The organism is Serratia sp. HNCC26DJ206 (genome assembly GCF_057180605.1).
Genome location: NZ_JBXUGP010000017.1, coordinates 56,116 through 112,460, shown reverse-complemented (window position 1 = coordinate 112,460; position 56,345 = coordinate 56,116). Strand labels below are relative to the sequence as shown.

57 protein-coding genes and 2 pseudogenes (2 of these 59 only partly in view) are annotated in these 56,345 nt (G+C 52.7%); 28 read left to right on the top strand and 31 right to left on the bottom strand.

Annotated elements, in window-relative coordinates; genetic code table 11:
* A protein-coding gene (locus tag AC2A1E_RS13255; RefSeq protein ID WP_484384141.1) for a glutathione S-transferase N-terminal domain-containing protein crosses the window boundary here: on the top strand, positions 1–64 show its final stretch. It extends 644 nt beyond the left edge of the window; the window shows 64 of its 708 coding nt (coding positions 645–708); its start codon lies off the left edge, out of view; it ends in the stop codon at positions 62–64.
* Between the two features lie 253 nt (positions 65–317).
* Entirely contained in the window at positions 318–776 is a 459-nt protein-coding gene (locus AC2A1E_RS13250; RefSeq protein WP_484384140.1) for a helix-turn-helix domain-containing protein, read from the top strand.
* A 70-nt stretch (positions 777–846) separates the two neighbouring features.
* Here AC2A1E_RS13250 and AC2A1E_RS13245 read toward each other — a convergent pair whose 3' ends face one another.
* The 4 genes from AC2A1E_RS13245 to AC2A1E_RS13230 all read right to left on the bottom strand — a co-directional run bounded on the left by AC2A1E_RS13245 (position 847) and on the right by AC2A1E_RS13230 (position 2,919).
* Positions 847–1,095 carry a YdgH/BhsA/McbA-like domain containing protein gene (locus tag AC2A1E_RS13245; RefSeq protein ID WP_484384139.1) on the bottom strand — a complete coding sequence of 83 codons (249 nt, stop codon included), beginning with the start codon at positions 1,093–1,095 and terminating at the stop codon, positions 847–849.
* 61 nt (positions 1,096–1,156) lie between these two features.
* Positions 1,157–1,447, bottom strand: a complete 291-nt coding sequence (locus AC2A1E_RS13240) for a pentapeptide MXKDX repeat protein (protein ID WP_484384138.1) — start codon at positions 1,445–1,447, stop codon at positions 1,157–1,159.
* Between the two features lie 61 nt (positions 1,448–1,508).
* Positions 1,509–2,297 carry a molybdopterin-dependent oxidoreductase gene (locus AC2A1E_RS13235; RefSeq protein ID WP_484384137.1) on the bottom strand — a complete coding sequence of 263 codons (789 nt, stop codon included), beginning with the start codon at positions 2,295–2,297 and terminating at the stop codon, positions 1,509–1,511.
* Positions 2,298–2,307: 10 nt separating this feature from the next.
* Positions 2,308–2,919, bottom strand: a complete 612-nt coding sequence (locus tag AC2A1E_RS13230) for a cytochrome b/b6 domain-containing protein (protein WP_484384136.1) — start codon at positions 2,917–2,919, stop codon at positions 2,308–2,310.
* Positions 2,920–3,069: 150 nt separating this feature from the next.
* Between AC2A1E_RS13230 and AC2A1E_RS13225 the strand changes: the two genes are divergently transcribed.
* Entirely contained in the window at positions 3,070–3,783 is a 714-nt protein-coding gene (locus tag AC2A1E_RS13225; RefSeq protein WP_484384135.1) for a response regulator transcription factor, read from the top strand.
* 3 nt (positions 3,784–3,786) lie between these two features.
* Positions 3,787–5,253 carry a HAMP domain-containing sensor histidine kinase gene (locus AC2A1E_RS13220; RefSeq protein WP_484384134.1) on the top strand — a complete coding sequence of 489 codons (1,467 nt, stop codon included), beginning with the start codon at positions 3,787–3,789 and terminating at the stop codon, positions 5,251–5,253.
* Positions 5,254–5,433: 180 nt separating this feature from the next.
* Here the strand turns inward: AC2A1E_RS13220 and AC2A1E_RS13215 are convergent, their stop codons facing one another.
* From AC2A1E_RS13215 to ygbI, 3 genes are all read right to left on the bottom strand, one after another.
* Entirely contained in the window at positions 5,434–6,054 is a 621-nt protein-coding gene (locus AC2A1E_RS13215) for a helix-turn-helix transcriptional regulator (RefSeq protein WP_484384133.1), read from the bottom strand.
* A gap of 190 nt (positions 6,055–6,244) precedes the next feature.
* Positions 6,245–7,042 carry a winged helix-turn-helix domain-containing protein gene (locus AC2A1E_RS13210; protein ID WP_484384149.1) on the bottom strand — a complete coding sequence of 266 codons (798 nt, stop codon included), beginning with the start codon at positions 7,040–7,042 and terminating at the stop codon, positions 6,245–6,247.
* A 534-nt stretch (positions 7,043–7,576) separates the two neighbouring features.
* Positions 7,577–8,341, bottom strand: a complete 765-nt coding sequence (ygbI, locus tag AC2A1E_RS13205; RefSeq protein ID WP_484384132.1) for a DNA-binding transcriptional repressor YgbI — start codon at positions 8,339–8,341, stop codon at positions 7,577–7,579.
* A gap of 261 nt (positions 8,342–8,602) precedes the next feature.
* Here ygbI and ltnD point away from each other — a divergent pair, with 261 nt between their 5' ends.
* The 6 genes from ltnD (at position 8,603) to AC2A1E_RS13175 (ending at position 14,318) form a co-directional block, all read left to right on the top strand.
* Positions 8,603–9,517, top strand: coding sequence for an L-threonate dehydrogenase (gene ltnD / locus AC2A1E_RS13200; protein ID WP_484384131.1), 915 nt, complete (start codon positions 8,603–8,605; stop codon positions 9,515–9,517).
* A complete protein-coding gene (otnK, locus tag AC2A1E_RS13195; RefSeq protein WP_484384130.1) occupies positions 9,517–10,779 on the top strand; it encodes a 3-oxo-tetronate kinase in 1,263 nt (420 codons plus the stop codon). Before ltnD ends, otnK begins: the two co-directional genes overlap by 1 nt.
* Positions 10,776–11,426: a 3-oxo-tetronate 4-phosphate decarboxylase gene (gene otnC / locus AC2A1E_RS13190; RefSeq protein WP_484384129.1), complete on the top strand. Its 651-nt coding sequence runs from the start codon at positions 10,776–10,778 to the stop codon at positions 11,424–11,426. The genes otnK and otnC overlap by 4 nt, the downstream gene beginning before the upstream one ends.
* A 3-nt stretch (positions 11,427–11,429) precedes the next feature.
* Complete coding sequence (locus tag AC2A1E_RS13185) at positions 11,430–12,206, top strand: HPr family phosphocarrier protein (protein ID WP_484384128.1); 777 nt, start codon at positions 11,430–11,432, stop codon at positions 12,204–12,206.
* Positions 12,207–12,314: 108 nt separating this feature from the next.
* A complete protein-coding gene (locus AC2A1E_RS13180; RefSeq protein WP_484384127.1) occupies positions 12,315–13,685 on the top strand; it encodes a GntP family transporter in 1,371 nt (456 codons plus the stop codon).
* A gap of 102 nt (positions 13,686–13,787) precedes the next feature.
* Complete coding sequence (locus AC2A1E_RS13175) at positions 13,788–14,318, top strand: GNAT family N-acetyltransferase (protein ID WP_484384126.1); 531 nt, start codon at positions 13,788–13,790, stop codon at positions 14,316–14,318.
* Here AC2A1E_RS13175 and AC2A1E_RS13170 read toward each other — a convergent pair.
* Positions 14,313–15,188 (bottom strand): LysR family transcriptional regulator, encoded by an 876-nt coding sequence (locus AC2A1E_RS13170; RefSeq protein ID WP_484384125.1) that lies wholly within the window; start codon positions 15,186–15,188, stop codon positions 14,313–14,315. The genes AC2A1E_RS13175 and AC2A1E_RS13170 overlap by 6 nt on opposite strands.
* A 93-nt stretch (positions 15,189–15,281) precedes the next feature.
* Between AC2A1E_RS13170 and AC2A1E_RS13165 the strand changes: the two genes are divergently transcribed.
* The gene (locus AC2A1E_RS13165; protein ID WP_484384124.1) at positions 15,282–16,274 is read left to right on the top strand and encodes a nitrilase family protein; all 993 of its coding nucleotides are present in this window, start codon (positions 15,282–15,284) and stop codon (positions 16,272–16,274) included.
* A gap of 107 nt (positions 16,275–16,381) precedes the next feature.
* Here the strand turns inward: AC2A1E_RS13165 and ompX are convergent, their stop codons facing one another.
* Positions 16,382–16,900, bottom strand: coding sequence for an outer membrane protein OmpX (gene ompX / locus AC2A1E_RS13160; protein ID WP_484384123.1), 519 nt, complete (start codon positions 16,898–16,900; stop codon positions 16,382–16,384).
* Between the two features lie 398 nt (positions 16,901–17,298).
* Between ompX and rhtA the strand changes: the two genes are divergently transcribed.
* The gene (gene rhtA, locus AC2A1E_RS13155) at positions 17,299–18,186 is read left to right on the top strand and encodes a threonine/homoserine exporter RhtA (RefSeq protein ID WP_484384122.1); all 888 of its coding nucleotides are present in this window, start codon (positions 17,299–17,301) and stop codon (positions 18,184–18,186) included.
* A gap of 211 nt (positions 18,187–18,397) precedes the next feature.
* Complete coding sequence (gene nanQ, locus AC2A1E_RS13150; protein WP_473190646.1) at positions 18,398–18,865, top strand: N-acetylneuraminate anomerase; 468 nt, start codon at positions 18,398–18,400, stop codon at positions 18,863–18,865.
* 31 nt (positions 18,866–18,896) lie between these two features.
* Here the strand turns inward: nanQ and AC2A1E_RS13145 are convergent, their stop codons facing one another.
* The gene (locus AC2A1E_RS13145; RefSeq protein ID WP_484384121.1) at positions 18,897–19,433 is read right to left on the bottom strand and encodes a shikimate kinase; all 537 of its coding nucleotides are present in this window, start codon (positions 19,431–19,433) and stop codon (positions 18,897–18,899) included.
* Between the two features lie 534 nt (positions 19,434–19,967).
* On the opposite strand from AC2A1E_RS13145, the gene glnH reads away from it, so the two are divergent.
* The 3 genes from glnH (at position 19,968) to glnQ (ending at position 22,195) form a co-directional block, all read left to right on the top strand.
* The gene (gene glnH, locus AC2A1E_RS13140; RefSeq protein ID WP_484384120.1) at positions 19,968–20,711 is read left to right on the top strand and encodes a glutamine ABC transporter substrate-binding protein GlnH; all 744 of its coding nucleotides are present in this window, start codon (positions 19,968–19,970) and stop codon (positions 20,709–20,711) included.
* Positions 20,712–20,816: 105 nt separating this feature from the next.
* Entirely contained in the window at positions 20,817–21,476 is a 660-nt protein-coding gene (gene glnP / locus AC2A1E_RS13135; protein ID WP_459399242.1) for a glutamine ABC transporter permease GlnP, read from the top strand.
* Complete coding sequence (gene glnQ, locus AC2A1E_RS13130) at positions 21,473–22,195, top strand: glutamine ABC transporter ATP-binding protein GlnQ (protein WP_459399243.1); 723 nt, start codon at positions 21,473–21,475, stop codon at positions 22,193–22,195. Before glnP ends, glnQ begins: the two co-directional genes overlap by 4 nt.
* Before the next feature lie 42 nt (positions 22,196–22,237).
* Here the strand turns inward: glnQ and rlmF are convergent, their stop codons facing one another.
* Positions 22,238–23,203, bottom strand: a complete 966-nt coding sequence (gene rlmF, locus AC2A1E_RS13125; RefSeq protein ID WP_484384119.1) for a 23S rRNA (adenine(1618)-N(6))-methyltransferase RlmF — start codon at positions 23,201–23,203, stop codon at positions 22,238–22,240.
* Between the two features lie 133 nt (positions 23,204–23,336).
* Between rlmF and AC2A1E_RS13120 the strand changes: the two genes are divergently transcribed.
* Complete coding sequence (locus tag AC2A1E_RS13120; RefSeq protein WP_484384118.1) at positions 23,337–23,975, top strand: flavin reductase family protein; 639 nt, start codon at positions 23,337–23,339, stop codon at positions 23,973–23,975.
* A gap of 48 nt (positions 23,976–24,023) precedes the next feature.
* On the opposite strand, the gene AC2A1E_RS13115 is transcribed toward AC2A1E_RS13120, so the two are convergent.
* The 9 genes from AC2A1E_RS13115 to AC2A1E_RS13075 all read right to left on the bottom strand — a co-directional run bounded on the left by AC2A1E_RS13115 (position 24,024) and on the right by AC2A1E_RS13075 (position 37,500).
* A complete protein-coding gene (locus AC2A1E_RS13115; protein ID WP_484384117.1) occupies positions 24,024–25,040 on the bottom strand; it encodes a family 8 glycosyl hydrolase in 1,017 nt (338 codons plus the stop codon).
* 11 nt (positions 25,041–25,051) lie between these two features.
* Positions 25,052–25,531, bottom strand: a complete 480-nt coding sequence (gene bcsD / locus AC2A1E_RS13110; protein ID WP_484384116.1) for a cellulose biosynthesis protein BcsD — start codon at positions 25,529–25,531, stop codon at positions 25,052–25,054.
* A gap of 2 nt (positions 25,532–25,533) precedes the next feature.
* Positions 25,534–29,574 carry a cellulose biosynthesis protein BcsC gene (locus AC2A1E_RS13105; protein ID WP_484384115.1) on the bottom strand — a complete coding sequence of 1,347 codons (4,041 nt, stop codon included), beginning with the start codon at positions 29,572–29,574 and terminating at the stop codon, positions 25,534–25,536.
* A 36-nt stretch (positions 29,575–29,610) separates the two neighbouring features.
* Complete coding sequence (gene bcsB / locus AC2A1E_RS13100; protein WP_484384114.1) at positions 29,611–32,043, bottom strand: cellulose biosynthesis cyclic di-GMP-binding regulatory protein BcsB; 2,433 nt, start codon at positions 32,041–32,043, stop codon at positions 29,611–29,613.
* Positions 32,040–34,163: a UDP-forming cellulose synthase catalytic subunit gene (gene bcsA / locus AC2A1E_RS13095; protein WP_484384113.1), complete on the bottom strand. Its 2,124-nt coding sequence runs from the start codon at positions 34,161–34,163 to the stop codon at positions 32,040–32,042. The genes bcsB and bcsA overlap by 4 nt, the downstream gene beginning before the upstream one ends.
* 20 nt (positions 34,164–34,183) lie before the next feature.
* On the bottom strand, positions 34,184–34,987 hold the full coding sequence (gene bcsQ, locus AC2A1E_RS13090; protein ID WP_484384112.1) for a cellulose biosynthesis protein BcsQ: 804 nt from the start codon (positions 34,985–34,987) through the stop codon (positions 34,184–34,186).
* Positions 34,978–35,493 carry a hypothetical protein gene (locus AC2A1E_RS13085; protein ID WP_484384111.1) on the bottom strand — a complete coding sequence of 172 codons (516 nt, stop codon included), beginning with the start codon at positions 35,491–35,493 and terminating at the stop codon, positions 34,978–34,980. Before AC2A1E_RS13085 ends, bcsQ begins: the two co-directional genes overlap by 10 nt.
* 383 nt (positions 35,494–35,876) lie before the next feature.
* Positions 35,877–36,830: a DNA-binding protein YbiB gene (gene ybiB, locus AC2A1E_RS13080; RefSeq protein WP_484384148.1), complete on the bottom strand. Its 954-nt coding sequence runs from the start codon at positions 36,828–36,830 to the stop codon at positions 35,877–35,879.
* Positions 36,831–36,867: 37 nt separating this feature from the next.
* Positions 36,868–37,500, bottom strand: a complete 633-nt coding sequence (locus tag AC2A1E_RS13075; protein WP_484384110.1) for an FMN-binding negative transcriptional regulator — start codon at positions 37,498–37,500, stop codon at positions 36,868–36,870.
* 132 nt (positions 37,501–37,632) lie between these two features.
* Here AC2A1E_RS13075 and AC2A1E_RS13070 point away from each other — a divergent pair, with 132 nt between their 5' ends.
* Both AC2A1E_RS13070 and AC2A1E_RS13065 read left to right on the top strand, forming a co-directional pair.
* Positions 37,633–38,175, top strand: coding sequence for a LemA family protein (locus tag AC2A1E_RS13070; RefSeq protein ID WP_484384109.1), 543 nt, complete (start codon positions 37,633–37,635; stop codon positions 38,173–38,175).
* 4 nt (positions 38,176–38,179) lie between these two features.
* Positions 38,180–40,240, top strand: a complete 2,061-nt coding sequence (locus AC2A1E_RS13065) for a DUF2207 domain-containing protein (protein ID WP_484384108.1) — start codon at positions 38,180–38,182, stop codon at positions 40,238–40,240.
* A gap of 64 nt (positions 40,241–40,304) precedes the next feature.
* Here AC2A1E_RS13065 and AC2A1E_RS13060 read toward each other — a convergent pair whose 3' ends face one another.
* Complete coding sequence (locus tag AC2A1E_RS13060) at positions 40,305–40,934, bottom strand: LysE family translocator (RefSeq protein ID WP_484384107.1); 630 nt, start codon at positions 40,932–40,934, stop codon at positions 40,305–40,307.
* 189 nt (positions 40,935–41,123) lie between these two features.
* On the opposite strand from AC2A1E_RS13060, the pseudogene AC2A1E_RS13055 reads away from it, so the two are divergent.
* Positions 41,124–41,462, top strand: a pseudogene (locus tag AC2A1E_RS13055) (Lrp/AsnC family transcriptional regulator); the annotation flags it as partial.
* Here the strand turns inward: AC2A1E_RS13055 and dinG are convergent.
* The 5 genes from dinG to AC2A1E_RS13030 form a co-directional block, all read right to left on the bottom strand.
* Positions 41,463–43,664: an ATP-dependent DNA helicase DinG gene (gene dinG, locus AC2A1E_RS13050; RefSeq protein ID WP_484384106.1), complete on the bottom strand. Its 2,202-nt coding sequence runs from the start codon at positions 43,662–43,664 to the stop codon at positions 41,463–41,465.
* 958 nt (positions 43,665–44,622) lie between these two features.
* Positions 44,623–45,108, bottom strand: a complete 486-nt coding sequence (locus AC2A1E_RS13045) for a TspO/MBR family protein (RefSeq protein ID WP_484384105.1) — start codon at positions 45,106–45,108, stop codon at positions 44,623–44,625.
* Between the two features lie 347 nt (positions 45,109–45,455).
* Complete coding sequence (locus tag AC2A1E_RS13040) at positions 45,456–45,947, bottom strand: YjjA family protein (RefSeq protein ID WP_484384104.1); 492 nt, start codon at positions 45,945–45,947, stop codon at positions 45,456–45,458.
* A 158-nt stretch (positions 45,948–46,105) separates the two neighbouring features.
* Entirely contained in the window at positions 46,106–46,498 is a 393-nt protein-coding gene (locus tag AC2A1E_RS13035; protein ID WP_484384103.1) for a tautomerase family protein, read from the bottom strand.
* A gap of 4 nt (positions 46,499–46,502) precedes the next feature.
* Positions 46,503–46,820 carry a carboxymuconolactone decarboxylase family protein gene (locus AC2A1E_RS13030; protein ID WP_484384102.1) on the bottom strand — a complete coding sequence of 106 codons (318 nt, stop codon included), beginning with the start codon at positions 46,818–46,820 and terminating at the stop codon, positions 46,503–46,505.
* Positions 46,821–47,124: 304 nt separating this feature from the next.
* Here AC2A1E_RS13030 and ompC point away from each other — a divergent pair, with 304 nt between their 5' ends.
* Positions 47,125–48,225 carry a porin OmpC gene (gene ompC, locus AC2A1E_RS13025; RefSeq protein WP_484384101.1) on the top strand — a complete coding sequence of 367 codons (1,101 nt, stop codon included), beginning with the start codon at positions 47,125–47,127 and terminating at the stop codon, positions 48,223–48,225.
* A gap of 64 nt (positions 48,226–48,289) precedes the next feature.
* Here the strand turns inward: ompC and AC2A1E_RS13020 are convergent, their stop codons facing one another.
* The 5 genes and pseudogenes from AC2A1E_RS13020 to AC2A1E_RS13000 form a co-directional block, all read right to left on the bottom strand.
* Positions 48,290–48,775 (bottom strand): GNAT family N-acetyltransferase, encoded by a 486-nt coding sequence (locus AC2A1E_RS13020; protein ID WP_484384100.1) that lies wholly within the window; start codon positions 48,773–48,775, stop codon positions 48,290–48,292.
* 16 nt (positions 48,776–48,791) lie between these two features.
* On the bottom strand, positions 48,792–49,310 hold the full coding sequence (locus tag AC2A1E_RS13015) for an N-acetyltransferase family protein (protein WP_484384099.1): 519 nt from the start codon (positions 49,308–49,310) through the stop codon (positions 48,792–48,794).
* A gap of 60 nt (positions 49,311–49,370) precedes the next feature.
* Positions 49,371–49,682, bottom strand: coding sequence for an AzlD domain-containing protein (locus AC2A1E_RS13010; RefSeq protein ID WP_484384098.1), 312 nt, complete (start codon positions 49,680–49,682; stop codon positions 49,371–49,373).
* Positions 49,679–50,389, bottom strand: a complete 711-nt coding sequence (locus AC2A1E_RS13005) for an AzlC family ABC transporter permease (RefSeq protein ID WP_484384097.1) — start codon at positions 50,387–50,389, stop codon at positions 49,679–49,681. Before AC2A1E_RS13005 ends, AC2A1E_RS13010 begins: the two co-directional genes overlap by 4 nt.
* A 186-nt stretch (positions 50,390–50,575) precedes the next feature.
* Positions 50,576–50,989: pseudogene (locus AC2A1E_RS13000) on the bottom strand (MFS transporter); the annotation flags it as partial.
* Between the two features lie 103 nt (positions 50,990–51,092).
* Between AC2A1E_RS13000 and AC2A1E_RS12995 the strand changes: the two are divergent.
* The 7 genes from AC2A1E_RS12995 to AC2A1E_RS12965 all read left to right on the top strand — a co-directional run.
* Complete coding sequence (locus tag AC2A1E_RS12995) at positions 51,093–51,746, top strand: helix-turn-helix transcriptional regulator (RefSeq protein WP_484384096.1); 654 nt, start codon at positions 51,093–51,095, stop codon at positions 51,744–51,746.
* 116 nt (positions 51,747–51,862) lie between these two features.
* The gene (locus AC2A1E_RS12990) at positions 51,863–52,642 is read left to right on the top strand and encodes a MerR family transcriptional regulator (RefSeq protein ID WP_484384095.1); all 780 of its coding nucleotides are present in this window, start codon (positions 51,863–51,865) and stop codon (positions 52,640–52,642) included.
* Positions 52,629–53,063 (top strand): nuclear transport factor 2 family protein, encoded by a 435-nt coding sequence (locus tag AC2A1E_RS12985; RefSeq protein ID WP_484384094.1) that lies wholly within the window; start codon positions 52,629–52,631, stop codon positions 53,061–53,063. Before AC2A1E_RS12990 ends, AC2A1E_RS12985 begins: the two co-directional genes overlap by 14 nt.
* Complete coding sequence (locus tag AC2A1E_RS12980; RefSeq protein WP_484384093.1) at positions 53,060–53,776, top strand: SDR family NAD(P)-dependent oxidoreductase; 717 nt, start codon at positions 53,060–53,062, stop codon at positions 53,774–53,776. Before AC2A1E_RS12985 ends, AC2A1E_RS12980 begins: the two co-directional genes overlap by 4 nt.
* Positions 53,777–53,780: 4 nt before the next feature.
* A complete protein-coding gene (locus AC2A1E_RS12975; protein ID WP_484384092.1) occupies positions 53,781–55,049 on the top strand; it encodes an NAD(P)/FAD-dependent oxidoreductase in 1,269 nt (422 codons plus the stop codon).
* The gene (locus AC2A1E_RS12970; RefSeq protein ID WP_484384091.1) at positions 55,046–55,771 is read left to right on the top strand and encodes a DUF1365 domain-containing protein; all 726 of its coding nucleotides are present in this window, start codon (positions 55,046–55,048) and stop codon (positions 55,769–55,771) included. The genes AC2A1E_RS12975 and AC2A1E_RS12970 overlap by 4 nt, the downstream gene beginning before the upstream one ends.
* Positions 55,768–56,345: the start of a class I SAM-dependent methyltransferase gene (locus AC2A1E_RS12965; RefSeq protein WP_484384090.1), read on the top strand. It continues 652 nt past the right edge of the window; only the first 578 of its 1,230 coding nucleotides appear in the window; its start codon is at positions 55,768–55,770; the stop codon falls past the right edge of the window. The genes AC2A1E_RS12970 and AC2A1E_RS12965 overlap by 4 nt, the downstream gene beginning before the upstream one ends.

Below are 56,345 nucleotides of genomic sequence, written 5' to 3'. Positions count from 1 at the left end.
GGAGCGTGGCTTAGCCCGGCCAGCGGTGCAACGTGGGGTGAATATTCCCGCTCGCGAAGCATAACTACATTCTGGGATAGCCAGACAAGCTATCCCTTCTCACTGATATTCTTGGACTACCTTCTGCAAGATCTGCTGTCACTGGTACCCTGCTGAATTTATCCCCTTGCTCCCAGTAGAGCATTTTTCGCCACGTGGAATTCCCCAGTTAGTACTTGCGTCACCTTTCACGCAGGCCTATTATCAAAGAATAAACTTGGATTATTAACTGTATTTTACTGTGACCTGAATGTCGTACCTGCGGGAGGATTTATACAATGGATCGCGCCAATATCATTCACGACTTGATGGACTGGATAGAAACTCATCTGGATCAACCGCTGCTGCTGGACAACGTGGCAGCAAAATCGGGCTACTCCAAATGGCACTTGCAACGCATGTTCCGCAGTACCACTGGCCATGCGCTGGGTAGTTACATCCGCGAGCGCCGTCTTTCGCAGGCAGCGCAAGTTCTACGCGCTACCCCTCGCTCGATTCTGGACATCGCCCTGCAATTCCATTTTGATTCTCAGCCTTCATTTTCGCGGGCATTTAAAAAGCAGTTTGGCGCAACCCCGGCGGTCTATCGCCGCACACCAGCGCAAGGTATGGCAGAGTCATCGCCACAGAACAGCGCACAACAACCCAATTATCACAACGAATCACCCAGCCTGCATCTGTTGTACAACGGTAAGTGTACCGACGGTAAATGCACCCAGTGGATAGGGCAGCGCTGATAGCAAAAGGGACGCGGTCAGACTCCGTCCCTTTACCTTAATATGCCAGCATTTGAAGGCATAACTCTCCCTATTTATACAGGTCCGCCGTGCCGTAGACGTGATTATTCACCGTAGCCGACGTAATGCGGTAAGCACTGGCCCCTTTTTGTTGGGCCTCAGCGGCAATCATCTGCTCAAAACCACTCAACGTGCTTGCCTGGCTGGAAACCACGCCGATTTTTTGTAACTTCTGTGCTTCAGCGGTGGTCACCGGGGTAGCGGCCAGAGCGCTACTGCCAATACAGGCCAGAACCACGGCCAGAATGATGTTTTTCATAATAAACCTCTCGATAACTGGAAATGACCGGCGACATCGGCCGCCGGATATTGGCCAATATTTACTGGCTCATCGCATCTTTCTTCATCGCATCTTTCTTCATTTCATCTTTCTTCATGGCATCCTTAGCCATATGATCTTTCTTCATGTGCTCTTTTTTAACGCAATCTTTGCCCATACAGTCTTTTTTCATACTGTCCTTAGCCATACTGCCTTTAGCCATGCCGTCGTGGGACATTTGGCTCATCTCATCCTTTTTCATGCCATCGTGGCTCATGCTGTCTGCCGCATAGGCACCAGAGACACCCAACATCAACGCGCTGCACATCATCACGGCGAATAACTTTTTCATAATATTTCCTTCGGTTATTTAGAAAGCACTTTGCAGTGCATGGAGTTATTTGGAGCAGCGCTTAACTGCCGCCAAACCAGTTGTAACCTTGATCTTCCCAGTAGCCTCCCGTGAAGCGATTGGTAACCTCGATCGCTTGAATATGTTTCGGATTTTTGTAACCCAACTTGGTAGGCATACGCAGCTTCATCGGATAACCATATTTACGCGGCAGGATCTGCCCGTCATAGGTCAACGCCAGAATGGTCTGCGGATGCAACGCAGTGGCCATATCGATGCTGGTGTAATAATCATCCGCACATTTAAAGCTGACATATTTAGCATTGAGATCGGCACCAATCGCTTGCAGGAAGGCGGTAAAAGGCACCCCGCCCCATTTACCGATGGCACTCCAGCCTTCAACACAGATATGGCGCGTTACCTGGCTGATTTGCGTCATCTTGTGCAACTGCGGCAGCGTCCAGGGCTGTTTGTTCAGCACCAACCCAGCCACTTCCAACTGGTAGTCGTCCCCATCAATCTCTGGAGCTTCATCCTCGGCATAAAACGCGTTGAATGGGAAAGGCCGGGTGATCATCGATTCCGGGTAGACCGGTGCCAGATGATCGGCATTAAACAGCCAGCCCTGAACCCGATCGTTAAAGCGTGAAATCCGGCTCAGCGCCTGTTCTACGTGGGTGTTATCACTCAGATCGCACCCGGTAAGCATCGCGATGCCCCCCAGCGTCAGCCCATTGCGCAGAAAGCGACGGCGGGATGAGGATTCAAGCTGGCGAGCCAGCAGACGCTGCGCTTCTTTTACCAACTCATGGCCTTCTTGCAGGCTCATCGACTGTTGTTCTGTTTTCATTACGAATTCCTTAGCGCCCACGCAGCATGGCAAGCAGAGTACGGGGCACCAAGGCCACCATCACCAGATGGATCACCACAAACCCCACCAGCGCCGACATGGCAAAGAAGTGGATATAGCGAGCCATCTCATAACCCCCCAGCAGCACGCGCAGCAGCGGAAATTGCACCGACTTCCATATCACCAACCCGGAAAGCACCATCAGGATGCTGGCAGCCATCGCAAACAGATAGGCGGCCCGTTGCACCATGTTGTAATGCCGCAAATCGGCATGCTGTAATTTGCCACGCAGCGCCGCCCACAGATCGTTAAAAAACTGACGAGGACTGAGCGGCCAGTATTGACGTTTAAAACGGCCACTCAACAGATTAATCAGCAAATAGCACAGGCCGTTGAGGCCAAACAGCCACATCCCGGCAAAGTGCCACTGGAGTGCGCCCCCCAACCAGCCGCCCAAGGTTAATTCATTAATAAACCTGAAGTTAAACAGCGGGGAAGCGTTGTAGATCCGCCAACCGCTGGTGACCATAATTAGCATCGCCAACGCATTCAGCCAATGAGTCAACCGCAGCCACAGTGGGTGGATGAGGCCGGTTTTCTCTGGCGTGATCGACATACTCATGGTGTCTCTCCTGACGGCGCCTGTTTCGATGGACTAAGTATTAGCCAGATTTGTTCCCCAAGACCTCACGCAAAGTTAAATAAAATGTGACAACTCTGAAGGCGAGGGTTGTGTAGACTTCGGTAATAGCCAAAAAACGCGGTGGAAAGAATGGATAAGGCAAAACGCATTTTGATCGTCGAAGACGACGCCAATATTGCTGAACTGTTGCAGTTGCATCTGCGCGATGAAGGTTATGACATCAGCCACGCCGCCGATGGCAATCTGGGGATGGCGATGCTGGAACAAGGCGGGTGGGACGCCCTGATTCTCGATCTGATGCTGCCGGGGATTGATGGGCTGGAAATCTGCCGCCGCGCGCGCAACATGACGCGCTATACCCCGATCATCATTACCAGCGCGCGCTCCAGCGAAGTTCACCGGGTGTTGGGGCTTGAACTGGGCGCTGACGATTATCTCGCCAAGCCTTTCTCGATGCTGGAACTGGTGGCGCGGGTAAAAGCGCTGTTCCGCCGCCAGGAGGCGATGACCCGTAACCTGCGTATGGAAGCAGGCACCTTGAGTTTCCACGGGCTGATCATCGATCCTATCGCCCGTGAGGTGCATCTGAACCAGCAAGCGGTGGAACTGACGCCGCGAGAATTCGACCTGCTGTACTTTTTCGCCCGCCATCCGGGCAAAGTGTTCTCGCGCCTCAGTTTGCTGAATCAGGTATGGGGATACCAGCACGAAGGCTACGAGCATACCGTCAATACGCATATCAACCGGCTGCGGATCAAAATCGAAAGCAACCCGGCTGAACCCGAGCGCATCCTCACCGTCTGGGGCATGGGCTATAAATTCGCGGCCGCGCCGCAAGAGTGAATCATGAAAAATCTCACGCTCACACAACGCCTGACGCTGGTTTTCGCTCTGCTGCTGCTGATCTGCTGTTCGATCTCCGGCGTATTGCAGGTGCGCAGCAGTACCCAATACAGCCAAGCGGTGATTCAACGGCTTTCGGCCAATCTGGCGCTGCATATCGCCACCAGCAATCCACTGCTGAGCCCCAAAGGATGGGACGACAGCTCAGTACATACCCTGTTCGATCGCCTGATGGCAGTCAACCCGAGCGTGGAGGTTTACCTGCTGGATAAAGCAGGCAATATCGTTGGTAATGCCGCGCCCGCCGGGCGACTGAAGCGGCAGAGAGTCGATCTGTCTCCTATCCAGGCGCTGCTGAGCGGGGCAAAAATGCCGATTTATGGCGACGACCCGCGTAACTTGAATGCCAACAAAGTGTTCAGCGTTGCCCCGCTGAAGGTCAACGGTGAGATCGAAGGCTACCTGTATGTCGTGCTGCTCGGCGAAGATTACGATGCCTTGGCCAACAGCGCGCAGGTGAACTCCGCACTTTATTCGGCGCTGTGGTCAATGGGGCTGGTGGTGCTGTTCGGGCTGCTGGCGGGGGCTTTTGCCTTCCGCTGGGTTACCCGCCCAATCCGCCACCTGACTCAGCAGGTCAGCAAACTGGACAGCGACGGTATCGCAGCCTTGCAGGCTTACGCCAATAATACGCCTGAGAGTAGCGGCCGCGACGAAGTCAGCCAGTTGCAGCAAGCGTTTCGCCGCATGGCACAGCGGATTGCCGAGCAGTGGCAAACGCTGTCACAGCAGGATCAGCAACGGCGCGAATTTATCGCCAATATCTCGCACGACCTGCGCACGCCGCTCACTTCGCTGCATGGTTATCTGGAAACGTTATCGGTGAAATCGGCCAGCCTGGCGGAAACCGATCGCCAACGTTATTTGGAGATCGCATTGGCACAAAGCCGCAAGGTAGGCCGGTTGGCGCAAGAGCTGTTCGAACTGGCGCGGTTGGAATACGGGGTGGTAAAACCACAGAAGGAGCCCTTCTCACTCAGTGAGTTGGTACAGGATGTGTTCCAGAAGTTTGAGTTGGCCGCCGAAGCGCGCCAGCAGCAGTTGCGTGCCGATATTCAGCCAGGGATCCCGCTGGTGAATGCCGATCTGAGCATGATGGAGCGAGTACTGACCAATCTGCTGGACAACGCAATCCGGCATACGCCTCAAACCGGTGAAATCACCATCCGTTTATGGACGCAAGGCAATAAGGTGATGGTGCAGGTGAATGACAGCGGACCGGGGATCCCACAAGAATTACGTGCGGATCTGTTTATCCGTCCGTCAATCCTGAATAACGCCCGCCGCCATGCCGGAGGTTTGGGTTTGATGATTGTAAAACGCATCCTGCAATTGCATGACAGCGATATCACTTTAGTGGAACAACCGCACGCAGGGGCCTGTTTCCGTTTTTCGGTTCCGGTGTACTGAGCACAATGGCGGCAATCGCGATGATTGTCGTCGTGATATGTCATTCAAGGTAATGGCGATCGCGCTGTGCCAATCAGCCCTCATTAAGTAATATTATTAATCAGTCACTGACGTTAATACCATCATCTTGGTGACAAACAGGGAAATAATATAGCAACTAAAGGAGTCGTTACCCGACATTTATAAAGGGTAATAGCGGGTACGGAATACCAGAATAAGGCGCATAAAATCCGCCTGATTTAACTGTAGCTTGCGCATAATATTAAGCTTATGGGTACTGACCGTTTTGTAACTGCGTTGGGTAACATCGGCAATACGCTGAGGATCGGCACCGCCCGTCATCAGAGCCAGAATACGCCATTCGCTGTGCGAAAGTGGCTGTATCGGTTGCCCTAGCAGGCTCTGGATAGACGGGCTGCGATACCCTTTGACATCAATAGCGGTAGACAGGCAATCCAGATCATCACGTTTGGACACCAAGGACAAGTGGGGCTCCATTGCCAGAATAGCAAGAATGCCAGTATGCGTAATATCGGTGAATATCACAAAAGTAGCATCAGGCCAGAATACTCTGGAAGTTAAAACAAATTGAGTAACGTCATACAATTTTTCAGAATGGCTATAGAGCTCCATGATAACGGTTTGTTTCTCGTTATCACCCAGCGCAATTTCTATTTCTTTCAGGTGTTGAAAACTGCAAGTGCGAGTATGCTCAGGATCAATCAGCGTCTGTAATCCTTTTCTCACCCAAGGAGAAGGATCAAAAAAAATGAAATCACCTTCATAAGTAGCTTTCTTCATAACAAATTACCATCGAATAATTGTAAGAATATTGGAAAAAACGCAAAGCATAGCCTCTTGAATACCAAAATATAAAAGGGCATTTTTTAAGCGCTGCATTGAGATTAATTATTTGATTTTAATAATGTGTTCTTGGTGGCCTATTCCATTTCCCCTGCAGGTGTTTCATCCTGACACCCGATGATAATGATTACATTAGCGGTGAGTTTTCACTTTCCAACCCGGAGCAAATTTCTACTTTATGCTCACGAAGAACCTTACAACGCAGAAAAAACAGCCTGGAGATACCGGATATATAGGACTTAACCTGATTACTACGTACCAGCAGAAGATACTCATCTGCATTGCACTGCACTTTTTGCAGTTCGGCGTAAGCCAGAACATCATCACCAGCGCCAGTATCTGCCGAGGTTGACATGAACACCTTACACCCGCCTGCCTTGCCCAAGTACGTTTCCTCACGGGAAACCGAGCTAAAGCTATAAATGGCAATACCGCTAATCACAACAAAAACAAACGCCAGAACTCCCCAACCGTAATGAATATGTCTCGCTGGTGAAGAACGGGCCGTTGCTGAAAGTGGTTTCACCTCCGTATGTACCGTGGATTTGGCTAACGGTACCTCGTCGTTAACAAACGCCTCATCCTCTTTTTTACAGATTTCCACCTGTATTTCGTGCCGCAGCATAAAGCCCACTTTAGGCACGGTAACAATGACCTCATCATCAATGCCTAATGCCTTGATCACTCTGCGTAATTTACTGACACACTGATTAAGATTATTGTTGCTGGAGACCATCCCATAGTCATCCCATACTTTCTTGAATATCACTTCTCGGCTGACAGCATCACCATGGTGGGCAATCAACAACTGCAACAGACGCTTTGAAGGATTCGAGATAGGTAAAGGCTCTTCGGAGAAATCACACAGGCTCAACGCTCCGTTATCAACGTCGAAAAGAATGCGGTCATTAAATCTATATTTCATTTTATTCACGGGTTTTCACTATAAGAACAGCCTAATCCTGGCATCTATTGTTAATGAAGCATTAACTAAAGTGTAAAAAAACTAACTTTCGTAAATCCTACTTTATACATTGGTATCAATGTCTTAACACCAAGGAGGACTATCCTGGTTTTCCCCCTTCCTTGGAGTAAGAATTTTCTCATAACCCAAGCCAAAGGTTATACAAACACGCCGCACATTGATATATTTATATATGAAACGATTAAAAGTTAGATTTTTATATTGTAAATAACAATTTTTAAGCTTAAAACAGATATAAATAATCTGTTTCAGTAAATTTTAATGTAAAAATAGTGATGCTTTAAGAAATGAGATCTTTTGCCTCACGAAAAAATGAGCGCAAATAGCGGTTTCAAACGGGGTTTATGCTTTTAAATCAATGTCGTCTGGTGTTGAGAATTCTCAAGCGAAAATAAAAATCTTCGAATTTCCTCTCCAAAAACGTCACTTAATCTCGCAGATTGGTGATAAATATTTCTGCTCTGTAAAGGCTAGTCAAACATTTGCCGTCAGCAACGAAATATTCGCCTGCGTAATCGCTTCCTGTACCGCTTCCGGTAGATTGCCATCGGTGATAATCGCATCAAATGCCGCGATCGGCAGCGCCAGATAGGTGGCCACCTTGCCATATTTGGACGTATCGCTCAGCAGAATACAGCGGCGGCTGGCTTCAACAATCGCCTTCTTCACCATCACCTTATCCTCACTGGGCGTTGATAGCCCACGCATACTCCACGAAGAAGCCGAGATAAACGCCAGATCGATAAACAGATGACCCAATGCCTGGGCCGCAGCGGCCCCCACACAGGAACGGTTTTCACGGCAGACGGTTCCGCCGGTGTGGATCAGCTTGCATTGGCTGTGCTCAAGCAGGTAAGCCGCGATCACAAAGTCGTTGGTCACCACGGTGATATCGTCACGATCGCCAATCTGCCGCGCCAGGGCCAGCGTGGTGGTGCCTGCATCCAGATAGATGCAACTGTTAACCGGGATCTGGCGTGCGGCCAGTTGCCCAATCGCCGCTTTCTGCTGGCTGAACATGCCCTCTTTATCTTGATGCGAAGGTTCTGTTGCCACCCGTTCAGCCGACTGTACGCCACCAGAAACGGTGGTCACAGCGCCTTGTTCTTCCAGTTTTTGCAGATCGCGCCGGATAGTCATATGCGACACCCCCAGCCTTTCGGTCAGTTCGGCGATGCTAACCACGCCGCGCTCAGATACCAGCGCTAAAATTTGTTGGTGGCGTTCAACAGGTATCACGATGTCCTCTCAATAACCGCAGTGATAATAATTGTGATTTTACGTCAATTTTCGTGCAGAGAAAGCAAAGCTTTCCAGGCTGTGAAGCCCATCATTATCACAAAAAACATTTAAAAGCATTATGTTAAGGAAAGTTTCCGCTATAAATGACCTTTTTCTTCATTGTTAATAATTGTGAAGGCGATCACCGATAACCGCCGCCATAACGCTTACATTTAACACAACAAAACAAATAATCACTAAAATTAACAGGAGTGTTTTATGACACAGCCAGGAAATTATTCAGTTTGCATCGTCGGCTTAGGCTCCATGGGCATGGGCGTGGCAAAGTCGTGCATCAACGCTGGGCTCACCACTTATGGTGTCGATCTCAACCCACAGGCGCTGGCAACTCTACAACAGGCCGGGGCCAAGCAGGCAACCACCAGCGCGGCAGGGTTTGCGGCTGAACTGGATGCCGTCTTGCTGCTGGTGGTCAATGCGGCACAGGTGAAGCACATCCTGTTTGGCGACAACGGCTTGGCAGCACAGCTAAAACCCAATACGCCCGTGATGGTGTCTTCCACCATTGCCGCCGCCGATGCCAAAGAGATCGAACAGGGGCTGAAAACCTTCGGCCTCAACATGTTGGACGCCCCGGTTTCCGGCGGCGCGGCCAAGGCCGCAGAAGGCCAGATGACGGTCATGGCATCCGGCAGTGAAGCCACTTTCGCCCAGTTGCAGCCGGTATTAGACGCAGTGGCCGGTAAGGTTTACCGCATCGGCGCAGAGATCGGCCTGGGTGCTACGGTGAAAATCATCCACCAACTGCTGGCCGGGGTGCATATTGCCGCCGGTGCCGAAGCGATGGCGCTGGCGTCACGCGCCGGTATCCCGCTGGACGTGATGTACGATGTGGTTACCCACGCCGCCGGTAACTCCTGGATGTTTGAAAACCGTATGCGCCACGTAGTGGACGGCGACTATACGCCAAAATCCGCCGTGGACATCTTCGTTAAAGACCTCGGGCTGGTGGCCGACACCGCCAAAGCACTGCACTTCCCGCTGCCGCTGGCCTCCACGGCCTTCAATATGTTCACCTCCGCCAGTAATGCCGGTTATGGCAAAGAAGATGACAGCGCGGTGATCAAGATTTTCTCCGGTATCAACCTGCCAGACAACAAGAGGAACGCCTAATGCTGCTCGGAGTCATTGCCGATGATTTTACCGGCGCGACCGATATCGCCAGCTTCTTGGTAGAAAACGGTTTACCCACCGTCCAACTGAACGGCGTGCCGCAGGACGATGCGCCGGTAGGTGCCCAAGCGGTGGTGATCAGCCTGAAGTCGCGCTCTTGCCCGGTCGATCAGGCGATCGAACAATCGTTGCAGGCGCTGGCCTGGCTGCAACGCCAAGGCTGCCGCCAGTTCTACTTCAAATACTGTTCCACCTTCGACAGTACCGCGCAGGGCAATATCGGCCCGGTGACCGATGCTTTACTTGATGCGCTGGGCGAACAACAAACGGTGATCTCCCCTGCGCTGCCGGTCAACGGCCGCACGGTGTATCAAGGATATCTGTTCGTGATGGATCAACTGCTGTCTGAATCCGGCATGCGCAACCACCCGGTCACGCCAATGACCGACAGCAATCTGTTGCGGCTGATGGAAGCGCAGGCAACCGGGCGCTGTGGGCTGGTCAATGCGGCGGAGATGGATCGCGGTGCCGATGCGGTAAAAGAAAAACTACAGCAGTTAGCGCAGCAAGGCGTGCGCTACGCGGTGCTGGACACCCTGAATGAGCAGCATTTGCTCACCCAAGGAGAAGCGCTGAAAACCATGAAGCTGGTGACCGGCGGTTCCGGGCTGGCGATCGGCATTGCCCGCCAATGGGCACAGCCTAGGCAGAAAAAAGCCCAGTCAGCCGGGGCGCCGCAGGGCCAAAAAGCCGTGGTGCTTTCCGGTTCCTGCTCCACCATGACCAACAAACAGGTCGCCCGCTATCGCCAACAGGCTACGGCGCAGGCTATCGACGTGGCGCGCTGCATCAATACTACCGATCGCAGCGCCTATGCCGCTGAACTCAGCAGTTGGGTAGAACAACATGCAGCAGCCGAACTGGCCCCGTTGCTGTACGCCACCGCCGAGCCGGAGCAGTTGCAGCAAACTCAGCGGCAATACGGTGTTGAAGCAGCCAGCCTGGCGGTGGAAGCACTGTTTGCCGACGTAGTGACACGCCTGCGCCAACAGGGATTCAGCCGCTTTATCGTCGCGGGCGGCGAAACCTCCGGCGTCGTCACCCAGGCGCTGGGGATCCGCGGGTTCCATATCGGCCCCTGCATTTCGCCCGGCGTACCTTGGGTACGTGCCATCGAACAACCTGTTTCATTGGCCCTGAAATCGGGCAATTTCGGCGATGAAAACTTTTTCGCCAGAGCACAGATGGAGTTTCCAGTATGACGACCACCGTTGGCCAACCTTCGGCCACAGAGCAGCAGGCTAGAGAAGAAATGGTGCGCTTGGGTGCCTCTTTCTTCCAACGCGGCTACGCCACCGGTTCAGCGGGCAACCTGTCGCTGCTGCTGCCGGATGGCACCCTGCTGGCTACCCCCACCGGCTCTTGTTTAGGGGAGTTGCAGGCTGACAGGCTGTCAAAAGTCAGCCTGAGCGGTGAGTGGATCTCTGGTGATAAACCGTCGAAAGAGATCAGCTTTCACCGTGCGCTGTATCAGCACAACCCGGCTTGCAAGGCGGTGGTGCATCTGCACTGCACTTACCTTACCGCCCTCTCTTGCCTGCAAGGATTGGATACGGAAAATGCCATCAAGCCCTTTACCCCGTATGTGGTGATGCGCGTCGGTCAAGTGCCGGTAGTGCCTTACTACCGCCCCGGCGATCAGCGTTTGGCGGAGGATCTCGCCAAGCTGGCACCGGCGTATAAAGCGTTCCTGTTGGCCAACCATGGGCCGGTCGTCACTGGCGAAAGCCTGCGCGAAGCAGCAAACAATACCGAAGAAATGGAAGATGCGGCGAAGCTGATTTTCACCCTTGGCGACCGCCCAATTCGTTATTTAACCGATGATGAAATTGCCGAATTACGGAGCTGAAAAATGCCAAAATTTGCTGCCAACCTATCGATGATGTTTACCGAACTGCCGTTTCTGGATCGCTTTGCCGCCGCAGCGGCAGCCGGATTCAAAGCGGTAGAATTCCTGTTTCCCTATGAATATCCCGCCGATCTGCTGGCAGAAAAACTGCGCCAGCATGGGCTTCAGCAGGTGTTGTTCAATACCGCCCCTGGCGATACCGCTGCCGGTGAGTGGGGGCTAGCGGCGCTGCCCGGGCGCGAAGCAGATGCCCGCGCAGATATTGACCGGGCACTGGAGTACGCTATTGCATTGCAATGCCCGTGCGTACACGTGATGGCGGGCGTGGTGCCGCCGGGTGAGGAGATCGCCCGTTACCGGGAAACCTTCATCAGCAATCTGCGCTATGCCGCCGATCGCTTCGCTCCCCATGGCATCAAGGTGTTGATCGAAGCGCTCAGCCCGCCGGTGAAACCCAACTATCTGTTCTCCAGCCAGCATCAGGCAGCGGATCTGGTTGCTGCGATCGATCGGCCAAACGTCTTCATCCAATTCGACTTCTTCCATGCGCAATTGGTGGACGGCAACATCAGCAATCTGGTCACCTCGCTGGCCGGGCGCTATGCCCATATCCAGATTGCTTCGGTGCCGGATCGCAACGAACCCGATAGCGGAGAGCTGAATTACCCTTGGCTGTTCGCGCTGCTGGACAAGGTGGGCTATCAGGGTTGGATCGGTTGTGAATATAAACCACGCGGTGAAACCAATGCCGGGCTCGGTTGGGTGAAGCCGTACCTGTAAGGCAGAAACCTCACCAACACCAGTGATTAACAACATAAAAATCAAACGCACCCGTATCGCCTCAGGGCGATCGCGGTGCCGGACTCTTATCAGAATAAAGGCTATACCATGTCTACCTCTATGCTACTGATCATTGCCCTATTAGGTGTCTTGCTGCTCCTGCTGATGGTGATCAAGGCCAAAGTTCAGCCGTTCGTCGCCCTGCTGGTCGTCAGCCTGTTGGTCGCACTGGCCAGCGGCATTCCGACCGGTGAAGTGATGAAAGTGATGACCGCCGGTATGGGCGGCGTGCTGGGTTCGGTAACCATCATTATCGGCCTGGGTGCGATGCTCGGCAGGATGATCGAACACTCTGGCGGTGCCGAATCACTGGCACAACGTTTCAGTAAAGCGCTGGGGCCAAAACGTACCATTGCCGCGCTGACCATTGCCGCCTTTATCCTTGGCATTCCGGTGTTCTTCGACGTCGGCTTTATTATTCTGGCGCCGATTATCTACGGCTTTGCCAAAGTGGCTAAAGTCTCACCGCTGAAATTCGGCCTGCCGATGGCTGGCGTAATGCTGACGGTACACGTTGCACTGCCGCCGCACCCCGGCCCAGTGGCAGCGGCAGGGTTGCTGCACGCGGATATCGGTTGGCTGACCATTATTGGCCTGCTGATCTGTATTCCTGTAGGGATTATTGGCTATTTCGTGGCGAAATACCTGAACCGCAAAGCCTATCCGCTTTCCATTGAGGTGCTGGAGCAGTTGCAGTTGGCAACGCCGGAATCTACATCTGACAGCAAAACACCGCTCAGCGATCGCATCAACCCGCCAAGTGCCGGGCTGATTGCTGCGCTGATCGTCATTCCTATCGCTATCATTATGCTCGGCACCGTTTCAGCCACGCTGCTGGAACCGGGTTCAGCACTGCGTGACCTGCTCTCTTTGATCGGTGCACCGGCCGTGGCTCTGATGATTGCCCTGTTGCTGGCGTTCTACTTCCTGGCAATGCGCCGTGGCTGGAGCCTGCAACACACCAGTGACGTTATGGGCGCTGCGCTGCCTACTGCAGCGGTGGTGATCCTGGTCACCGGTGCCGGTGGCGTGTTCGGTAAAGTGCTGGTGGAATCCGGCGTCGGTAAAGCGTTGGCGGAAGTGCTCACCACCATCGGCCTGCCGCTGATCCCGGCGGCGTTTATCATCTCCCTGGCGCTGCGTGCTTCGCAGGGATCTGCCACCGTGGCGATCCTGACCACCGGCGGGCTGCTTTCCGAAGCGGTTACCGGCCTTAATCAGCTACAGCTGGTGCTGGTAACGCTCGCCACCTGCTTTGGCGGCTTGGGGCTATCTCACGTTAATGACTCTGGTTTCTGGATTGTCACCAAATACCTGGGTCTCTCGGTGGCCGATGGCCTGAAAACCTGGACAGTATTGACCACCCTGCTCGGCCTGAGCGGCTTCGTGTTCACCTGGCTGCTGTGGCTGGTGGTCTAACCATGTGCTGATGATGTGCCAAAACGGTATATGAGGTAAATTAATGGGGCGAATCTATTCGCCCCTACACTTAAGCCTCAGCCCTTGTTCAGGAAGATCATCATGACCCCCATCACTACCGCACCCACGCTGATTACCGAACGCCTGATACTGGATGCCCACCGGCTGGACGATTTTGCCGATCTGGCGGCCATGTGGGCCGATCCTGCCGTTGTTCGCTATATCGGCGGCACACCGCGCAGCCAGGAAGACAGTTGGGGCCGCCTGTTGCGTTACATTGGCCACTGGCAATTGTTAGGTTACGGCTATTGGGCGGTGCGTGAAAAAGTCAGTGGCAACTATATTGGCGACATTGGTTTTGCCAATTTTCATCGCGAGATCGATCCCGCGCTGGATGCGCCAGAAATGGGTTGGGTGCTGAACGACGCCGCCCAGGGTAAAGGCTATGGCACCGAAGCACTGCTGGCCGCGCTGGCTTGGGCAACAGATCATTTCCCGCAGGGGAAAACGGTCTGCATTATCTCGCCAGAAAACCGTCCGTCGCTTGGGCTAGCCAAAAAGATAGGCTTTATCGAAAACCACCGCAGTGAGTATCACCAGCGACCCGTTGTGGTAATGCAGCGTTTGTTATAGAACCTCATCGGCCCGTAACGCTACTTCAATGAAATTATCTCGTAGCGCATCTGGCCGCTGTGGATTCCAAGCCAGTCCCACCTGCCATTCAGTTTGTTCACCGCTTAATGGCAGGATATCAATACCCACCGGGGCAATATGCATGATGCTGTTTGGCAACAGCGCTACACCGATCCCCGCCGCCACCAACGCCAACAGGGTCTGGATATCCTCCGCCTGCTGTACTACGTTGGCCTCCAGCCGTTGAGCGGCGATAAAGCGCAGAGATTGTTCACTCAAACCGCGCCCGCGCCAAGGCACCAGTTGCAGTAAAGGTAATCGGTGGAATTCCGCCAGCGCACTCTCTGCCTGTAGCGCCATAGTCTGTGGGGCCGCCAACACCAGCCGATCGACCAACAGTGGCTGAACCTGCAAGGGCGCCACGACGGGTAAGCGCACAAACCCAGCCTGCAATTTGCCTTCCAGCAACAACTGGCACTGTCGATCCGACGGAAGATCTTCCAACCCAATGGCCACCGCCGGAAAACGCTGGCGAAACGCCGCAACCCGTTGGGGTGCCAGATGAAAACTGGACAACCCAAAGCCCAATGCCAAGCACCCAGCTTCCCCTTTAACGACCTGCAATGCGTGCTGGTGGAACTGCTCATGCTGAGTCAGCAATTCCCGCGCCCTAGAGAACAGCACCGTGCCGCTGGCCGTCAATTGTGCCCCCTGGCGGCCCCGTTCAAACAAACGTGTACCTAGCTGCGTTTCCAACGCCTGAATCTGCTTACTCAGCGCAGGCTGGGTAATACACAGTCGATCAGCAGCCAAATGATAGCGGCCCAATTCTGCCAGAGTGACAAAAGCTCGTAGTTGACGAATATCCATTCCATTAGGTTATCAAAAGAGGAATTTAATTGATTATACAGTAATCAATGTGACTGCTGTAATCCTCGCATGAAACATCAACAGGAGCTTGCCATGACCACCACCCTTAGTGCTGCATCGGTGCAATTTCAACATCGCGCCAACGACAAAAACTACAACCTGAACGTTATCGAAGGCTTTATCTCACGCGCGGCCAGCGCAGGCGTGCAGATACTCGCTTTCCCAGAAATGTGCATAACCGGTTACTGGCACGTACGCCATCTGGCTGATAGCGATATTGTCGCACTGGCAGAACCAATCGCCACCAGCCCTTCACTGGCGCGGATCCGTCCGTTGGCACAGCGCTATAATATGGCCATTGGCGTAGGCCTAATCGAGCAGGGAGACGATGGCCGTTTTTACAATGCTTATGTGGTTTGCCTACCGGATGGACAAACGCATGTGCACCGCAAACTGCACGCGTTTGAGCACACGCTATTGGCCCAGGGTAACCACTTTACCGTCTTTGATACGCCTTGGGGTGTACGTATAGGTATCCTGATTTGCTGGGATAACAATCTGGTAGAGAACGTGCGTGCCACTACGCTGCTTGGTGCAGACATTCTTCTGGCACCTCATCAGACCGGAGGCACCCACTCGCGCAGCCCACAGGGTATGAAACCCTTGCCGCTGAGGTTATGGCAACGGCGGGAAGAAGATCCAGATGCGCTCGAAGCCGCTTTTCGTGGTGAAAATGGACGAGGCTGGCTCATGCGTTGGTTGCCTTCCCGCGCCCATGACAATGGGGTATTCATTCTATTCAGCAACGGTGTGGGGCAAGACGATGATGAGATCCGTACCGGTAATGCGATGATCCTTGATCCCTATGGGCGCATTCTGGCCGAAACCTGGGTGGCACAAGACAGTATGGTTACTGCCGAGCTTGATCTTTCATTAATCCCCATGAGCACAGGTCGGCGCTGGATCCACGGCCGCCGCCCCGAACTGTACGGTATTCTGACTGAGCCACAGGGCTACGAGCGCGATGCCCACACGGCCCGTTTCTCATTACAGCCAACCGCAAGCATGGGTAAGCACGACAAGTAAATCCCCCCTTTATACGATTTTTCGGTAAAAAAAATCCGCCCAAAGGCGGATTTTTCAACAGGTGCAGCATAAGGCCACACGCTCACGCCCAACGGCGTGGATAAAACTTAGAAGCGGTAACCAGCACCAACCATCCAAGTACCAACGTCAACGCTACGGATGCGGCTCTGCTCGTAACCGAAGTCCAGAGCAACTTGCTGCATTGGGTTGAATTGCAGACCAGCGCCGTAAGAGAAACCGTAATCGCTGTTGCTGTTGTTGTTAGAACCGTCTTTAGCGTTGCTGGTGAATTTACCGTAACCCACACCGATCACGCCATAGATGCTTGCCCAGTCGTTGAAACGGTAAACAGGACCCGCAGTGATGCCGCTGTACTGAACTTTATCGTAGAAACCGCTTTCAGTACCGTTCTTTTCCAGATGGGTAAAGGAACCGATCACACCCAGCGGGCTGTTGTCGTACTCGTAACGGTATTTCAGGTTGAAACCATCGGCTTTGTTAGCAACGCCTTGGAAATCACCATGAGCATAACCAGCGGATACAGTGCTCTCACCGGCGAATGCGGTACCGGCGCTAACTGCTAATACACAAGCTGCTACTGCGGAAAGACATGCAATTTTTTTCATAAACCACCTCAAACACGTTTTATTATTAAGTACTACCATTTGTTCATACATTGAAAATATAGCAAAAATCAGCGTGAAACTCTGCCTTTAAAACAGTGTATAAAGCTTTGTATCGTGTAACAGAAAATTACAAGAACACTGCATACGTTTAATTTGCCTATATTTTCAATCGCATCCTACGCGTTTTTGTGACAAAAATCACCTATTCAATCGTGATAAAACGTTTGAGATGAGGCTGTTTTTTACACACTAGCTCAATCTCTGTGCAAAATTTTGACAGTTTCACTGCGATAACACGCTTTTCTCAGACACCTCGACACCAATTCATTTACACTTACGTTCACCTGTTTTCGTTATGCTTTCTCAAGAGTTGGGAAGCCCCCACAAGGCTCGAATGGATGTCTTCTTCTGCCACTGCTAAAGCGTCTTCCACGCTGCTGCCTGTTTGCTTGCTTATCATCGCAATGATTTCGATCCAGAGCGGTGCTTCGCTGGCGAAAAGCCTGTTCCCGCTGGTGGGTGCCGAAGGGATCACCACCCTGCGCCTGGGCATCGGTACGTTGATTCTGTTTATCATCTTCCGCCCTTGGCGGATGCGTTTTCCTGCCGGCAGCCGTCTACCGCTGTTGATCTATGGCCTGTCGCTGGGCGCAATGAATTACCTGTTTTACCTTTCCCTGCGCACGGTTCCACTCGGCATCGCCGTGGCACTGGAGTTTACCGGCCCGCTGGCGGTGGCGATGTTTTCTTCACGCCGCCCTGTGGATTTTGTCTGGGTCGCACTGGCGGTTATCGGCCTGGCGTTCCTGCTGCCGTTCGGCCACGACATGGGCAGTATCGATCTCCTCGGTGCCGCATGCGCTCTGGGTGCTGGTGCCTGTTGGGCGGTATACATTATCTTCGGCCAAAGAGCCGGGGGAGATCACGGGCCTGGCACTGTGGCTGTCGGGTCGTTAGTCGCGGCCATCGTGTTTTGCCCAATCGGTGCCTGGCAGGCCGGTAGCGCGCTGCTGAACGTGGATATTCTGCCTGTGGCGCTCGCCGTAGCCATTCTCTCTACCGCACTGCCTTATTCGCTGGAAATTATCGCGCTGCCAAGAATCCCTGCACGCACCTTTGGTACGCTGATGAGCCTGGAACCCGCGTTGGCTGCGCTTTCGGGCATGATCTTTCTCAACGAGCATCTCACCAATGTGCAATGGCTGGCACTGGCCGCCATTATTGCCGCTTCAATAGGTGCGACCTTGACCATTAAACCCAAGCCGCAGATTGAGAGCCTCTCTTAACCTTTTTCTGCGGGAAAATAAATCCTGATTCTGTTGCACGATTGCAATCGGCTTAACTGTTTTTGAATTTGACAATGGACATACTTGAGGCAGAACCTTTGTGGTAATTTTCTAATTTCATTACGTTATATGCCCAAGAGCTTGCAAGTTGCGCCAACAACAACGCCGCAGCTTAGAGAAGGGAGGGTATAATTCATTACGGAGAATCAGGATGATATACGGTAGTTTATACAATCCCCGCTTTGGACGCGGCCTTTCACCCGTTTTAGCCAATATCCTCAATACCGTTCGCCAATACGACTTACCCGGCCTAGCGCTGGGGCGGCACGAGATCGATGGCGACCGCGTTTTTATGAATGTTATGGAAGTAGTGACAGAACCCGCTGAAAACAAACGCGCTGAGATTCACCAGGAGTATCTGGACATTCAAATTCTGATCGGTGGCGAGGAAAGGATTGACTATGGTCTGCCAGGCAGTTGGGATAGCGATGACCCCTACGATGCCAGTAAAGACCTGCAAATGCTGGACATCAAACGCAGCCCGCAAATTTTAAACCTCACCCCCGGTATGTATGTGATTTTCTTCCCGCTGGAACCGCATAAGCCCGGATGCCAGGTACATGGGGCAAAAAATATCAAGAAAGTGGTGGTGAAAGTGCATTACGAGTTACTGCTGTAGCGGTGTTGAGCCGGTCAGTTGACCGGCTCAATTACCTTTGGATGTTAGCAAGGAAAGAGGCCGTTTCAGCAGGTGAACGCAGATGAATGAAGCGGATATGGCTGTTACCTGCATCCTGCATCTCGGCCAGATACTTGCTACGGTTTTGGCGGTAAGTTTTTAACGTCCACCAGATGATCGACTCACGACTGAAGAAGGAACGACGGAAGCTCTCACAGTTTCCGGTTCCGGGCCACAATTCAGTCTGCCGCCAAGCTCGGAGTATGGCTCGGCGCGTGGCTTGCCACAGCGTGCGACAGAAACCGTAATCGACCCAGACCACCCAGTCGACTTCGCACCACTTGATCGCTTTGGTACGGGTATAGTTGCCATCGAGTACCCAGCCCGCAGCGGCTTCTGCCAACGCCGCGTTAACCCGCGCCAGAAACTCGTCGCCGTGTGTCCCTTGCCAGTCAGGCCGCCAGTAGAGCCTGTCCATTTCGATATAAGGCACTGCCAGTTTTTGCGCCAATTGGCGCGCCACGGTGCTTTTACCACTGCCGCTGGTGCCCACCACGTTAACTTTCATCTCTTCGGCCTGCTTCTTGAAAGGCAGGAAATTCTATCGAAGCGATCATTCTCTATCAATATGAATTCAAGAAGAAAAACACCCCACAGGAATAAGCACTCGCAGGTTATTTTCTTTTATCCTCAGCCTGGGTTGTATAATAAACAACCCACATTACACTGAAAGAGTGCGCTGACAGGCGGGCGGACCTATCCGCCCCCGTTTTGCCGTGCGGTTCGAACATTCCTGCACCAGAGACAAACATGTTGCAGGGGCAAAGTTAGAGTTAGTTATCAATATTGAAGCATAACTGTTAATTATAGGTTGTTTCACACCCATTCTTTGGTTAATGATAGCCCGGCGCACCATGGTAGTTACATTGCACCATTTTGGTGCCCCGCAATGGTGCATAATAACAAGATATATCCTTCTGGATATAACATTACGACATAACCATTTGTTTTTGAAATGATTGCAAACTTGGCACGATTCTTCCATAGCACTAAATGCAACATAAAAAATGGGTAATCCGCAACCTGTACAGGAATTCCTCTCATGAAGTCAATTTTTAAAGTTTCCCTGGCCGCACTTTCCCTGGCCTTCGCCGTAAGCTCCCACGCCGCAGACAAACTGGTTGTCGCCACTGACACCGCTTTCGTTCCATTCGAATTCAAGCAGGGTGACCAATATGTTGGCTTTGATATCGACCTCTGGGCCGCTATCGCCAAAGAGCTGAAGCTGGATTACACCCTGAAGCCAATGGACTTCAGCGGCATCATTCCTGCGCTGCAAACCAAGAACGTCGATCTGGCTCTGGCCGGGATCACCATCACCGACGAACGTAAGAAAGCGATCGAATTCTCCGATGGCTATTACAAAAGCGGCCTGCTGGTAATGGTTAATGCTAATAACGATAGCGTGAAAAGCATTGCCGATCTGGATGGCAAAGTCGTGGCGGTGAAGAGCGGTACCGGTTCAGTGGATTACGCCAAACAGCACATCAAAACCAAAGACCTGCGTCAGTTCCCGAACATCGACAACGCCTATATGGAACTGGGTACCCAGCGTGCTGATGCCGTATTGCACGACACGCCAAACATCCTGTACTTCATCAAAACCGCTGGCGCTGGCAAGTTCAAAACCGTAGGCGAATCGCTGGAAGCTCAGCAATATGGCATCGCATTCCCGAAAGGCAGCGACGAGCTGCGTGAAAAAGTGAACGCCGCGCTGAAAACCCTGCGTGACAACGGCACCTACAACGAAATCTACAAAAAATGGTTTGGTACCGAGCCTAAATAATTGATTAAATTGGTTAGTCATTAAGTTAAGCACAGGGGAGGTGTAGCCACCCCTGCGCTTTGTTGTATCTGATTCCCTCGTTTGGGATCACCGGGAGAAAATACCATGCAGTTCGATTGGAGTGCCATCTGGCCTGCCATCCCCATTCTGTTAGAAGGCGCCAAAATGACCCTGTGGATTTCGGTCCTCGGTCTGATTGGAGGCCTGTTCATCGGCCTGGTTGCCGGTTTTGCCCGTACCTACGGCGGTTGGATTGCCAACCATGTGGCGCTGGTATTCATTGAAGTGATTCGCGGTACGCCGATTGTAGTACAGGTGATGTTTATCTACTTCGCCTTGCCGATGGCGTTCAGCAATTTACGCATTGACCCGCTCAGCGCCGCCGTGGTCACCATTATGATCAACTCCGGTGCCTATATTGCGGAAATCACTCGCGGTGCGGTGCTGTCGATCCACAGCGGCTTCCGCGAAGCGGGTTTGGCGCTGGGGCTGTCGCGCCGTGAAACCATCCGCTATGTGATCATGCCGCTGGCGCTGCGCCGTATGCTGCCGCCGCTGGGTAACCAGTGGATCATCAGTATTAAGGACACGTCGCTGTTTATCGTGATTGGCGTGGCGGAACTGACCCGTCAGGGCCAGGAGATTATTGCCGGTAACTTCCGCGCGCTGGAAATCTGGAGCGCCGTGGCGGTTATTTATCTGATTATTACCCTGGTGCTGAGCTTCGTTCTGCGTCGGCTGGAAAGAAGGATGAAAATCCTGTGATTGAATTTAAAAACGTCTCCAAGCACTTTGGCCCAACCCAGGTGCTGCACAATATCGACCTGAATATTACCCAGGGCGAGGTGGTGGTGATTATCGGGCCTTCCGGCTCCGGCAAATCCACCCTGCTGCGCTGCATCAATAAGCTGGAAGAAATCACCAGCGGTGAGTTGATCGTCGATGGCCTGAAGGTTAACGATCCGAAAGTAGACGATCGCCTGATCCGCCAGGAAGCGGGCATGGTTTTCCAACAGTTCTACCTGTTCCCACATCTGACCGCGTTAGAAAACGTGGCTTTCGGCCCGACCCGCGTGCGTGGTCTGAAAAAGGCCGATGCTGAAAAGCTGGCGCGCGAACTGTTGGCGAAGGTTGGGTTGGCCGAGCGTGCTCATCACTACCCTTCCGAGCTTTCCGGCGGCCAGCAGCAGCGCGTGGCAATTGCTCGTGCGTTGGCGGTGAAGCCGAAAATGATGTTGTTCGATGAGCCTACCTCGGCCCTCGACCCGGAACTGCGCCACGAAGTGTTGAAGGTGATGCAGGATCTGGCCGAAGAAGGTATGACGATGGTGATCGTGACCCACGAAGTGGGCTTTGCTGAAAAAGTGGCCTCACGCCTGATCTTTATCGATAAGGGGCGAATCGCCGAAGATGGCAACCCGCACGATCTGATCAACCACCCACCGAGCCCGCGCCTGCGCGAGTTCCTGCAACACGTTTCCTGATCGATTACAGCAAACCAGCGGGCACTGAACATGCCCGCTTTTTTATTGCCAACGTTCTGCGGCCCAAGCGGCTTGCTGCTCGCTATTGTGGAAGGTCCAGGCCACAAAGCGGCTGATCTTCTGCCCCTGAGCCATTTCGATGGTGCGCACCTCAACCGCCCCTGCCTGCTTTAGCGCAGCGTAGATGGCCGGTAACGTGGTGTTTTTGGAAATCAGCGAAGTAAACCACAGGCAGTTTTGCGCTTTGCTGACGCTCTCTTCCACCATTTTGCGCACAAAGGCTTCTTCCCCACCTTCGCACCATAATTCATTATGCTTGCCGCCAAAGTTTTGCACCGGCTTGTCAGCCACCTCCCCCTTGCCCAGTTTGTGCAGCTTGCGACGCGTACTGGCGCGCGCTTCCTGCTCAGAACCGTGGAACGGCGGATTGCACAGCGTGGCGTCAAAACGCTCCGCCACGCCAATGATGCCGGTGAAAATAAACTCCGGCTGCTTTTGCTGGCGCAGGCGTACCGTGTTCTTCAGCGTCGGGTTCATGGCGACAATCATTTTGGCAGCATTCAAAGAAACCGGATCGGTTTCCGAACCGGTAAAGCGCCAGCCGTATTCGCGCTGGCCAACGATCGGGTAGATACAGTTGGCCCCGACGCCGACATCCAGGATCGCCACCCCTTTACCGCGTGGGATCTCGCCTCCGTTGCTGGTTGCCAGCAGGTCAGCCAGGTGATGCACATAGTCGGCACGCCCAGGAATTGGTGGGCAGAGATAGTCGGCAGGAATGTCCCAGTGCTCAATGCCGTAAAAATGCTGCAACAACGCCCGGTTAAGCATTTTTACCGCCGCCGGATCGGCGAAATCTACCGAGATATCGCCCCAGGCATTGGGTTTCACAAAAGGCTCCAGCGCCGGGCAACTGGCAATCAACGCCGGAAAATCATAGCGTGAACGATGGCGATTGCGCGGATGCAGGCCGCTTTTCTGTTGCGGGAAGCTTTTCTTTTTTTCCACCGTGGAGGGCTCTCTGAAAGGGTTTTCTGGCGCGTAAGATAGCACAAAGCCCGCTAAAAAGAGCGGCAAGGCGCTTGCAGCCGGGGTGAAAAACGTCAGAATGAAGGTTTGATCTTTACCTACAAGAGCGATTATGAGCAGCAAACCGCGTTATTACTATGAACCCGCCGCAGGCCATGGCTTGGCGCACGATCCGCTGAATGCCATTGTTGGCCCGCGCCCGATTGGCTGGATCTCCTCCCTCAGCGCCGCCGGTCAACGTAATCTGGCCCCCTACAGCTTCTTCAACTGTTTCAACTATCGCCCGCCCATCATCGGTTTTGCCAGCACCGGCTGGAAAGACAGCGTTGCCAACATCGTAGAAACCGGTGAGTTTGTGTGGAACCTGACAACGCGGCCATTGGCAGAGGCCATGAACAACAGTTCGGCGTCATTGCCACGCGGTGAAGACGAATTTGCCTTCGCCGGATTAACACCAATCCCTGGGCGACGCGTGAAAGCGGAGTTGGTCGCGGAAAGCCCGGTGAACTTTGAATGCCGCTTGACGCAATGCATTCAGTTGCAAAATGCCGCTGGGGGAAACATCGAAACCTGGCTGGTGTTAGGTGAAGTGGTGGCGGTACATATTGACCCGGCGCTGCTGGATGAGCATGGCGTCTACCAAACCGCAGCTGCACAGCCGGTACTGCGTGCCGGAGGCCCTACTGCCTATTACGGCATCTCCGAACAACACCGCTTTGATCTGGTGCGCCCGGATGTACGTAAGCCCTAGAGCTCAGCGTTCAGCTTACTGCCATTACAGGCTGAACGCTGAGCAGAGTTAACGCTGGCTGGCCACCGACCAATAGGTCAGCAGATACAAGCTGGCAGAATAATAATCTTCGTCTGCGGCCAAACGGTTGGTCAATTGTCCCCCGGCACCCAACACCAGATCCCTGACCGCCATCATGCCGGGGCTTTGGTTATATCCAGCACGCGCACCGCTCATCACATCAACCCAAGCGGGAACGGCTTGGCGATCATAGCCCTGCCAGAACCTGACGAAAGGGGTGAGCGCCGGATTATTGTCCTGATACCAGTGGATATATAAGGGAATGCGCACCGCATCAAACCCGAAACGCGCTGGCCAACCACTCGCAGGAGTCATATGACCATCGGCAAATAACGTCACCCAATCCGTCGGGATCCGTGCTTTGCCGAATGACATTTTGTTGATTAAAGCTAGGCCATCGTCACTCAGGTTTTTCCACACCAGCAGATGAGTGTATTCGTAAAATGCTTCCCAAGCTGGAAAAGCAAAATAAGACGGATTCACGGTTATCGAGTTAGCTTGCTTAAAACCGCTGACGCCCGGCAGCAAAACGTTATAACCGGCATATTTTACCAGCGTATGCCGCAGCAATGACCGCTGTATGTCAGAAGAGCTCCTGAGATACTCCCGGACATTCCATTTTTTCCCAGCTTCTAACAATGCCCAGGCGATAAAAATATCGCCATCGGTGGCATTGTTTTTATCCGCTATTGGAACGGCTTTGCCAGGTTCATAACGCCAGGAAAACAGCCCGATATCTTTGCGATATAACGTCGCGTTTGTCCATTGCCACATACTGTCAAAAGCCTGCCGATCATTATTATAGACCGCCAGCAACATGGCATAACCCTGCCCTTCGGTGTGGCTGATGTTATTATTGCCGGTATCAACCACTCGTCCATCAGGTAATAAAAATCGCTGTTTATACTGTGCCCAGCCGCTATCTTCCGCAAGGGTGCTGAAGGAAAACAATAACCCTGTCAGCACAACCAATATTCTGATCCAACCCTGAGTATTTTTCGCCAAAACATTCACCTTTATTGCCCATTTCTGTAGCTAAACACCAAGGTACGCTCTTCAGATTGGTGGCTTTGGCGCAAAGAAACATGGGGTGCCCCGCCCTGAGCCAGCAGCCAGGTGGCATATGCCCCTTCCAGCACGGTCGCAAAAGACAGGTTCCACATCGGCTCATTGTCAGGTTCAGGTGCCTGCGGATAGGCATAATGTGTCAGCACTATTTCCTGCTCACTGGCCTCAACCTGTACCCTTCCCCAATCGAAATGGCCCAGCACCGCATTGATGCCGTCCTCAAGTTCACCCACCGTTTGTGCATCGGGTAAAGGTGTTTTCTCCGCCAGATGACTCCCCATCAAACGTAGAAAATCGCGGCCATCCGCATTATCGGCAGAAGCAAAAATGCCAGTAAAAATCACGTCTGTCAGGTTTTGCCAACCCGGCTTAAACTGTTGACGACGGTAATAATCGAGTTCATAGGACGCATTATTAATATCTTGCATGGTTATTTCCCATCTAACAGATATTTAAAATAGAGCAAAGCAGAGCTCTCGGAATAGCTGCCGAAAGTGTCATAACCCAACTGACCTCCGACCAACATAGCTGGCGTAACTTTATAAGTTCCCCCGGCTTTCAGGCTGTAGCCAATACCGCTTTTATCTTCAGCGGCATACATGGCTTCTTTACCATAGCCTTGGCTGACCAACCCCTCTAACTGTGACTGAAGATCGGGATCATTGGGGAAATACTCGCTTTCTTTGCTGTGATAAGACTGATAACCCACGTTTCCACCCAGCATATAAGTGAAATCATTCTGCTTCTTGGTAAATTCAACCGGCAGCGAGATACTGATATAATCCTGCGGGCTGAAATATCCCCCCTGACCATAGCTGAAGTAACTCAGGTTCTTGTCAAAGTTCATATAATTGACGTTGACGCCAACTTTCAGCTCATCTTCATCATCTTTATAAGGGCGAATATAAGCCCCTAAAATCGCATTGATACTTTTGTTGCTGGCAACATTATCACCCAGATAGCTGTAATAACCCGCCCCGCCATAAGCACCGACGGTACCATCATCGAATCCCAGATTCAGGCCACCGCCGTTCTTGGTGACGGCCCCCCATTTCTTGCCGGTAATCACATCCTCAGTACCAACATAAGAGAGCAGGCTATCGGCAACCGCCCGCCGCTCAATCGTCATATCCAACGTGGTGTGAGCACCGACTTTGGGCGACCACTTCAAGCCACCAATGACCGAACTGATCCCTGTTCCCAGAGGCGTACTGCCTACATCCACTTTGTAACTGTCGCCGCTCAGGGCCAACGCCAGTTCAACGCCGGTTTCCTGCTGTTGCCCTGGGGAATCAGCATAGAAATCATTCGGGTTATACTTCTGTGGCTGAGTCACCTGGCCATCAAGCAACTGCTTATCCGCATAGGCTTGTTCCTGCGCAATCGTCGCAGCATCACATTCTGCCGAGGTGGAGTCGATCGAGCACAGATGATCCCGCGTTGCATGAATTTCCTGATAACGCAGGTCGGCCGCCTGCGCCGCGGCAATGGAATTCTGCGAGGCAATAATCGATGCCTGCGTCGCCGCCTCTACGGCCTTGGCCTGTTGCAAAGCACCGGTACCAAAGCGGACATTAGCAGCGTTGGACGGGGTGCCCGACTTCAGCATCACCGGGGTCACATTAAAGGTGACTCGCCCATTATCGATTGGCATACCCGACACGCTGATTGGGCTTTTTATTTCCGTAATATTACTGAGCCCGCTCTCGCCGCTGCTGTTATCACGCAGCGCAATATTTCCCTGCACCCAGGTCGCCGTTTTGTTTTGCACCTCATCCATTAGCTGCTCGATCTGCTGCAACGTAGGATTCTTGGCTACGGTTACGGTTCCCGGTAAGCGTGGTGCGCCAGTCGCGTAACTGCCAGCAAGGCCAGGTGCCGCTACCTGCCAAGGTAACACCTCACCATAGGCAGAAGGCGTAGTGCTCAGGCTTGATGGCGAAAATGCCTGCCCGGCGAAGGGGTTATCTGCCATTCTCAGCCCGCCGATCATGGCCGCCTGCCCGCTACCTGCCTGGGTACTCACGCCATTTAAGCGGCTTTTCGCTTCGCGTAGAAGGGACATAGCTTGCGTGTAATTGCCATCAGCATTGGCAACACGAGCGGCGAGCAGCAGTTGATCTGATGTTTTTACCGCCGGTAATCCACCGACCAACTGTTTAGCTCTGCTGACGTCCCCATCAGCCAAGGCAATCCCCGCTGCACCCTCACGTGCCCCCTGATTCAGGCTGTTGCGGCTCAAGAGATAGTTATAGACCTGCCCGGCTTCCTTATTCATTTTACCGGATTGATAGAGGCGCCCCATGGCTAACATGAGGTCGGCATTTTGCGGGTCGCTCTGTAGGGCCGCGATCAATTTGTCATAAGCCGCGCCATATTGCCCTTGCAGACGCAGTTTATCGGCTTCATTGATCACGCCACCGCTGCGTAACTGACCAATCTCTCTTGTAGAACTTTTTGCCAGCAATGCCGGATTGTTCAACCATGCATCGGCTTCCTGGCTTAGCCCAGCCTGATTAAGCACCGCGATCTGTGCAGCATAATCGCCAGCGCCGCCTTTAACCCCGCGGCGCATATTCTCACGCACCAGTTGCACCGCCGTAGAGGTATCACCAACTGCCATCAGATCTTTAGCCAACTCCCCCAACGCTGCGGGTTCAGTTGGCGGCTTTTGCGCCATCTGGCGCAGGATCACGGCAGCACTGGCGGTATTGCCCTGCCGAAGGTAGTTTTCGGCAGTGGTACGCTGCTGATTAACGGAGGCCACTGCGGCTAATTCCCGCATATCACGAGTCTGTTTCGAGGCCGGAATGCGCGCCATCAGCGTAGAAACGTTCAGCCAGTCATTGCGCTCAGAGGCAAACAAGGCAGCAGCGTAGAGCCCGTCTGTCGGAGCCCCCATCTGCATCATGGGGGAAATCAAGGTTTGCGCCTGAAGCTCCTGCCCTTGTTTATACAGAATGCGCGCCATATCCAAACGTACCCAGACGTTCGATGGCTGTTTTTCCAGAGCCTGTTGCAGAATCATCAGCGCACGCGGGGCATCATTGCTCTGCACCGCCAAGGCGGCCTCTTTACGCAATGGCTCGACGTTAACACCCGCGACCGCCTGCATAACTTTCGGCCGCAGATTGGCAGGGATCGTTTGCAAAACCAGTTCTGCCTCTTTCGTCTTGTTACGCTGTTGCAGTAACAGATAATAGAGCCCCAGCTTCGCATCATTATTCTGCGGGTTCTGCGCCAGCAACCCGCGATAATCCTGTTCTGCCGCCGCGAAATCCCCTTTTCTACGGGAAACATCCGCTCGGAACAGCGTAATGGCATTGCCTTTATCGCCCGTAGCATTGACCAGCGGCGCGGTCAGAGCCAAAGCCTCGTCCAGCCTACCCGCATTAACCGCCTGTTTGGCTTTGGCTAATGAGCCATAGAGATTGGCATCCTGGGCTAAGGCGCTCCACTGTGCACTTTGCGGGCCGCCCTGTTTCGCCGCCTGAGTGAGATAGCTCTCCGCTTGGCTGAAGTCGCCACTGCGCATAGCGGTAAACCCCATGCCTGCCAAGGCATCCTTATCATTAGGGTCACTGGCCAGAATACTTTCAAACTGGCTTTTCGCTCCCCCCAACTCCCCTTTATTCAGTTCGGCGTACCCGGCACTCTTCGCGGCTCCGGCAATATTCTGCTGGTAATAGGCCGCAACGGCTTTATCTGCCGGATGCCGTTGCTGATAGGCATCGTACAGTGGCTTATCAGAAGGTTGCGGTGCCAGCCACAACAGGGCCTGCTTCAAACCCTGATCGGCATCAGCGTTGGTAGGAGCCATGCTAGCCAGCAGATTTATCCCGTCCCGGCGAGTCGACTCCTGATAAGTCATGACTTTCCCCAGCACCACCTGGGTTTGAGTGTCGCTGGGCTGCAAAGCAAGGCGCTGCTTCAGGCCATCAATCGCTTCCTGCCTACCCGCAGGCGTTCCCGCCAAAGTGAGGTAATACTCATTGGCCAGGTTGTCTAACGGGGTTTTGCCATTAAAAATGGCCTGATAACTGGCAATCGCCTGGGGGAAATTCCCCTTCGCCGCATACTGCCGAGCCTGAGCCAACAAATTCTTCGCCGCTGGCGACTGGGCCGCGGTATTGCCATCAAGCGCCTTCAGGCGCGGATCGTTGGGCGCTACAGTGCCCAGTTTCTTCCGCCATAGTTCAGCCTTGGCCTTATCTCCGCCCTGCATGGCATACAACGACAACAGGTACATCGCCTCGGTATTGTTCTCATCCATCAGCAGAACTTTCTGCAAAGCGCCCTGGGCCAGATCGTCATGAGATTTATCATGCCAATATGCGGCCTGTTCAAACAGAGCTTTCAGCGCCGGATTGCTGTCATCGGCCATCGCAGAGACTGAGAATACCGTCAAACCGGCCAAAGAGACCGAGTACAGTTTCTTTTTCAGCAATAAGTTCAATTGGTTATACTCCATGGACAGCTCCTGTATAACTCTGGGGCGAGACATGTTTTAATTTTCATCTTCTGCATCTCTCCCTAAACGTTTGGCTGCATGTCTTCTTAACAGAACATAAAGACTCAGCCCCAACACCACGGAAATCACTAAACCAACCAGAGACAAAAGCACCACGTGTTTACTGGCGTACCAGATAAAGATCAGATACCAAGGAAGCTCCCCGCTTGGGAACTGAGCGCCAACCTGAAAACTGTGCACACCGTTCTGATCGGTAATCACAGCCAGATCGCCACGGATCCCGGCGTTAATCTTCAATGCTTTCAGGTCAGTATAAATCTTGCTCATCCCACCATCATCGGTCGCACTGGCCACCACCACCACCCGCTGGGGATCCCAAGCAGAGCGGAAGCTGAAGAAACCACGCCAGTCAGAGAGTGAAGACAGGTAGCGATCCGCATCGATGCCTTGCGTCTGCCAGTTGCCTTTCAGGTAGGCTTGCAGTTTTTCCCTCATTGGCTGCGGCTTAACCGTCAGCGCCCCACTGGGATCGAGGGCAAACGGCACATTTTGCAGCAGCCGCTGATAAAACGCTGACTGGACCAGCGAGGCCACCACCAGCACATCCCGCCCCCTGAATTCAGGATCGTCCACTTCATTGCCTTTCAACCCGAACCTGATGTCGGCATTGCTGATGGCATTTCCGGTGGCAGCGCCTGCCCGAGCCGTCAGATTAAGCAACGCCCGAATCTCATTTATAGTCGGTTTCTCAGCTAATAACAGGACGGTCTGAGAAAAATCAGCCAGCCTGCTGAATGGGAAAGTGGCCCCAACGTAGTAGGAAAGATTTGGCAGCTCGGTGAAATGATACGTTTTACTCAGATCAATGTAAGAGTCGGGGCCGATACGGCTCTTGATGCTGTCGCTGTCTGCGGGATTACAAGAGGAGCTATCTTTAGGCACGATAGAAAAATAGAGCTCCAGCATGTTATCGCCATAAATCAGATAGGGCGGCAAAGGCAGGCTGTAGCTCTCTTGGCGGGTATCCCCACCAAGCTCGCGCCACAACAGTTCCAGCAACCCCGATTTATTCACCGACAAGTTACGTAAAAAAGTTCCGTTCAGCGTGGCACTCAACTGTGACTTACTTTCATCAATCCAGCTATCGGTAGGGAAACGGTAATTGATTTGCAGCGGGACGTTTCTGCCGTCCCAGATAAACAGGTCCGGTGCCGCGCGGAAAGCAATGCGTACCGCGTCATGATAGACACCGCTGACGGTCAGTTCATCAACGTCGGCCACCAGCTCACTAAATTTGACCGGACGCGTGGTGTTGATCCAGCGCGGGGCATCATAAGGAAGACGCAAAGGGATCGTCACCGGCTTCACCGCCAACAGCGGTGTTTTCTCTGGCAATGGCTGGCTGACCAGGCGGTAGGCAGCCTGACGCATCTCGGCGCTACTATTCCCCATCACCAGCAACAGCTTATAAACCGGGTTCAGCGGATTATCGATAACCTGAAGCGTAGGGCCATCGGCCTGCGGTAACGTCAATTCGCCAATCTGCTCCCCTGGTCGGGCGAAAATAATCCCGTTCTGCTCAGGAAGAGCATCCTGTAATACCTGAAAATCAAGGTTGTCATGACGCGTCAATATACCCAGGTAAGAACTGACCATCGCCGCTGCGCCAACATCCTCCGGCCTTTTGGCCTGGCTGAAGACGATGTTCACCACCGAAGGTTGCATAGCTTGGGGATCGAAAAATGGACGCGGGAAACGGCCAAGATTTTGGCCGATATTCAACACCTGACCTTCCATCTGCAAACGGCTGGTCGGCAACACTTTTATCCAGTATTTATTGGAGACGCCTTTTTCACACAGCATGGCGGCGTCATTACTATTTTTAATACTGAAACTCAGATTATTATGCGCCACCACCATGGCTGCCGGGATAGAGACTTTATAGGTCACTTTGGCCTGATGAAGTTTATTCAGCAGATGCTGGCTCAGAGGTTGCCCATTAAGCATCAGATGCAGTTCGGTATCCCCCTCCATCAAGGCGGGCGAGACTTCAATATCCAGCAACAGGTTGGCAGCGGTCACCACCGAATCCACCGGCAAGGTAAACGTAATCCCCGATTGCGGCTGCCAGTTGCTCAGCGTTAATCCGGCCGGTTGCCCCATATCGGTAATGCTGATAGTCGATTCAACCGACTGATTTAAAGCGGCTTGAGCTAGAGCGGGTTGTACCGCAGAGCTATCAGCCTGAGTGCTCTCTGCGGCGGTTTGCCCCCCACTCACCGGCACCCCTTCTGGCTGAACAGGAGGATCAACCGGCCGGGGTAACAGCGGCAAGCCCTGAATTTCGCTGCTAGGTGAAGCGGGAACCCCAGGTTCCGCCGCCTTCAATGAATCTGACAGGCAGAACCACAAAAACAGACTGCTTGCCAGAACCATGGCGGTTGGTAGCGTTCTTCCCACTACACTCATATTATTTGTTCCTTTTCCTGGCTCTGTTTTACCTCAGGCTGCTGCTTACGCTGCTGTTTCTTTGCCCGGCGATCCTGCCAAGAGAAATAGAACAGCTCAAAAATACAGCGAAGAATTCCAAGGAATGAACGCAATGGCCGATCGGGCGCATGGGGCTTATCACGGATCCAGGCATCAGCCCTGGCCAGAACTACTCTCACCAGTTCTCGGCGTTTTTCGATCGGCAGTTCCTGAAACATCAGTCGGGTAACCGATTTATCGACATCAATCACTTCCACCGGGAAAGAGACGACGCCAGACTTCAGGGCCAGCTCAACTTCTTCAATGGGATCATCCAGGAAACGCTCATCCGGGGTTTTCAGCCTGACCCCACCCATTGAAAGATCCAGCGTCTCGGTACGCATCGCTGCACCGCTGGCAAAATGGAGAACGGCAGGAATGGTGGCATCAACACGGATAGTTTTTCTGACCTGGCGTGTTTCCCGCGCCACCGCAATCGAAGCGAGCAGTATAATCATACTGAAACTGGCCCAGCCGATATTCAGCATAATAACCTGGGGGTTTGCACCATAGTGTTCGGGCATAAATAGGCGAATAACACCCCATGTGACGCCCAAAAGCAGCAGCGATACGGCAATAATGTGTGGCCGTACAATATGGAAGTCAAAATAGTTATCGTCCAGCAATGCCCCTTTATCCGTTACGTTGAACTTGCCATGTTTTGGCGAAATCATCGCCAACATGGTAGGAATAACCAGATGGAAACACATCACGGTTTCATAGACTTCTCCCCAGAATGAATAACGGTATCGGCCCGTTGCTCTGGAGTTGATATAAATCGACATCACCAGATGAGGTAATACGTAGGCAAAAATTAACCCCGCCGATGACGCAATAATGTTCAGGTTGAACAACAGATAAATCAACGGTGCGGTACAGAATATCACCCTAGGCAAACCGTATTGAAAATGCAGCATGGCATTCAAATAACACAAACGCTGCTGCCAGGTCAGGCCGCGCCCAAATAAAGGATTGTCTACCCGGAAAATTTGCGTCATTCCGCGCGCCCAGCGAGTTCGCTGGATCACATGCAGCCCCAGACGTTCTGTTGCCAACCCCGCAGCCAAAGGAAGTGCCAGGAAAGCCGAACCCCATCCCAGACGCTGCATTTTCAGCGCGGTATGCGCATCTTCGGTAACGGTTTCAACAGCAAATCCGCCCACTTCCTCCAACGCCGTCCGGCGGATAACCGCACAGGAACCGCAGAAGAACGTCGCGTTCCAGTTGTCATTACCTTGCTGTACCGGCCCGTAAAACAGTGCCCCTTCGTTAGGCACTTTGCTCGCTTCAGATAAATTGCGCTCGAAAGGATCGGGCGAATAAAAATAGTGCGGAGTCTGGATCAATGCCAAGCGCTCATCAATCAAAAAGCTGCCCACCGTGGCCTGCAAAAAAGCCCGGGTGGCTACGTGGTCACAGTCAAACACCGTGATCAATTCACCGTTAGTCACTTTCATTGCGCTATTAAGGTTGCCCGCTTTGGCATGCTTGTTGTCATTTCTGGTGATATATCCCACGCCAGCGTCGGCGCAAAATACGGCAAACTCATTACGTTTACCGTCATCAAGCACATAAATCTTCATTTTGTCTTTGGGATAATCAATGCATTGTGCTGCCAGCACCGTATCACGCACCACATCCATGCTTTCGTTATAGGTAGGAATATAAATATCCACCGTCGGCCAGAGTGAAACATCATCAGGCAACGGTTCAATGGTTCTTTTTAATGACCAGGTCGTCTGTATATAGCCAAACAGCAAAATAACCAGAGCATACAGCTCGGTCATAAACAAGGCGATCCCCAGCACCGCTTCCAGGGTCGAATTGAAATGCAGGGTTTCTGTCGCGCGCCAATATATATAGCGTAATGACATCAGCGTTGACATGACGATCATGATCAGGGTGACTTTTTTGCTTTTACTCACCCCGAGAATAAATACGATGGCGATACAGATGAAACCAAAGATGTATTGATTATCACTGCTCATTGGCACAATGATAATAAGAACAATCAAGGGTAAGGCCAACAGCAGTAAGAAAGAAAAAAGTAATTTATTCATAGCTGACCAAACTGTCCTTATTAAGAACTATAAATAGACGCAGTATGATGATAAGAACCATCTCCCACACTCAGCCCTAAAATAACTGCTACTTTTTTACTAATTTGATCAAGATCGAATGCGGCCGCCGAAACAGGACTGATGTCCATTATCGCCCGCTGTGATGCATTGGCTTCGGGTACACACTCATCGCGATGAATCGTGCCCAACAATTTATTCTGTAAGCGTTGCTCAAAAAAATGCGTTACGTCCCTGCTCAGAGTGCGTCTCATATCACTCTGATTAACCACATAATATTCGCCGATTTTATTATTGAGCGGTTTGTTCATAAACTTATGCTGTTCGATAGGCGGCAGCAGGCTGAGAGAGGCGGTATCGGCCAACAGGACAACGATACGCATGTCTGCCACTGTTTCCATAGCTTTCAGCGCAGCATTACGGCCCGGAGGCATATCGGCAATCACCACCATATCTGGAATTTGAAGCACTGCGCTGAGGCCACGCTGAATGAACATCGGTTCATTCATCAGGTTATCTTCAAACAGGATCCTCTCGTTTTCCGTCACTTCACCACAGGGTAAAAGAAACAGGTTTGGCCCGACTTTGAGGATAAACTGACTCCAATCAGACAAGGTTCCTGATTGAGCAACAAAGCCGCGATTATCGGCAATCGGTACGCCAAAATGCAGGCGCAGTGCATTCTGCGTATCAAAGTCCACCACTAAAACTTTACTGCCGCTGCGGGCCAAAGCATAAGCCAAATTAGCGGCAACGGTAGTTTTCCCTACCCCTCCCTTGGGAGAACAAACGCAGACTAACGGCATGAGGCAATAATCTCTAAAAGTGGCTTGAGTAAAGTATCACGGCCAGTATTGGTGGCTTCTCCAGCAGAAGGCGTTTTCTTGCTGAACATTTTTTTAAAACGCTGTGTATCCAGCGGTTGAGAAGGCGACGGCGGCGCAGAGGAAACCACCGGTGCTGCACGCGGTTCAGCTCTACTTGGTTCAGCAACCGGGGGGATCATCTGTTTAAAATCATGGGAAGCATGCCCAGGCAATGCTTGATTTTGGGCTGGAGCAACATGGGGTTGTGCGGGTTGGTTCAAACTCAAGGGTGGAGTAGAGGTAAATTCGGTGGCACTCACCGGCGTCGGTTGCATGCTGCGCTCGATGCCAGAAGAAATACCATTACCCCCTTCCGCCACCTGCTCAACGATAGCCCAACGGTGCAGAGCCAATGAACCATCTTCCTTAGGAAATTCTTTATAATCAATATCTTTCATATTGATTTTATTTTTGAACTGCTGAACATCATCATATTTGCTCATCATCCATACCTATAAGATTAGACTTCGCATTCTATGCAATGCATGCAAATAGCTCATGCTGAAAACGTGATTCACCATCCCAAATACGCATACATTACTGCACAAGCATTTAAGAGCCCCTTCTCATACGTTTTAGATATATTAGTCTGCGAACCCTGTTTTACAACATTGAATGATTCAACGCTGGGGGATTTCTCTTCATCAGGTAGATGTATTTCGAGTTTCATCAGGCAGATACCCCCACTACCCCAAAATGCCTTTTTGAGTGTAATCCACTTTTGTAAAGTTATACACCTGCGTTTTTAAAGTTTTCTTGCCGATAAACCGTGCAACACCACCAATACCGTTTCAGTTCACTTTTCGGCACTGGGTGCGCAAAGACTTTCTCAACGCAGACGGGCCAGCCCCTGCTCCAGGGTCTTCACTTCACCGGTTGCCAACAGGCAACAGGCGATCTGCCGGGAGATGGGTTCTGGGATCGCCACTTCACCTGACAGGCAACGTTCAATCCAGCGTACGGTGGTTTCCGCATCTTTAGCCGCAGGCAGCTCAACCGGAACATCCTGCTGCGGCCGCTCCAACAGAATCCGTTGCTCGCCATCAACGATATAATGAATCTGTGGGCCACGCTGTGGATTGGCGTAGGCTTCACCTTCCGTACCCTGCATCAGCAAGCCACGCGCGCCGATCTGACGGAAAAACGACGCCACACGCCCAACGTATTCCGGGTGTGAAACGCTGGCAAGACGCAGCACGTCTTCATCAGCAAACGGCGTGGCCAATTTAGCCAAGGTGTGGGCGCTATTACGCACGCCCATCCTCCAGCGTAGATCAAGCTGGGCTTCCATTGGAGGAGAAAGCGCAGATATTGGGATAAAGACCGGCTGACCACTCTCCAACCGCTGCTGTGCATGACAAGAGTCTTCAGACCACGGCACGCCAAGCAGGCGGAAGATTTCCGCACTGGTGACGCGCGTATTGTCATTCAGCACGCCATGCACCACCACCGGTAACCCTACTCGAGCCAGCAACAAAGCCAGCAAAGGGGTTAGATTGGCCTGTTTACGCGCGCCATTGTAGCTCGGTAACACCACCGGCATCGGGCGGCCTTGAGGCTTCTGCAAGCGCATCACCCGCTGCTGCATCGCCTGATAGAAACCGAGCATTTCAGCCTCGGCCTCTCCTTTGATACGCATGGCGATCAGTATGCCGCCCAACTCCAATTCTGGAACATCTCCCGCCAGCATCGCCTGATAAAGCTGAAACGCGGTTTCCTGATCCAGATCGCGTGCATGATTCTTACCACGACCGATTTCTTTGATAATTTTGGTGTAATCCATCATTCAGTTCCGCTGATTCATTTCGCCATAGCATAACTTATTCACGACACCGCTCAACCTCATCGGCCAACTGCTGTTGCGCGCTGTCACCTGCCCGCAGCCCGGCGATCACACCGCTGACATCTTCGGCATTGCGATTCTGGCTCATTTTCCATTTGCCCTCTCGCCGTGTGACAACAATTTCAATCCCGACGATACCCTTCATCTGGCCAGCAATATAGTTGGCAGGGGCATCGTCAATGCTCCAGGGTTCCGGCTGTTTACTTTCGTGTAAGTTCGTCAGCCCGTCTAACTGCTGGCGCAGCCAGAGCGGATCATCCGTTACCCTTGGCACGCCCCACATCTGCACCGCAGCATAATTCCAGGTTGGCACCACTTTGCCGTTCTGGCGCTTGCTTTCATACCAGCCCGGCGAGATATAACCTTCTGCTCCTTGAAACACCACCAGGCACTCCTGCGCCGTTTGCAGCGCCTGCCAATGAGGGTTGGCGCGTGCCACATGGGCTCTCAGTGTCACCTGCCCTTGCGGATCAACATAGGCAAGAAAAGGCACCGGATCCGCCAACAGCCCCTGAGAACCGTAGCTGATTAACAGCCCCAGCGGGTTGGCACGCACTAATGCCAGTTGGGTTTCGAAATCGTCTTCACGGAATGTGGCCGGTTGATACATAGCGGATAACGTCCTTATCATCAGGAGAGTTTTTATATATGTATCACGATTTACCGCAGATGCTCGAGTGAGATAATATCCATAGATATTCCAAGGAATTATGTTGCTTCTGCCAAATATGGATTGAAAAAAATGGAAATTTATATCGGTTTAGCCGTCATTGCTGCGGTAGTGCTCTGGGTCATCATCACCTATAACCGCTTTATCTCGCTGCGCCGTTTCAAAGATGAAGCCTGGAGCGGGATTGCGGTGCAACTCAAGCGCCGCCACGATCTTGCGCCGAATCTGTTGAGCCTGGTTAAACGCTACGCCCAGCACGAGAAAGAGTTACTGGAAGAAATCACCCACCAGCGTAGCAACCTGGTGGGCAACACACGCCAGATTGCCGAGAACGAGCGGCAATATTCCGGCACTCTGGGGCGTATCTTTGCCCTGGCAGAAGCCTACCCAGAGCTTAAGGCCAACGAGAATTTCCTCTCTCTGCAACAATCCCTCGCGGAAATAGAAGAACAGTTGCAGATGGCGCGTCGTTACTTCAACAGCACGGTGCGCGATTTCAATATTCTGGTGGAATCTTTCCCAAGCTTACTGCTGGCCCGCGCATTCAATTTTAACGTGGACGCGTTTTTTGAGCTTGAGGACCCTGAAGATGCCAAGTTACCACGGATGGAATAACCGAATGGCAAGCTGGCTTAGTAGAGCATTGCGCTTTTTCTGGCTGTTTTGGGTGTTTGCTGCGGGGAGCATTCAGGCTGCAAGCAATGATATTGACATCAGCGTCGCCGCAGCAAGCGAGAGCAAGGCACCGCCTTCCTCAGGCCTCGCGCGTGCTTACGAGCATATTCTATCGTTCGATGCCCGTGCGCGTTTTAATGCCGACGGCAGCATGCTGATGAGCGAAAGCATCAAAGTGCTGTCTCTGGGCCAACAAATACGCCGGGGGATTTTCCGTACGCTGCCGTTAAGCTGGAACCGGCAGGACGGTAAAATTTTCAGCGTCGACTACCAGATCAAGAACGTCTTACGCGATGGCGTAGCCGAACCTTTCAGCGTGGTTAAAGAAGGAAAAACGCTCACCGTCCGCATTGGTAATGCTGAACATTTCTTGGAACCCGGCATTTACAACTATGAGATCCAGTACCAAATTCGTAACCACTTCAGCCGTTTCCCCGATTGGGATGAGCTTTACTGGAACGTGACCGGCAACGATTGGGCATATCCCATCACTAAAGCCAGCTTTCATCTGGAACTGCCCGAAGCCAGCGCATTTTTGAACAGCGCAGGCAAAGACACGCGGTTACGATCCATTGATATCTATACCGGTATGCAAGGTGCCAAAGGGCAAAATGCTCGGATCCTACCCGATGGCAGCGTGCGAACCGTGCAACCGCTAAAACAGGGCGAAGGGCTGACCGTCGTCTACACCTGGCCACGCAGCATTCTTGCCAGCGCGCCAGCACCGGAAGCCGCTTCACCGTTGGTGCACTTGTTGTTACCGACTGCGAAAACCAGCGCATTATGGATACCAGTGTTTCTCCTGGTCGGTTACTACCTGCTTTGGTGGCGTAAGAATGTGACTGCCGTCGGGCTGAAAATGCCGCCCATCGTGCCGCTGTACGCACTCCCTGCCGATATGTCGCCGGGTTATCTGCGCTATATCACTCGGCATAAGTACGATGACGTTGCTTTCAGTAGCGATCTGCTGAACCTCGTGGCTAAACGCGCGGTGGCTATTAAGGTAAAACAAACTCAATCGAAAGGATTCTGGTTTGCCAAAGGCCGTACTGTGGAGGAACAGTGGTTATCGCTACAGTCCGAAGAGAGTAGCGAGCGGTTAAATGCTAATGACAAAAAGTTGCTAAGTACGCTGTTTATCAGTAATCGCAAAAACATTAATCTCAGCAAGGCCTATCAGCGGCCAATGCAGAACGCCCGTAAGGAGTTGGAGCAACGCTGTAAAGAGCAGCGGGATCTGTTATTCAATAAATGGGCTAAACCTCTACGGCACGGCATATACCTCATGCTGCTGGTGCCTGTTATCTGCGGCGCGCTATTCAACCTTGGCGTGGCAATAGTCACCATTCTAGCCTTATTGCTCTTGTTATTAGGTATGACATTACTTTCTTTACCGCTGAGATTCTTATTTAGCCCGAGGAAAATATTGAATACCTGGGGAGGTATCCCGCTGTTTCTAGCGCTGACATTTGGGCCTTTCACCACCTTTTTTAGTGGCATTTTCATGTTTGGCATGTTGCCTTTGACGCAATTTCCTGCTGGGTACGTTGGTGCTCTGCTGGCCGCCGTCCTGCTCTGCATGATCTTTTTCTGTGCAGTACCGCGTTACACGCAGCAAGGGTTGAATCATTTAGCCACGGCCCAAGGGTTGAAACTGTACCTTGGCGCGGCAGAAAAACATCGCTACCAGGCACTTTACCCGCCCGACAAACTGGTTTCCCACTTTGAACGTATGCTCCCTTATGCGCTGGCGCTCGATGTGGGTAAAACCTGGGCAAATACCTTCGCGCAATACCTAAGCAGCACCGGGGCCATGTCGGAGGTGTTTGCCAATGCGGATTGGGATAACGTGCATCACTTCAGCCAATCCTGCCGTTCATCCTCTATGGCAACCCCCAGCAGCCGTTCAGGCTCGAGTTCGAGCTCAGGTTCCAGTGGTTCGGGGTCTTCCGGCGGCGGATCGTCAGGGGGCGGTTCTGGTGGCGGTGGAGGCGGCGGCTGGTAACAATTGCGCCACGCCAGAATAAACGGCGTGGCGCTGAATCAATCCACTTTTACCTACAAAACGATTATTTACGGCTATCAAAAATCAGCTTGCAGGCCAGCCCGGCAAAAACGCTGCCCAACAGATAATTAGGCCAGCGGGCGCTGAATCGCTGGCCAGCAAAGCGGCTTTTCATCCTGCTAACCGCCACGATCACCGCTCCGTTGACTACCAAGCCCGTTAGGTTGAGAAGGGTTGCCAGAACCAGCATCTGAACCACCACCGAACCCGCCCGTGGATCGATAAACTGCGGAAACAGCGCCAGCACAAACAGCGCCATTTTAGGATTGAGGATATTAGTCAGTAACCCTTGCTGGAAGATCCGGCTTGCTGGAATGGTCTGTAACCCAGCGGATAGCTGCAAGTTACTGCCCGAACGCAGTGTTTTCCATGCCAAATACAGCAGATAGGCCGCCCCCAACAAACGTAGCGCATCATAGGCCAACGGCACAGCGACAAACAGTTGCGAAAGGCCCAACGCCGCCGCCAACGCATGGCAATAAGTCCCCAACTGAATCCCCGCCAGCGATGCAAAACCAGCACGCTGCCCCTGGCTGAGGCTGCGAGAGGCGATCAGCAGCATATCCGGGCCAGGAGTCACCGTCAGCGCCAAACAGGCACCCGTAAACAATAGCAATGTGGGAGCGTCAATCATATTTTACCTTGGCAGATGATATAGCTGGAAAACGAAAGTCCAATATTAACCGGGCTATGTTTTTTACCAAAGCACCAAAGCGGCTTATTTCTACGACTCAACTGACGGCTTATCATATTTAAGCCGCCGCGCACGCCCATCCCCCAACAGATTCATCCCAGCAGCGGCCAGCAGAATTATTGCCGCGCCAGCACCTCGGAACGGCTACGGCGGCTGGAAGAGAACGGTGTGATTCAGGGCTATACGCTGAACGTCAATCTACAGACACTTGGCTACGCTTTTCAGTCACTGGTACGTATCAAACCCTTACCTGGCATGTTGAAAAAAGTGGAACTGATGCTGCAAGAGATCCCAGAAGTGATCGAGTGCGACAAAGTCACTGGCGAAGACTGCTTTCTCGCCCGGCTGGTTTCACAATCGATGGAAAAGCTCGATCAGGTGATGGATAGGCTGGCAGAACGCGCACAGTGCAACACCTCGATCGTGAAAACTACTCCGGTAAAACGCCGCTTACCACCCCCGACCTGATCAGCGGGTGCGGCGGCGGGCGAACGGGTTTTTGCCCTTTTTCTCTTTTTTCGCCGCACTGGCGGCGGACTTCAGTGCCGCCAGATGCGCCTTATCGGCTTCCGGCACGTCGCGCTGTTCGATCGGAAATACCGGCAGTGCCGCCAGCAGCCGCGAACCGTAGCTTTTGGTCAGCAGGCGACGATCGTAAATCACGATTTCCCCGTGACATTCATTGCTGCGAATCAATCGCCCCACCTGTTGGATCAGATTGAACGACGCGCTCGGCAGGCTTTGTACTTCAAATGGATAGCGGTTAAGCGATTTAAGCCATTCCCCTTCGGTGAGGATTACCGGGCTGTCAATCGGCGGGAAAGCGATCTTGTGAATATGTACCTGAGTCAGCAATTCCCCTTTCAGATCCAACCCCTCAGCAAACGACTGCAACCCTACCAGCACGCTGGCGGTGCCTTTTTCCACCCGTTTGCGATGCTCCTCCACCAGCCGATAACGAGGCTGATCGCCCTGCACGAGTAGCATCAGGCGCAGGTCGGTCACGTAGCTCAAAAAGGTCTGCATGGCCCGGTGGCTGCTGAACAGGATCAGCATCCCTTTATGCTTGCCGCTGGCCTGCTCTCCACGGAAAAAACGCGCCATCTCTTCCAGATGCTCGGCCTCGTTGGCCATCGCCGGTTCAAAGCGCATTTTGGGAATAACGATCTTACCTTGTTCAACATGGTTAAACGGCGAATCCAGAGTTTCGAAGCGATCGCCCGCCTTCTCGCTCAATCCGCTCATCTCTTGCAGGCGCGCAAAGCTGTTGAGCGATCGCAAGGTGGCAGAGGTGATCACCACGTGTGGTACTTTGCGCCACAGCAGTTTTTCCAACTGATCGCTGACGCGGATACCCACGCAGTGCAGATAAAGATGCGTGACGTTATCGCGCAGCTCACGCGCCACCCACTTGGAGATTGGCGCGTTGGAGGATTTATCCAGCGCCGCCAGCCGCCACAGCTTGCTCATTGCCTCCAGATAGCCCAGCGTGCGGCTCATCTGAATGATCGAACGGTGCAAACGCACGATATCGTGCTTGCCGGTTTGCTCGGTGAGATCGTTAAGGATAAATTCGGCCAGGCCACGCAGCCCGTCGGTGAGTTTAAACAGGCGCGCGCAGATCTCGACCATCTCGGCTGGCAGTTCACCCATTTCGAAACGGTGCTCGGCATTACTGCTGTCGGGCGGTAAATAAGCGTTAGCCTGGTGCTCAAAAATCTGGATTAACTCGCGCAATTCTTCGCAGTGGTTTTTCAAGCGTTCACTATTCGCCAGCCCTGGCGGATTTTTGGGCCGGTACTGCGTCATGCACTGTTCCACCTGGCGCACGATCATATCGAGCTGTAGATTGGTCCACAGCGCGGTGATCTCCCCTTCCATCTCCAGCGCATCCCGCGCCACTTCCGGCAGGTGATGGCCTTCATCCAGCACCAGCAACAGCTCTTTCGGGTTCGGTAGCACCGACTCGGTTTCCAGCGCCGCCATCACCAGGGCATGGTTAGCCACCACCACATCGGCAGTTTCGATTTCTTTACGCGCAATATAAAACGGGCATTCGCGGATGTAATGGCAGTTGCGGCCCAGACAGTTGGCCTTGTCGGTACTCAGTTTGGCCCACAGCGGATCGTCGATCGATAACTGATAATGATCGCGCAGGCCATCCCATTCATGGCGGCTGAGCGCTTTCGACAACTTCTGGCACAGCGCCTGCTCTTCACCATTGGACGGTGCCAGTTCATTCTCATCCAGATACAGCATCAGATCGCCCTGCTCGGCCACATCGGTACTCATCGCCGCCAGATTGCGCGGGCAAACGTAGCGCCCACGGCCAAATGCACCGGTGAATTTCAGATCCGGGATGATCTTTTTCAACAGCGGCAAATCTTTACTGTAGATCTGATCCTGCAACGCCACGTTAGCGGTGCTGACCACCAGCGGTTTGCTCTCGGCACGGCCAACGGCAATGCCTGGAATCAGGTACGAGAGCGTTTTACCCACGCCAGTCGGGGCTTCGATCGCCAGATGGCGTTGATAATCACCGGCAAGGGTTTTCGCTACTTCGGCAATCATCTGCCGCTGTGGGGCACGGGAAATAAAGTCCGGTATTTGTTGTTGCAGGGCTTTGTACCACTGGCCGATCTGATCTTTAACTGCGGAGGAGAGCGCCATTCAACTCTTATCTAAACGAAATGATGGAGCTATTGTCCCACAGACTGCCAGCTGCGTCAGCCCAAGTTACGGCAGGCTTGCCAACAATGCGCAGCGCCCCGCACTAAATGAACCCTCTGGAGGGTTTAGCTGCATGCGCTGAACACGGTGTTCAGCTTAGCTATAAATGATAAAAGCCCCGACCATTGCAGTCAGGGCTTTTAAGGTACTACAGATTTAAGTTTTAACATTAATCAACTTATTGACTTCGTACTACTTTCGATACTACTTAAAATGCACTCGTTTATCACAGATAATATTGGGTACTAAGAAACTGACTACGTCCTCCCATATACTGGCTGATTGATACAATTCCTACTCACCACAGAACGGTAACTAAAGAAAGAGTAGGTTAAACTGGCACATTCCCCCTCGCGATATAAAACTTTTGATGCATGGCCTTACTTTCGTTGCGATATTTTTACAACATCTCTTTAACAAATCGCAACATCAACGAACCATAAAAAACATAGCCTTACATCATCGCGTTATCGTACACACCCTGCGATCGTCGATACTGACTCCATGGCCTTAGAACATTATTGAGTGAGTAGGTTAATTATACTCAGCTGCAATTATCCCATACAAAAAATGTTTCGTGGCCTTTATCGCAAAAAACACTAAATTAACTATTGGAACACGTTTTAAAACTCTTCATATAAACAGCGAACCATTAATGTGCCGCCGTTGAACATTAATCTACGTTCTTTTCCATGTATGTCAATACTGTTTTTAAGAACATGTTTTTATTATCAGCATAGTTGGGTTCGAATAAGCTGAATATCGTGCCCCTTTAAATAACGGCACCTCCCCCGGTGATCCGCAAGCGGGCAGGATGTCTTTCTTTTTAAAGTAAATTATTCGGCAAGCGCCCACTCCATGCCCCAGACCCGAGATAATTCCCAAAGTGGAAATATTTTTAATTGAGCCAGTAAATTGCTGCATTCAAGATCGTGGCGAATCCAACCCATAGCGCATAAGGAATAAACAACCATGAGGCTATTTTGTCGTGCTTTTTCGCCTGAATAATAAAAAGCAACACCGTTATCAGCAACAACAAGATAATAGTCAGTGCCTTATCAGGCTGATGTTCCAGGAAAAATACGGGGGACCACAGCCAGTTCAGTGCCATTTGCATCACCCATAAAAGCATTGCGAGACTCTTGGATGCCAGCCGCCAGATCCGCCAGCCAGCAACCGCAATCATGGTATCGAGTAACGTCCAAACGGGTGCAAATAGGGCATTAGGCGGGTTAAAGGAGGGTTTCACCAGATTGGCATACCAGACATCGGGGCCGATTAAAACGCCAAGCACCGATCCCATACCGACCACTGCCACAAGAAAACAAATCAGTACGAGAAGCTCGGTCGAACGTTTTCTAGTGTCTTTTACTGCATGCGTCATATCATCAGTCCATGTTAAATGTGGAAAACATACAAAAGGCTGTGTGATATATCACGCCTTTAGAGGCTGAATTAGATGGCTCGATATCTCAAGCATAGTACGGCTTTCGACCATAGCCTGGACATACAGATGAATTTTCAGACGCTGACGATCGTTATGGTCCGCTCATGCCAGAGTGACACCATGTCGATACGTGGCAATGCTAGGGATAATGGGTAAAAACGTCGTTCAGGATCGCAGGCAACAGCCTATACCCCCAAGTTAAAACTGCTTTAACCCGGAGGCAATGACTATCGCGCTGATAACACCTTGGCAGCGAAACCGAACGTTGGCACGCGCCGAGTGGATTAGGAAATAAAGGATTTGCCCTGTTTAAGCACAAGATCGCAGGCTTTCTGCTTCACTTTCTCGGTGATTTTTGAGGTACTCAGGCTGTTTAGATCCAGTTTATTGCCGTTACCGGTATTCAACAAACCGCCAAGGCCTTGCTGATAATCCTCACTCTTCGCGTTAGCCGTGCTGGTGATGCCCAGTTTACCAAGCAACGTCTCCTTTACGGTTTCGGTGCCACTCTCAGAAAGGAGGTTGTTTTTCACGCAGTATTGCAAGATCCCTGCCGCATTGGTCATGCTACCGGCGCTCAGCGCCTTATCCCCTCCGTTAAGCAACCCGGTCAATGAAGACAAGGACATGCCCTCACTGTTAGCACTGCCCCCAGACTTGCCGAGTTGGCTGGCGGCACTGTTGAGGGTATCCATCAACCCGGCTGCCTGAGCGGTATTTGCAGCCATCACGGTGGTCATAGCTAGCGCCAGCAATAAACGATTTGTCGTGCTCATAACGGAAAAACTCCTGTATATCTGCAAAATAGCAGCGTCAATTGCCTGAATCATAGCGTTGGATGCTACCTATTCTGACAAGTTCCTTTTATTCGGGTAGCACGATGTTTTTCGGATTTCAGGAAATAGTCGTGTGCAAGAATAACCAGCGCGCCCCGTTACGGCTGGCTAGCCAGTAATACGCAGCGTCCCGCACTAAACGACCAGTCATCAAGTTGAGTAGTGGTGATGATCACCATCACATCAGCCGGGGGCAGTTGAAGATTTTGTGCCAACAATGCCACCAGCCGCTGATAGAATCCTTGCTTGGTTGCAGCATCTCGCTCTTTACCGGCGGTGATAAAGAACAAGATATAGTCTACGGAACGGGGCCCGCCGAGGTAATCACGATCGTAAATCAACTCCCCTGACTCATACTGGTCAATCGCCTGGAGTTTATCGGCAGGTGGGACATCAAAGGTTTCCACCAAAGCCTGATGCAGGGAGTCCGACAAGGTTTTCAGATACTGCGGCGATTTGCCTCGGAGTAAAGCAATACGAGTAAAAGGCATAACATTACTCCTCAAGCTCACGCAGGCGCGCTATCGCGCTGGCGGCAACGGGCCACCCAGCATAAAACGCCAGATGTGTGATTAGCTCGACAAGCTGTTCAAAGCTCACACCGTTGCGCTGTGCCAATTGCAAATGAAACGGCAGTTGTTCGGTGCGATTCAACGCCACTAAGGCTGCCAGCGTAATCAGGCTACGCTCGCGCGGCGCAAGCTGTGGCCGTTGCCAGATATCATCGAATAGCACGTTATCGCTGAGTTGAGCCAGTTTTGGGGCGATATCGCCGAAAGCCTGCTGACCCGCATGTTGGTTAGGTTGCATCATCTACTCCTATCGATTGATTTTGCTTGACACTAACCGCAGATGACTAAGTTGAAAATCGGGATTTTCAGCAGATAACGTTCAGAGAAACGGGATGGTTTCTGAATAGCCCAGAACACCTTTTATCCGATGAAAAAAACACCGCCCGACGCGTTATTTCCCCCTGCCATACAGATATAAATAATCTGTCATAAATAGATCACACAACTACGGTAAAAATGCTGCGTTGCGAACGATCAGGCAGCACATTAAAGCCGTAACACAACTGATGATAAGCATCTTTCAATCATATAAAGCAGGGAAAACCATGAAACCTAATCTTCTTGCCGTTATTATTCCGGCACTTTTAATTGCTCAGGCCGCACAGGCAGCAGAAATCTACAATAAAGACGGCAATAAGCTTGATTTTTATGGTCGTGTAAAAGCACTGCATTATTTTTCTGATGATACCGGTAACGACGGTGATAAAACTTACGTCCGTATCGGTTTTAAAGGTGCGACACAAATTAACGATCTGCTGACCGGCTATGGCCAGTGGGAATATCAGATTGCGGCCAACCACAGCGAAGCTGATGGCACAAGAGACACCAGAACCCGCCTCGGTTTTGCCGGTCTGAAAATGAAAGATTTTGGCTCGTTTGATTATGGCCGTAACTACGGCGTTATTTATGATGTCGGCTCATTTACCGACGTGCTGCCGGAGTTTGGCGCAGACTCGTTTATCAAGACCGACAACTTTATGACCGGGCGAACCACCGGCGTTGCTACCTATCGTAACAACAACTTCTTTGGCATGGTCGATGACCTGAAATTTGCCCTGCAATATCAGGGGAAAAACGAGAACGATCGCAGCGACAACCTCAGCAAAGCCAATGGCGATGGCTTCGGTTTATCTTCCAGCTATCAAATCATTGATGGCCTGACCGTTGCTGCCGCTTATGCGGCCTCTAACCGAACCGAAGGCCAGAAGTTGAGCAGTTACGGTAAGGGGGAAAAGGCTGAAATCTGGGCTACCGGGTTGAAGTATGATGCCAACAGCGTTTATGTGGCGGCCAACTATGCCGAGACTCATAATCTGACGGCCATTTCAGGTACCGCGACCATTAATAATGCCGCCAGCAAAGTGAGTGGTTTTGCCAATAAAACCCAGAACGTGGAACTGGTTGCCCAATATCAATTTGATTTTGGCCTGCGCCCGTCACTGGCTTACGTACAGTCCAAAGCTAAAGATATTGAAAATATCGGCGATACCGATCTGGTAAAATATTTTGATGTCGGGAGCTATTACTACTTCAATAAAAATATGTCCACCTATGTGGATTATAAAATCAATCGGCTCAATAGCGACAATAAGCTGGGGCTGAAAACGGATAACGTGATTGCCGTAGCTCTGACTTATCAGTTTTAATCTCTAACCACCACTGCAAATTCTTTTATTGAATTATTTCACCGGGCTGCTGCGCCCGGTTTTTTCATGGCAGTGTTTTTTGCCAGAATAAAGCACGCCCTGTTGCTTCCTGTAATTGATAACCGGCAAAACCAAATTTACGGTAGCTGGCTTGCGCCACAGTATTCCCCTCCAGCACTTCCAACGTGATCTTGCAGCAACCACGCTGGCGCGCCTCAGCCTCTACCGCTGTCAGCAAATGCTGGCTGATGCCCAAACCACGGAATTCGGAGGAAACCGCCATATCGTGAATATTCAGCAACGGTTGGCAACTGAAGGTGGAAAAACCTTCAAAACAGTTGGCCAACCCGGCTCCGTGACCATCAACCAGCGCCAGCAGCGTCAGGGCAAACGGCCGTTTTGCCAGCTCCGCCACCAGATGGGTGCGGGCATAGTCACTGAGCGGCTCCGCGCCACCCATAGGATCACGGGCATAAAGATCCAGCAGTTCGACAATTAACTCTGCGTGCTGCGGGTTGCCGTAATCGGCCCTGATCACTTCAATGTTCATTCCCTGTCCTTCAGTATCACAGCAATTTATACATATAGCTGGTCGATTCCAGTGACGCGCCGTTGCTGGCGCGGGCGTAGTGCGGGATCATGCCGGCCAGTTGGTACCCCAGCGAGCGATACATCCCTTCCGCCGTATCGCCGCTCAGAGTATCGAGCACCAACAGCTGCCGCTGATGGGCAATCGCCAAGCGCTCAGCCTGCTGCATTAACTGGCGGGCAATCCCTTTACGCCGTGCATACGGATGCACCATCAATTTGGCGATCTCTGCCCGGTGGTGGCCATTATCCGGCATATCCAACAACAGTTGGACGGTGCCGACCACCCGGCCTGCTTCGCGTGCCACTAACATCACCCGATCACCACACTCGATCGCTGGCAGCAGACGCAGCCAGAAAGCGGCCGCCTGCTCAAGGCTGAAGGGTTGTACAAAGCCGATGCTGGCTCCCTGTAAGACGCTGGCGTGTAATATCTCAGCCAATTCAGGAATGGCGATTTGCGCTGCGTTAGCATCCAATTGCTGTATCTCAATCATGTTTATGGCCTACAGATCACAAGGGTGTAATGGGCTGGCTCAGGGCCAGATGCATAGAATTTAGAACAAAGCGCGTAACAGAGTAAACATCAGCATACTCAGCACCACTACTGCCAGCATATTACGCAGGAAGAAAGCCAGAATAACCGCGAACACCGCGGCCCACAGATAAGGGTTCTCTGGCAATGCCCGCCATTCATCACCGTTGAAAGCAATGATCGGCCCGCAAATAGCCGTCAACACCGCAGGTACAGAAAAACTCAGCAGAGTTCTCATGCGTTGCGATAACCGTACTGGCAGGCTCGGCGCTAAAAAGCAATAACGGTTGAAAAAGACGATCACGCCCATCAGCACAATGGTCAGCCAAATCATGCCTGCCTCCTGCTGCACAGCAGCCCAACCACCATGGCCGCCACGGTAGTGATAATCAACGCTCCCGGCACCTGATAATGGTGCAGGCCAATCGACAGCACCAGCGCCGTCAGCACGCAGGCGAGCACCGGCAGGTTACGGATCATCGGCACTACAATGGCAATAAAGGTGGCAGCGATCGAGAAATCAAGCCCGTAGCTGTCGAGATTGCTGACGCTGCTGGCAGCAACCACCCCCAGCAGCGTGGCAAAGAACCAGCACAGATAAAACGCCAGCCCGGCTCCCAACGCATACCAGCGGTTAAAGCGCGCTGGGCCCTGATTACCGGTCAGGGCAAACAGTTCATCGGTCAGCAGAAAAGCCAGCGCGACACGCCATCTCAATGGCAACGGAGCAATACATTCGCGCAGGCGTAACCCATATAAGAAATGCTGGGCGGTAACAAAAAAGGTGGAAACCAGGATCGCCAGCAAACCGGCTCCGCTCTTGATCATTCCCATAGCGACCAACTGTGATGCCCCGGCAAAAACAATCGCCGACATCCCCAGCCCCTCGGCCCCCGTCATGCCACTCTGGATGGCCATTGAGCCCGCCAGGATCCCCCAGGGCAACACCGCCAGGCATAACGGCAAGATCGCCACCGCCCCCTGCAACGCCGGGCGCAAACGCAGCATTGGCGGCTCTGCGAGAGTTGATTGATAAGTCATTATTCTGTTCTCCTTCACTCGAAGAAACAGAATAACGCAGGAAAGGCCATGAGTATTGCATCTGTTTGCGTATTTATTTCAATATAAATCGCCAAGCCTCACGCCATCCTAACACTCGCTGGAATTAGGCGTTTGTACGCCCCGACTTTCCTCATTGCCATGATCGGCAACAGGATACCGAATGCCCAACGCCATGGCGCGTGGCCAGAGTTTCTGTTCAAACACCAGATTAACCATCGCGTATGACAAGGCGAAAATACCCCCCCCAAATAGCATCACGGGCATTGAAGGGGCCAATGCACACAGCATGGCACCAATGATGAAAAACAGTGATGCTACCAGATAGGCGCTACGCGCCCCGTTGCGGCTCAGCAAACGTGCCGACAGCGCTGATCCTAATATTGAAGCCACTACAAATAGTATGGTATTTCAAGCATAGAGATCTAACCCACCGATATCCTTTACTACAGAGGGTAGAATGGTGGTTGCTACCAGAATATTGATCGCATGCAGCGCAACACCGAGTGACAGAGCAAGAGTAATAGCGGTATTTTTGCCGCGAAACAGATCGCTCCACTGGCTTTTATCGGCAGATATCATCGTTATCGTCCTGTTTTCAGAGGAATGACATTGAGTTAGCAGCGTGATTGCGTTAAATTTAACAAGGAATATCTTGGAATAAGTAAGACCGAGGTGAGGTAATATGTCAAGAATTAACTTGGAAAATGGCGAATGCACAGCCCATTCGGTCAGCGATCGTTTGCTGAAGCTATTGAAAACCTGCGGCCCACAGCAGGCTTCAGAAGCCGGGAAAGTGCTTGGCACTACCGGTGAGGCCGCTCGTCAGCAGTTCGTTAAACTGGCGAAAGATGGGTTAGTTGAGGCAAAAGCCGAGACGCGTGGCGTTGGCCGCCCAGTGCAACTCTGGTATCTCACCCCGGCAGGCAATGCCCACTTTCCTGATGCTCATGCCGAACTGACGGCCCAACTGCTGCGCACCGTACGCAACAAGCTGGGGGAACAGACGCTAGACTTATTGATCGACAACCGCGAACAGGAAACCCGCAGCAATTATCAACAGGCGATGGCCGGGGCTAGCGACTTACGTGAGCGCGTTGCACGCCTGGCGACCCTTCGCTGCCACGAAGGCTACATGGCCGAATGGAGCGAGTTGCAAGACGGTACCTTTCTGCTGGTGGAAAACCACTGCCCCATTTGCACCGCCGCCCGGGTTTGCCAAGCATTTTGCCAGGCAGAGCTGAATGTGTTCACCGAGGTGCTGCAAGCGCAGGTTGAGCGTTCCGAACATATTCTTGCCGGTGCACGCCGCTGCGCTTACCGGATTTTACCGCAGTAACCCCTGCTTCTGTCGTTTCTTGCCTGGATTAAGTTGTACAAGTTTTATTTTTTTGTACAACTTTACATTAAGCCGCTATGGTTAATGTAGTGAGTGTTCCAAGCAGGGAAAATGAAATGGCGTTATACACGATTGGCGAAGTTGCACAACTTTGCGGCATTAATCCGGTTACGCTGCGCGCCTGGCAACGGCGCTATGGACTGCTGAAACCACAGCGCACCGAAGGCGGCCATCGCCAGTTCAACGAAGAAGATGTGGCCCGCATCCACAATATTCTCCGTTGGATCGAGCGCGGCGTCCCGGTCAGCCAGATCAAACCTTTGCTGGACGGCTCCGCAGTACCCGACCACAGCACTAACTGGGCAACGCTGCAACGAGAGCTACTGGCCCTGTTGCAGATCCCTTCCCCCTCCAAACTGCGTAGCCGCATCTTTGAGCTAGGGCGCGAGTATCCTCCCCAAGCCCTGATCGAAAATGTTCTGCGGCCATTGCGCTCGCAGCTCAAAAATCACCACGAACTGTTGCACATGCTGCACAGCCTGCTGGATGGCGTGATCATTGAGTACGCCGCCTTCTGCATGGTCGGAGCACGTAAAAAACCCGGTGTGAACGCGTTACTGCTGAGTTGGGGAAACACCGATCGCACCGAATTGTGGATGGTCGCCATCCTACTGGCCAAAAACAATATGCGCGTTGATATCCTGCCGGATCCCTTGGAACACCCGCAACTGACGATGCTCAAAGCCGAGCGCTACTTTATTTATACCGAAGGCGTACTCAATACCGCCAAACGGCGGCAACTGGCCGCCTGGCGTGAAGCCGGGCTGGATATCACGCTGATCGACAACAACGCTTTGCTAACCATTCCCATGGAGCAGCACCATGAGCACCCCTGAGGCACTGTTGGCGCGTTTTTCACGCTTCTATACCCGGCTGGATGAGAGCCAACTGGTCGATCTGCCCGAGATTTATCACCGCAACATCCGTTTTGTCGATCCGGTTGGTGAGCATCTGGGGCTACAGGCGTTGGATGCCTATTTTCGCCATTCGCTCAGCAATCTGAACTATTGCTGCTTTGCCATCACCGATATTCAGCACAATGAACAACAGGCCTACGTGTGCTGGCATATGACCTATGCCCATCCACGCCTGCGCCGTGGCAGCGTCCTCACCCTGGAAGGCCTCAGCCAACTGCGCTTTGCCGAACAGCGCATCATGTTTCAACGTGACTACTATGATATGGGTGCCATGTTGTATGAACATATCCCGCTGCTCGGTCAAGCCGTGCTCAGCATCAAGAAGAGGTTGCAATCATGAAACGCGTGCTGATCACCGGCGCCAGTTCGGGTATTGGGCAGCAATTGGCGCTCGACTATGCCGCCGAAGGCTGGCAGGTGATCGCCTGCGGGCGCGATGCTGCCCGGCTTGAAGCGCTCAGCGTACAACACCCCAACATCGTCTCGCGTCGTTTCGACATCACCGATCTGGCGGCCACCCGAGAAGCACTGGCACAGTGCCCGGCCGAGTTAGTGATCCTGTGCGCCGGAACCTGTGAATATCTGGATAACGGTGTGGTGGAGGCGGAAAAGGTGGCCCGCGTGCTCAGTACCAACCTTTTGGGGCCGGTCAATTGTCTGGATGCCCTGCTGCCGCAGCTGGCAGCCGGTGCGCGGGTTGCCCTGGTGGGTTCAACCGCCAGTCTGATCCCGCTGCCGCGCGCCGAGGCCTACGGTGCCTCAAAAGCCGCACTGGCCTATTTTGCCCGCAGCCTGGCCGTAGACTTAACGAAACGCGGTATAGGCATTTCGCTGGTGTTACCCGGTTTTGTCGCCACGCCGCTCACCGATCGCAACGATTTTGCCATGCCGATGATTATCACGTCCCAGCAGGCTTCCGGCTATATCCGCCGTGGCCTGGAAAAAGGGGCTGCCGAAATCGCCTTTCCTCCGTTGTTCGCCGCGCTATTACGGCTGGCAGCCTTACTACCACAGGCCGTGCAACGCTGGCTCGCCACGCGCATGGTGAGGTAACTTAATGAAAATCGCCATTATCGGCAGTGGAATTTCCGGCCTGACCTGTGCCTGGAAACTGGCCCCTGAACATCAGGTTACGCTGTTTGAAGCCAACGATTACCCTGGTGGCCACACCGCTACCGTGGACGTCACGCTGGAAGGTCGCAGCTACGCCATCGACACCGGATTTATTGTCTACAACGAACGCACCTACCCGCAATTTATTGCGCTGCTGGCAGAGTTAGGCATCAGCGGACAGCCGACGGAAATGAGCTTCTCGGTCACCCATCCCCACAGCGGGCTGGAATACAACGGCCATACGCTCAATACGCTGTTCGCCCAGCGCCGTAACCTGTTTAACCCACGTTTTTATCGCCTGCTGGCAGAGATTGTGCGCTTTAATCGCCAATGTAAAAAACGCCTGGCCGCTGGCGGCGTCGGCAGCGAAACGCTGGACGACTTCCTGCAACAGGCCGAATTTTCTACCTATTTTGCCCAGCACTACCTGCTGCCGATGGGGGCCGCGATCTGGTCCTCTTCCATGGCGGACATGCGTCAGTTCCCGTTGGCGCTGTTCCTGCGCTTTTTCGATCACCACGGCCTGTTGGATATCGCCAACCGCCCGCAGTGGTTTGTGGTGCCCGGCGGTTCGCGCGAATATGTGCGCCGCATGCTAGTAGCACTGGCGGGCCACCTGACGCTGCATCTGAATACGCCGGTGCAGCGGGTGGAACGCCAGCCGCATCAGGTGGTGATCCACAGCGCCCAAGGTGAACAGCATTTCGATCAGGTGATCTTTGCCTGCCATGCCGATCAGGCACTGCAATTGCTGGCCGATGCCAGCCCGCTGGAACAAAGCGTTCTGACCCAGTTGCCCTATCAGGTCAATGAAGTGATCTTGCATACCGATGTGCGCCTGTTGCCGCGCCAGCGCCGTGCCTGGGCCAGTTGGAACTATCTGCTGCCCGCCAACAGCGAGCAGGCAGAAAACCAGAGGGCTAGCGTGACCTACAACATGAACATCCTGCAAGGCCTCAACGTACCGCACACCTTCTGCGTGACCCTTAACCCGCAACAGCCGATTGATCCCAAGCTGATCCTGCGCAGCTTCAGCTACCACCATCCGGTATTCAATCAGGCCAGCGCGCTGGCACAACAGCAACGCACGCTGATAAACGGGCAGCAAAACACCTGGTTCTGCGGAGCTTACTGGTACAACGGCTTTCATGAGGATGGCGTGCGCAGTGCGCTAGACGTCACGCAGGCGCTGTTACAGGTGAAAGCCGCATGAACAGCGCTCTGTACGTCGGCCATGTGCGCCACCGCCGCTTCAGCCCGGTGCTGCACAGCTTTGACTATCGCCTGTTTATGCCGCTGATCGATCTCGACGAACTGGCGCAACTGCCTGCTCTCGGCATTACGTTGGAGCGCTTTGCTCCGGCGTCGTTTTATCGCCGCGACTATCTGGGTGGCGGTGATATTAAAACCAAGGCACAGGAGCGGATTGCCGAACTGACCGGCGAAAAGCTGAACGGCCGCGTTATGCTGTTGTGCCAGCTGCGCTATTTGGGTTGTTACTTTAACCCGGTTAACTTTTATTACCTGTATAACACTGACGGCGAACTGCGTTGGCTGCTGGCCGAGGTGCGCAATACCCCGTGGAATGAGCGTCATACCTACGCGGTGAAGCCCGATGGCACGCTGCCGGTGGACAAAATCTTTCACGTTTCACCGTTCAACCCGATGGACATGACCTACCGCTGGCGGCTCTCACCCCCTGCGCAGCGGCTGCGTGTGCATATCGAAAATCACCGAGCCAGCCGCGAGTTCGACGCCACTTTGCTGCTTTACCGGCAACCGTTGACGCGCGCCACCCTGCGCCAGCAGCTGTGGCGCTTGCCGTTGATGACGGTGAAAACCGCCGCCGCCATTTACTGGCAGGCACTGAAATTATGGCTGAAACGCGCCCCCATCTACCCTCACCCCGCCTCTGGCGGCAAGGATAAACCATGAGTTCACCGGAATACTCCCTGAGCAGCAACACGGCTATTTCCGGCCGCAGTAAAGGCGCACGCCGCATTATTTTCACCTTATTACAGCAGTTGCAGGGCGGCGGCCTGTTGTTGCGTGAATCCGGCGTCGGTGAAATCCAGTTTGGTGATGCCAGCGCACCGCTACAGGTGGAAGTCGAGGTGTATGACCTGCGCGTTTACCGGCGGATCCTGCTGGGTGGCAGCATCGCCGCAGGGGAAAGTTATATCGACGGTGACTGGAGCAGCCCCGATCTCACCAGTCTACTACAGCTGTTGGCCAGCAACATGCAGGTGGTGGATAAGCTGGAAGCGCGTTTGAGCTGGCTGACCGCCCCGTGGCACGGTCTGGTGCATCTGCTACGCAGCAATAGCCGCCGCCAGGCACGGCGCAACATCGCGGCGCACTACGATCTGGGCAACGATTTTTATCAACAGTTTCTTGATCGCGACATGCTGTATTCCAGCGCGTTATACCGTGAAGCCGACATGACGCTGGAACAGGCACAGCAGGCCAAAATGCGCCGCCTGTGTGAACAGTTGGATCTGCAACCGGA

Coding starts and splice junctions, on each gene's coding strand:
- nanQ (WP_473190646.1), top strand. CDS start 18,398: ATGATATACGGTAGTTTATACAATCCCCGCTTTGGACGCGGCCTTTCA.
- bcsA (WP_484384113.1), bottom strand. CDS start 34,163: ATGAATAAATTACTTTTTTCTTTCTTACTGCTGTTGGCCTTACCCTTG.
- AC2A1E_RS12995 (WP_484384096.1), top strand. CDS start 51,093: ATGTCAAGAATTAACTTGGAAAATGGCGAATGCACAGCCCATTCGGTC.
- AC2A1E_RS13175 (WP_484384126.1), top strand. CDS start 13,788: ATGACCCCCATCACTACCGCACCCACGCTGATTACCGAACGCCTGATA.
- AC2A1E_RS13075 (WP_484384110.1), bottom strand. CDS start 37,500: ATGTATCAACCGGCCACATTCCGTGAAGACGATTTCGAAACCCAACTG.
- AC2A1E_RS13245 (WP_484384139.1), bottom strand. CDS start 1,095: ATGAAAAACATCATTCTGGCCGTGGTTCTGGCCTGTATTGGCAGTAGC.
- bcsB (WP_484384114.1), bottom strand. CDS start 32,043: ATGAGTGTAGTGGGAAGAACGCTACCAACCGCCATGGTTCTGGCAAGC.
- AC2A1E_RS13240 (WP_484384138.1), bottom strand. CDS start 1,447: ATGAAAAAGTTATTCGCCGTGATGATGTGCAGCGCGTTGATGTTGGGT.
- ompC (WP_484384101.1), top strand. CDS start 47,125: ATGAAACCTAATCTTCTTGCCGTTATTATTCCGGCACTTTTAATTGCT.
- AC2A1E_RS13235 (WP_484384137.1), bottom strand. CDS start 2,297: ATGAAAACAGAACAACAGTCGATGAGCCTGCAAGAAGGCCATGAGTTG.
- AC2A1E_RS13060 (WP_484384107.1), bottom strand. CDS start 40,934: ATGATTGACGCTCCCACATTGCTATTGTTTACGGGTGCCTGTTTGGCG.
- AC2A1E_RS13120 (WP_484384118.1), top strand. CDS start 23,337: ATGAGCAGCAAACCGCGTTATTACTATGAACCCGCCGCAGGCCATGGC.
- AC2A1E_RS13225 (WP_484384135.1), top strand. CDS start 3,070: ATGGATAAGGCAAAACGCATTTTGATCGTCGAAGACGACGCCAATATT.
- AC2A1E_RS13215 (WP_484384133.1), bottom strand. CDS start 6,054: ATGAAGAAAGCTACTTATGAAGGTGATTTCATTTTTTTTGATCCTTCT.
- AC2A1E_RS13070 (WP_484384109.1), top strand. CDS start 37,633: ATGGAAATTTATATCGGTTTAGCCGTCATTGCTGCGGTAGTGCTCTGG.
- AC2A1E_RS12990 (WP_484384095.1), top strand. CDS start 51,863: ATGGCGTTATACACGATTGGCGAAGTTGCACAACTTTGCGGCATTAAT.
- AC2A1E_RS13210 (WP_484384149.1), bottom strand. CDS start 7,042: ATGAAATATAGATTTAATGACCGCATTCTTTTCGACGTTGATAACGGA.
- AC2A1E_RS13170 (WP_484384125.1), bottom strand. CDS start 15,188: ATGGATATTCGTCAACTACGAGCTTTTGTCACTCTGGCAGAATTGGGC.
- otnC (WP_484384129.1), top strand. CDS start 10,776: ATGACGACCACCGTTGGCCAACCTTCGGCCACAGAGCAGCAGGCTAGA.
- AC2A1E_RS13015 (WP_484384099.1), bottom strand. CDS start 49,310: ATGATTGAGATACAGCAATTGGATGCTAACGCAGCGCAAATCGCCATT.
- AC2A1E_RS13085 (WP_484384111.1), bottom strand. CDS start 35,493: ATGATGAGCAAATATGATGATGTTCAGCAGTTCAAAAATAAAATCAAT.
- AC2A1E_RS13105 (WP_484384115.1), bottom strand. CDS start 29,574: ATGGAGTATAACCAATTGAACTTATTGCTGAAAAAGAAACTGTACTCG.
- AC2A1E_RS12980 (WP_484384093.1), top strand. CDS start 53,060: ATGAAACGCGTGCTGATCACCGGCGCCAGTTCGGGTATTGGGCAGCAA.
- rhtA (WP_484384122.1), top strand. CDS start 17,299: ATGTCTTCTTCTGCCACTGCTAAAGCGTCTTCCACGCTGCTGCCTGTT.
- AC2A1E_RS13250 (WP_484384140.1), top strand. CDS start 318: ATGGATCGCGCCAATATCATTCACGACTTGATGGACTGGATAGAAACT.
- AC2A1E_RS13040 (WP_484384104.1), bottom strand. CDS start 45,947: ATGAGCACGACAAATCGTTTATTGCTGGCGCTAGCTATGACCACCGTG.
- AC2A1E_RS13020 (WP_484384100.1), bottom strand. CDS start 48,775: ATGAACATTGAAGTGATCAGGGCCGATTACGGCAACCCGCAGCACGCA.
- AC2A1E_RS12970 (WP_484384091.1), top strand. CDS start 55,046: ATGAACAGCGCTCTGTACGTCGGCCATGTGCGCCACCGCCGCTTCAGC.
- AC2A1E_RS13185 (WP_484384128.1), top strand. CDS start 11,430: ATGCCAAAATTTGCTGCCAACCTATCGATGATGTTTACCGAACTGCCG.
- bcsD (WP_484384116.1), bottom strand. CDS start 25,531: ATGCAAGATATTAATAATGCGTCCTATGAACTCGATTATTACCGTCGT.
- AC2A1E_RS13165 (WP_484384124.1), top strand. CDS start 15,282: ATGACCACCACCCTTAGTGCTGCATCGGTGCAATTTCAACATCGCGCC.
- ltnD (WP_484384131.1), top strand. CDS start 8,603: ATGACACAGCCAGGAAATTATTCAGTTTGCATCGTCGGCTTAGGCTCC.
- bcsQ (WP_484384112.1), bottom strand. CDS start 34,987: ATGCCGTTAGTCTGCGTTTGTTCTCCCAAGGGAGGGGTAGGGAAAACT.
- AC2A1E_RS12985 (WP_484384094.1), top strand. CDS start 52,629: ATGAGCACCCCTGAGGCACTGTTGGCGCGTTTTTCACGCTTCTATACC.
- AC2A1E_RS13230 (WP_484384136.1), bottom strand. CDS start 2,919: ATGAGTATGTCGATCACGCCAGAGAAAACCGGCCTCATCCACCCACTG.
- AC2A1E_RS13030 (WP_484384102.1), bottom strand. CDS start 46,820: ATGATGCAACCTAACCAACATGCGGGTCAGCAGGCTTTCGGCGATATC.
- glnH (WP_484384120.1), top strand. CDS start 19,968: ATGAAGTCAATTTTTAAAGTTTCCCTGGCCGCACTTTCCCTGGCCTTC.
- AC2A1E_RS13035 (WP_484384103.1), bottom strand. CDS start 46,498: ATGCCTTTTACTCGTATTGCTTTACTCCGAGGCAAATCGCCGCAGTAT.
- glnP (WP_459399242.1), top strand. CDS start 20,817: ATGCAGTTCGATTGGAGTGCCATCTGGCCTGCCATCCCCATTCTGTTA.
- AC2A1E_RS13005 (WP_484384097.1), bottom strand. CDS start 50,389: ATGACTTATCAATCAACTCTCGCAGAGCCGCCAATGCTGCGTTTGCGC.
- dinG (WP_484384106.1), bottom strand. CDS start 43,664: ATGGCGCTCTCCTCCGCAGTTAAAGATCAGATCGGCCAGTGGTACAAA.
- AC2A1E_RS13220 (WP_484384134.1), top strand. CDS start 3,787: ATGAAAAATCTCACGCTCACACAACGCCTGACGCTGGTTTTCGCTCTG.
- AC2A1E_RS13045 (WP_484384105.1), bottom strand. CDS start 45,108: ATGACGCATGCAGTAAAAGACACTAGAAAACGTTCGACCGAGCTTCTC.
- AC2A1E_RS13065 (WP_484384108.1), top strand. CDS start 38,180: ATGGCAAGCTGGCTTAGTAGAGCATTGCGCTTTTTCTGGCTGTTTTGG.
- AC2A1E_RS13145 (WP_484384121.1), bottom strand. CDS start 19,433: ATGAAAGTTAACGTGGTGGGCACCAGCGGCAGTGGTAAAAGCACCGTG.
- AC2A1E_RS13180 (WP_484384127.1), top strand. CDS start 12,315: ATGTCTACCTCTATGCTACTGATCATTGCCCTATTAGGTGTCTTGCTG.
- AC2A1E_RS12975 (WP_484384092.1), top strand. CDS start 53,781: ATGAAAATCGCCATTATCGGCAGTGGAATTTCCGGCCTGACCTGTGCC.
- ompX (WP_484384123.1), bottom strand. CDS start 16,900: ATGAAAAAAATTGCATGTCTTTCCGCAGTAGCAGCTTGTGTATTAGCA.
- otnK (WP_484384130.1), top strand. CDS start 9,517: ATGCTGCTCGGAGTCATTGCCGATGATTTTACCGGCGCGACCGATATC.
- ybiB (WP_484384148.1), bottom strand. CDS start 36,830: ATGGATTACACCAAAATTATCAAAGAAATCGGTCGTGGTAAGAATCAT.
- AC2A1E_RS13010 (WP_484384098.1), bottom strand. CDS start 49,682: ATGATTTGGCTGACCATTGTGCTGATGGGCGTGATCGTCTTTTTCAAC.